At 71.1% G+C, this 56,027-nt stretch carries 54 protein-coding genes and 1 pseudogene; 34 read left to right on the top strand and 21 right to left on the bottom strand.

What is annotated here, in order from left to right:
• The first annotated feature begins 14 nt into the window (after positions 1-14).
• The 3 genes from AB0N03_RS44595 to AB0N03_RS44585 are packed head-to-tail and all read left to right on the top strand — an operon-like array spanning position 15 to position 2,392.
• Positions 15-980, top strand: coding sequence for a hypothetical protein (locus AB0N03_RS44595; RefSeq protein ID WP_364386173.1), 966 nt, complete (start codon positions 15-17; stop codon positions 978-980).
• 4 nt (positions 981-984) lie between these two features.
• Positions 985-1,590, top strand: a complete 606-nt coding sequence (locus tag AB0N03_RS44590) for a hypothetical protein (protein WP_364386171.1) — start codon at positions 985-987, stop codon at positions 1,588-1,590.
• A 19-nt stretch (positions 1,591-1,609) separates the two neighbouring features.
• A complete protein-coding gene (locus AB0N03_RS44585; RefSeq protein ID WP_364386169.1) occupies positions 1,610-2,392 on the top strand; it encodes a DUF1684 domain-containing protein in 783 nt (260 codons plus the stop codon).
• A 15-nt stretch (positions 2,393-2,407) separates the two neighbouring features.
• On the opposite strand, the gene AB0N03_RS44580 is transcribed toward AB0N03_RS44585, so the two are convergent.
• Together AB0N03_RS44580 and AB0N03_RS44575 are read right to left on the bottom strand one after the other, a co-directional pair.
• Positions 2,408-2,890: a hypothetical protein gene (locus tag AB0N03_RS44580; RefSeq protein ID WP_364386167.1), complete on the bottom strand. Its 483-nt coding sequence runs from the start codon at positions 2,888-2,890 to the stop codon at positions 2,408-2,410.
• A gap of 418 nt (positions 2,891-3,308) precedes the next feature.
• Positions 3,309-3,986: an MBL fold metallo-hydrolase gene (locus tag AB0N03_RS44575; protein ID WP_364386165.1), complete on the bottom strand. Its 678-nt coding sequence runs from the start codon at positions 3,984-3,986 to the stop codon at positions 3,309-3,311.
• A 108-nt stretch (positions 3,987-4,094) separates the two neighbouring features.
• Here AB0N03_RS44575 and AB0N03_RS44570 point away from each other — a divergent pair, with 108 nt between their 5' ends.
• Both AB0N03_RS44570 and uvrA read left to right on the top strand, forming a co-directional pair.
• Positions 4,095-5,300 carry an acyltransferase gene (locus tag AB0N03_RS44570; protein WP_364386163.1) on the top strand — a complete coding sequence of 402 codons (1,206 nt, stop codon included), beginning with the start codon at positions 4,095-4,097 and terminating at the stop codon, positions 5,298-5,300.
• A gap of 75 nt (positions 5,301-5,375) precedes the next feature.
• Entirely contained in the window at positions 5,376-8,240 is a 2,865-nt protein-coding gene (gene uvrA / locus AB0N03_RS44565; RefSeq protein ID WP_364386161.1) for an excinuclease ABC subunit UvrA, read from the top strand.
• A 3-nt stretch (positions 8,241-8,243) separates the two neighbouring features.
• Here the strand turns inward: uvrA and AB0N03_RS44560 are convergent, their stop codons facing one another.
• Positions 8,244-8,843 (bottom strand): fibronectin type III domain-containing protein, encoded by a 600-nt coding sequence (locus tag AB0N03_RS44560; protein WP_364386159.1) that lies wholly within the window; start codon positions 8,841-8,843, stop codon positions 8,244-8,246.
• Positions 8,844-9,064: 221 nt separating this feature from the next.
• Here AB0N03_RS44560 and AB0N03_RS44555 point away from each other — a divergent pair, with 221 nt between their 5' ends.
• The 4 genes from AB0N03_RS44555 to AB0N03_RS44540 all read left to right on the top strand — a co-directional run bounded on the left by AB0N03_RS44555 (position 9,065) and on the right by AB0N03_RS44540 (position 11,438).
• Positions 9,065-9,574, top strand: a complete 510-nt coding sequence (locus tag AB0N03_RS44555; protein WP_364386157.1) for a hypothetical protein — start codon at positions 9,065-9,067, stop codon at positions 9,572-9,574.
• Between the two features lie 145 nt (positions 9,575-9,719).
• Complete coding sequence (locus AB0N03_RS44550; protein ID WP_205661062.1) at positions 9,720-10,271, top strand: sigma-70 family RNA polymerase sigma factor; 552 nt, start codon at positions 9,720-9,722, stop codon at positions 10,269-10,271.
• Positions 10,268-10,990: a zf-HC2 domain-containing protein gene (locus tag AB0N03_RS44545; RefSeq protein ID WP_364386155.1), complete on the top strand. Its 723-nt coding sequence runs from the start codon at positions 10,268-10,270 to the stop codon at positions 10,988-10,990. The genes AB0N03_RS44550 and AB0N03_RS44545 overlap by 4 nt, the downstream gene beginning before the upstream one ends.
• Before the next feature lie 4 nt (positions 10,991-10,994).
• On the top strand, positions 10,995-11,438 hold the full coding sequence (locus AB0N03_RS44540; protein WP_364386153.1) for an SRPBCC family protein: 444 nt from the start codon (positions 10,995-10,997) through the stop codon (positions 11,436-11,438).
• A gap of 106 nt (positions 11,439-11,544) precedes the next feature.
• Here the strand turns inward: AB0N03_RS44540 and AB0N03_RS44535 are convergent, their stop codons facing one another.
• Positions 11,545-12,966: an MFS transporter gene (locus tag AB0N03_RS44535; RefSeq protein ID WP_364386189.1), complete on the bottom strand. Its 1,422-nt coding sequence runs from the start codon at positions 12,964-12,966 to the stop codon at positions 11,545-11,547.
• Positions 12,967-13,173: 207 nt separating this feature from the next.
• On the opposite strand from AB0N03_RS44535, the gene AB0N03_RS44530 reads away from it, so the two are divergent.
• A complete protein-coding gene (locus tag AB0N03_RS44530; RefSeq protein WP_364386151.1) occupies positions 13,174-13,575 on the top strand; it encodes a helix-turn-helix domain-containing protein in 402 nt (133 codons plus the stop codon).
• Positions 13,576-13,673: 98 nt separating this feature from the next.
• Here the strand turns inward: AB0N03_RS44530 and AB0N03_RS44525 are convergent, their stop codons facing one another.
• Positions 13,674-15,041 carry a cation:dicarboxylase symporter family transporter gene (locus AB0N03_RS44525; protein WP_364386149.1) on the bottom strand — a complete coding sequence of 456 codons (1,368 nt, stop codon included), beginning with the start codon at positions 15,039-15,041 and terminating at the stop codon, positions 13,674-13,676.
• 90 nt (positions 15,042-15,131) lie between these two features.
• On the opposite strand from AB0N03_RS44525, the gene AB0N03_RS44520 reads away from it, so the two are divergent.
• The 3 genes from AB0N03_RS44520 (at position 15,132) to AB0N03_RS44510 (ending at position 19,251) form a co-directional block, all read left to right on the top strand.
• Positions 15,132-16,769 (top strand): sensor histidine kinase, encoded by a 1,638-nt coding sequence (locus AB0N03_RS44520; RefSeq protein WP_364386147.1) that lies wholly within the window; start codon positions 15,132-15,134, stop codon positions 16,767-16,769.
• Positions 16,766-17,434: a response regulator gene (locus AB0N03_RS44515; RefSeq protein ID WP_364386145.1), complete on the top strand. Its 669-nt coding sequence runs from the start codon at positions 16,766-16,768 to the stop codon at positions 17,432-17,434. The genes AB0N03_RS44520 and AB0N03_RS44515 overlap by 4 nt, the downstream gene beginning before the upstream one ends.
• 68 nt (positions 17,435-17,502) lie before the next feature.
• On the top strand, positions 17,503-19,251 hold the full coding sequence (locus AB0N03_RS44510; protein ID WP_364386143.1) for a M64 family metallopeptidase: 1,749 nt from the start codon (positions 17,503-17,505) through the stop codon (positions 19,249-19,251).
• On the opposite strand, the gene AB0N03_RS44505 is transcribed toward AB0N03_RS44510, so the two are convergent.
• From AB0N03_RS44505 to AB0N03_RS44470, 8 genes and pseudogenes are all read right to left on the bottom strand, one after another.
• On the bottom strand, positions 19,252-20,619 hold the full coding sequence (locus AB0N03_RS44505; RefSeq protein ID WP_364386142.1) for a beta-N-acetylhexosaminidase: 1,368 nt from the start codon (positions 20,617-20,619) through the stop codon (positions 19,252-19,254).
• Between the two features lies 1 nt (position 20,620).
• A complete protein-coding gene (locus AB0N03_RS44500) occupies positions 20,621-21,469 on the bottom strand; it encodes a carbohydrate ABC transporter permease (protein ID WP_364386140.1) in 849 nt (282 codons plus the stop codon).
• Positions 21,460-22,407 carry a sugar ABC transporter permease gene (locus tag AB0N03_RS44495; RefSeq protein ID WP_364386138.1) on the bottom strand — a complete coding sequence of 316 codons (948 nt, stop codon included), beginning with the start codon at positions 22,405-22,407 and terminating at the stop codon, positions 21,460-21,462. Before AB0N03_RS44495 ends, AB0N03_RS44500 begins: the two co-directional genes overlap by 10 nt.
• Positions 22,407-23,689 (bottom strand): annotated as a pseudogene (locus tag AB0N03_RS44490) (extracellular solute-binding protein). Before AB0N03_RS44490 ends, AB0N03_RS44495 begins: the two are co-directional and overlap by 1 nt.
• A 68-nt stretch (positions 23,690-23,757) precedes the next feature.
• Positions 23,758-24,885 carry a lactonase family protein gene (locus AB0N03_RS44485; protein WP_364386136.1) on the bottom strand — a complete coding sequence of 376 codons (1,128 nt, stop codon included), beginning with the start codon at positions 24,883-24,885 and terminating at the stop codon, positions 23,758-23,760.
• A gap of 48 nt (positions 24,886-24,933) precedes the next feature.
• Positions 24,934-26,322, bottom strand: a complete 1,389-nt coding sequence (locus AB0N03_RS44480) for a gluconate:H+ symporter (RefSeq protein ID WP_364386134.1) — start codon at positions 26,320-26,322, stop codon at positions 24,934-24,936.
• Positions 26,319-27,914 (bottom strand): D-aminoacylase, encoded by a 1,596-nt coding sequence (locus AB0N03_RS44475; RefSeq protein ID WP_364386132.1) that lies wholly within the window; start codon positions 27,912-27,914, stop codon positions 26,319-26,321. Before AB0N03_RS44475 ends, AB0N03_RS44480 begins: the two co-directional genes overlap by 4 nt.
• The gene (locus AB0N03_RS44470; RefSeq protein WP_364386130.1) at positions 27,914-29,221 is read right to left on the bottom strand and encodes an amino acid deaminase; all 1,308 of its coding nucleotides are present in this window, start codon (positions 29,219-29,221) and stop codon (positions 27,914-27,916) included. Before AB0N03_RS44470 ends, AB0N03_RS44475 begins: the two co-directional genes overlap by 1 nt.
• 113 nt (positions 29,222-29,334) lie before the next feature.
• On the opposite strand from AB0N03_RS44470, the gene AB0N03_RS44465 reads away from it, so the two are divergent.
• The 3 genes from AB0N03_RS44465 to AB0N03_RS44455 are packed head-to-tail and all read left to right on the top strand — an operon-like array spanning position 29,335 to position 31,447.
• On the top strand, positions 29,335-30,309 hold the full coding sequence (locus AB0N03_RS44465; RefSeq protein ID WP_364386128.1) for a sugar kinase: 975 nt from the start codon (positions 29,335-29,337) through the stop codon (positions 30,307-30,309).
• A complete protein-coding gene (locus AB0N03_RS44460; protein ID WP_364386126.1) occupies positions 30,306-31,064 on the top strand; it encodes an IclR family transcriptional regulator in 759 nt (252 codons plus the stop codon). Before AB0N03_RS44465 ends, AB0N03_RS44460 begins: the two co-directional genes overlap by 4 nt.
• Positions 31,064-31,447 carry a RidA family protein gene (locus AB0N03_RS44455; RefSeq protein ID WP_284750163.1) on the top strand — a complete coding sequence of 128 codons (384 nt, stop codon included), beginning with the start codon at positions 31,064-31,066 and terminating at the stop codon, positions 31,445-31,447. The genes AB0N03_RS44460 and AB0N03_RS44455 overlap by 1 nt, the downstream gene beginning before the upstream one ends.
• A 34-nt stretch (positions 31,448-31,481) precedes the next feature.
• On the opposite strand, the gene AB0N03_RS44450 is transcribed toward AB0N03_RS44455, so the two are convergent.
• The 3 genes from AB0N03_RS44450 to AB0N03_RS44440 are packed head-to-tail and all read right to left on the bottom strand — an operon-like array spanning position 31,482 to position 33,526.
• Positions 31,482-32,477 (bottom strand): 1-aminocyclopropane-1-carboxylate deaminase, encoded by a 996-nt coding sequence (locus AB0N03_RS44450; protein ID WP_364386124.1) that lies wholly within the window; start codon positions 32,475-32,477, stop codon positions 31,482-31,484.
• Positions 32,474-33,109, bottom strand: coding sequence for a GntR family transcriptional regulator (locus AB0N03_RS44445; protein WP_364386122.1), 636 nt, complete (start codon positions 33,107-33,109; stop codon positions 32,474-32,476). Before AB0N03_RS44445 ends, AB0N03_RS44450 begins: the two co-directional genes overlap by 4 nt.
• A gap of 57 nt (positions 33,110-33,166) precedes the next feature.
• Complete coding sequence (locus tag AB0N03_RS44440; protein ID WP_364386120.1) at positions 33,167-33,526, bottom strand: DUF1844 domain-containing protein; 360 nt, start codon at positions 33,524-33,526, stop codon at positions 33,167-33,169.
• Between the two features lie 204 nt (positions 33,527-33,730).
• On the opposite strand from AB0N03_RS44440, the gene infC reads away from it, so the two are divergent.
• From infC to pheT, 6 genes are all read left to right on the top strand, one after another.
• Positions 33,731-34,348: a translation initiation factor IF-3 gene (gene infC / locus AB0N03_RS44435; protein ID WP_364386118.1), complete on the top strand. Its 618-nt coding sequence runs from the start codon at positions 33,731-33,733 to the stop codon at positions 34,346-34,348.
• Between the two features lie 67 nt (positions 34,349-34,415).
• Positions 34,416-34,610 carry a 50S ribosomal protein L35 gene (rpmI, locus tag AB0N03_RS44430; protein WP_364386116.1) on the top strand — a complete coding sequence of 65 codons (195 nt, stop codon included), beginning with the start codon at positions 34,416-34,418 and terminating at the stop codon, positions 34,608-34,610.
• 67 nt (positions 34,611-34,677) lie between these two features.
• Positions 34,678-35,052 (top strand): 50S ribosomal protein L20, encoded by a 375-nt coding sequence (gene rplT / locus AB0N03_RS44425; RefSeq protein WP_360688086.1) that lies wholly within the window; start codon positions 34,678-34,680, stop codon positions 35,050-35,052.
• Positions 35,049-35,864, top strand: a complete 816-nt coding sequence (locus tag AB0N03_RS44420; protein ID WP_364386187.1) for an RNA methyltransferase — start codon at positions 35,049-35,051, stop codon at positions 35,862-35,864. The genes rplT and AB0N03_RS44420 overlap by 4 nt, the downstream gene beginning before the upstream one ends.
• A gap of 249 nt (positions 35,865-36,113) precedes the next feature.
• Positions 36,114-37,175, top strand: a complete 1,062-nt coding sequence (pheS, locus tag AB0N03_RS44415; protein ID WP_364386114.1) for a phenylalanine--tRNA ligase subunit alpha — start codon at positions 36,114-36,116, stop codon at positions 37,173-37,175.
• On the top strand, positions 37,175-39,739 hold the full coding sequence (gene pheT, locus AB0N03_RS44410) for a phenylalanine--tRNA ligase subunit beta (protein ID WP_364386112.1): 2,565 nt from the start codon (positions 37,175-37,177) through the stop codon (positions 39,737-39,739). The genes pheS and pheT overlap by 1 nt, the downstream gene beginning before the upstream one ends.
• Positions 39,740-40,011: 272 nt before the next feature.
• Here the strand turns inward: pheT and AB0N03_RS44405 are convergent, their stop codons facing one another.
• Positions 40,012-40,701 (bottom strand): DNA alkylation repair protein, encoded by a 690-nt coding sequence (locus AB0N03_RS44405; RefSeq protein ID WP_364386110.1) that lies wholly within the window; start codon positions 40,699-40,701, stop codon positions 40,012-40,014.
• Positions 40,702-40,894: 193 nt separating this feature from the next.
• Here AB0N03_RS44405 and AB0N03_RS44400 point away from each other — a divergent pair, with 193 nt between their 5' ends.
• Both AB0N03_RS44400 and AB0N03_RS44395 read left to right on the top strand, forming a co-directional pair.
• Complete coding sequence (locus tag AB0N03_RS44400; RefSeq protein ID WP_364386108.1) at positions 40,895-42,478, top strand: alpha/beta hydrolase; 1,584 nt, start codon at positions 40,895-40,897, stop codon at positions 42,476-42,478.
• A gap of 203 nt (positions 42,479-42,681) precedes the next feature.
• On the top strand, positions 42,682-43,179 hold the full coding sequence (locus AB0N03_RS44395) for a helix-turn-helix domain containing protein (protein WP_364386106.1): 498 nt from the start codon (positions 42,682-42,684) through the stop codon (positions 43,177-43,179).
• A gap of 217 nt (positions 43,180-43,396) precedes the next feature.
• On the opposite strand, the gene AB0N03_RS44390 is transcribed toward AB0N03_RS44395, so the two are convergent.
• Complete coding sequence (locus AB0N03_RS44390; RefSeq protein WP_364386104.1) at positions 43,397-44,359, bottom strand: YafY family protein; 963 nt, start codon at positions 44,357-44,359, stop codon at positions 43,397-43,399.
• Positions 44,360-44,442: 83 nt separating this feature from the next.
• Between AB0N03_RS44390 and argC the strand changes: the two genes are divergently transcribed.
• From argC to argH, 8 genes are read left to right on the top strand one after another with little or no spacing between them, the layout of a single operon-like run.
• Positions 44,443-45,471 (top strand): N-acetyl-gamma-glutamyl-phosphate reductase, encoded by a 1,029-nt coding sequence (argC, locus tag AB0N03_RS44385; protein ID WP_364386102.1) that lies wholly within the window; start codon positions 44,443-44,445, stop codon positions 45,469-45,471.
• Complete coding sequence (argJ, locus tag AB0N03_RS44380) at positions 45,468-46,628, top strand: bifunctional glutamate N-acetyltransferase/amino-acid acetyltransferase ArgJ (RefSeq protein ID WP_364386100.1); 1,161 nt, start codon at positions 45,468-45,470, stop codon at positions 46,626-46,628. The genes argC and argJ overlap by 4 nt, the downstream gene beginning before the upstream one ends.
• Positions 46,625-47,542 carry an acetylglutamate kinase gene (gene argB, locus AB0N03_RS44375; protein WP_364386098.1) on the top strand — a complete coding sequence of 306 codons (918 nt, stop codon included), beginning with the start codon at positions 46,625-46,627 and terminating at the stop codon, positions 47,540-47,542. Before argJ ends, argB begins: the two co-directional genes overlap by 4 nt.
• A complete protein-coding gene (locus AB0N03_RS44370) occupies positions 47,539-48,741 on the top strand; it encodes an acetylornithine transaminase (RefSeq protein ID WP_364386095.1) in 1,203 nt (400 codons plus the stop codon). The genes argB and AB0N03_RS44370 overlap by 4 nt, the downstream gene beginning before the upstream one ends.
• On the top strand, positions 48,741-49,667 hold the full coding sequence (argF, locus tag AB0N03_RS44365) for an ornithine carbamoyltransferase (protein WP_364386092.1): 927 nt from the start codon (positions 48,741-48,743) through the stop codon (positions 49,665-49,667). The genes AB0N03_RS44370 and argF overlap by 1 nt, the downstream gene beginning before the upstream one ends.
• Complete coding sequence (locus AB0N03_RS44360; protein ID WP_364386089.1) at positions 49,664-50,173, top strand: arginine repressor; 510 nt, start codon at positions 49,664-49,666, stop codon at positions 50,171-50,173. The genes argF and AB0N03_RS44360 overlap by 4 nt, the downstream gene beginning before the upstream one ends.
• The gene (locus AB0N03_RS44355) at positions 50,170-50,496 is read left to right on the top strand and encodes an argininosuccinate synthase (protein ID WP_364386086.1); all 327 of its coding nucleotides are present in this window, start codon (positions 50,170-50,172) and stop codon (positions 50,494-50,496) included. Before AB0N03_RS44360 ends, AB0N03_RS44355 begins: the two co-directional genes overlap by 4 nt.
• Positions 50,493-51,908, top strand: coding sequence for an argininosuccinate lyase (gene argH, locus AB0N03_RS44350; RefSeq protein WP_364386083.1), 1,416 nt, complete (start codon positions 50,493-50,495; stop codon positions 51,906-51,908). Before AB0N03_RS44355 ends, argH begins: the two co-directional genes overlap by 4 nt.
• Here the strand turns inward: argH and AB0N03_RS44345 are convergent.
• From AB0N03_RS44345 to AB0N03_RS44335, 3 genes are read right to left on the bottom strand one after another with little or no spacing between them, the layout of a single operon-like run.
• Positions 51,901-52,581: a TetR family transcriptional regulator gene (locus AB0N03_RS44345; protein WP_364386080.1), complete on the bottom strand. Its 681-nt coding sequence runs from the start codon at positions 52,579-52,581 to the stop codon at positions 51,901-51,903. The genes argH and AB0N03_RS44345 overlap by 8 nt on opposite strands.
• Complete coding sequence (locus tag AB0N03_RS44340; RefSeq protein WP_364386078.1) at positions 52,581-53,249, bottom strand: DUF4166 domain-containing protein; 669 nt, start codon at positions 53,247-53,249, stop codon at positions 52,581-52,583. The genes AB0N03_RS44345 and AB0N03_RS44340 overlap by 1 nt, the downstream gene beginning before the upstream one ends.
• Positions 53,246-53,791 carry a hypothetical protein gene (locus AB0N03_RS44335; RefSeq protein WP_364386075.1) on the bottom strand — a complete coding sequence of 182 codons (546 nt, stop codon included), beginning with the start codon at positions 53,789-53,791 and terminating at the stop codon, positions 53,246-53,248. The genes AB0N03_RS44340 and AB0N03_RS44335 overlap by 4 nt, the downstream gene beginning before the upstream one ends.
• A 101-nt stretch (positions 53,792-53,892) precedes the next feature.
• Between AB0N03_RS44335 and AB0N03_RS44330 the strand changes: the two genes are divergently transcribed.
• Together AB0N03_RS44330 and tyrS are read left to right on the top strand one after the other, a co-directional pair.
• Positions 53,893-54,531 (top strand): DNA-3-methyladenine glycosylase, encoded by a 639-nt coding sequence (locus AB0N03_RS44330; RefSeq protein WP_364386072.1) that lies wholly within the window; start codon positions 53,893-53,895, stop codon positions 54,529-54,531.
• Positions 54,532-54,563: 32 nt separating this feature from the next.
• Entirely contained in the window at positions 54,564-55,838 is a 1,275-nt protein-coding gene (gene tyrS, locus AB0N03_RS44325; protein WP_364386069.1) for a tyrosine--tRNA ligase, read from the top strand.
• The last annotated feature ends 189 nt before the right edge of the window (positions 55,839-56,027 follow it).

Raw genomic sequence — 56,027 nt, 5'->3', positions numbered from 1 at the left:
CGGGAGGGGGTGGGATGAACCCGGAGAACTCCTTCCCGTTCGTGCGCGAGCTCAACGAACTGCGCCGCGGCCGCGGGCTCGACGCGGCCGACCTGCACCAGCGGATCGGTCCCTGCCTGCGCGAGGCGTGCGAGATCACCGACGCCGACCAGCCGTCCGCCGCCCGGCAGAAGCTCGTGCTGCGGCTCACCGAGCTGTGCGGCCGGCTGCCCGCCGACCTGCGGCTGGCCGCGCTCGCGGCGTTCGGCCTGCACGAAGAGGCGGCGGGGGAGTTCCTCGACCGGCGGATCTCGTGGCTGGCCAGCGTCCTGGACCGCGACCCGCGCACCGCGCGCCGCCGGATCGACCTCGCGTTCCGCCGGCTCGACGAGCTGCTCGGCACGCCCCCGCCGGAGCGCGACCTGCACCCGCTGGCCGGCTGGTACGTCGAGTCGGCGAAGGCGGTGCTCCGGCTCGACCACGACCCGCCGGACCTGCAGGAAGAGCGCCGGATCGTCGCGGAGGTCGACGAGCTGGACGAGCTCGTGCTCTCGTTCAGCGTCCCGGCCGAGCCGGGCAGCGACCCGGTGCCGGACATCACCGCCGACGTCCTGTTCGGCGGTGAGATCGTCGAAGAGCGCCAGGTTTCGGTGAGCCACGCGCAGTTCGTCATGCGGCTCCCCAACCCGCTGCGGCTCGGCCAGCGGCACGAGTACGGGATCCGGTTCGCGCCGCGGCGCACGTCGCTGCGGCCGTACTACGTCATGATGCCCTTGCGCCGCTGCGAAGAATTCGCGGTGCGCGTCCGGTTCGACCGCGCGAACCCGCCGTCGCGCGTGTGGCGGCTCAACGGCGTGCCGGGCCGGGTGGTGGACGACGGCGTCGACTCGGGGGACGCGCTGACGATCAACCGCGTCGGCGAGGTGGGGCTCGAGTTCCACGAGCTGCACCAGGGGCTGAGCTACGGCCTGCAATGGTCCTTCGACCCCCGGGAGGACTGAGGTCATGCGCACCGTTCCGGTGGCCGCGACCGTCGTCCGGATCGGGATCGTCGCCCCGAGCCGCGGCGGCACCGCCCGCGCGGTGCACCTCGGCACCACTCTCGACGGAGTGCTGGACGAGGCGTTCGACCACGTCCCGGTGCCGTACCGCACGCCGACCTGGTACCGGCGGCCGGAGGGGGACATCACGACGCTGGTCATCCCGCCGGCCGTGCCGCTGCGGTGGGTCGCCACGGAGTTCGCCGGCGCGCTGGCCGAGGCGCTGCGGCGCCGCAACCGCCACCTCAACGAGTTCGGCCGGCTGCGGCTGCGGCTCGCCGCCGACCACGGCGACGTCGTGCTGCGTCCGCCGAACTTCGGCGGCGCCGCGATCGCGCTGGCGGTCTGGCTGTGCGAAGCGGAGGTGCTGAGGGCGGCGATGGCCGCGGCGCCGGAGCGCGACCACCTGCTGATCCTCTCCGACCGGTTCCACGCGGCGATCGACGACGTGCCGGGCTTCCGGCGCGTCGTCGTCCCCGCCGGTGGCGAGCGCGAAATCGCGTGGCTGTGGACCGGTCCGGATACTGGGACGCGGAATACCGGCTCCGGCGGTGGGTTGGCACCGTCGTAGCCGAGAGAAGGGGCCCGCGATGAGCACGTTCACGAGCGAATGGCAGGACTGGAAGACGCACCGTGAGGAAGACCTCGCGGCACCCCACGGCTGGCTGGCGCTGGTGTCGCTCGACTGGCTGACGGACGCCCCGCGGGAGTACCCGGGCATCCCCGGCCGCTGGTGGCAGGACGCCGACGCGGCGTACGTCGACCCGGCCGGCGCGTCGCTTTCGCACGAGGGTTCGCCGATCACCGGGACCCGCCGGTTCGAGCTGGTCAACAGCGGCGCGGGCACGCGGGTGCTGGCCGGCGACGTCGAGATCGAGGTCGCCCGCCGTTCCGGGTACCTGATCCGCGTGCACGATCCGAAGGCCGAGGTGCTGCGCGCGTTCCACGGCGTCCCGGCGTACGAGCCGTCGCCGTCCTGGGTGCTTCAGGGCCGTTTCGAGCCCTTCGACGAGCCGCGGCCCACCACGGTCGGCGCCGTGGTGGAGGGCCTCAGCCACGTCTACACGGCACCGGGCGTCGTCCACTTCTCTTTCGGGGGACAGCCGCACACGCTGACCGCGTTCAACGGCAAGGACGGCGGCTTCAGCATCCTGTTCACCGACGAGACGAGCGGCGTGACGACGTACGCGGCGAACCGCTCGCTACCGGTCGGCGCGCCGTCGCCGGACGGGTCGGTGACGGTGGACTTCACCCGGGCGGTGAACCTGCCTTGCGCGTTCACGGACTTCGCGACGTGCCCGCTGCCGCCGGCGGGCAACCACCTGCCGTTCGCGGTCGAGGCGGGGGAGAAGATCCCGTACGAGCGCGGGTGACTCCCCCGCCTGCCTTCAGTGCGCGACGTCGATGACGACGCGGTTGGGCGCGGTGAGCGTGAAGACGTTCACCGTCGTCCGCGACCGCACGCCGAGCCCGACCAGCAGCTGGGATTCGAAGTCCCCGATGACGGCGACGGCCATGACGTTGCCGAGGTTGCGCGTCCGGAACTTGTTCGGCCCGGGGTAGGTCGGGTTGCCGCTGTCGTCGTGCGCGGCGGCGAACGGCACGGTGACGTTGATGAAGTACTCCCCGGTGAGCCACACGATTTCGGTGCTCGGATCGGCGATGAGCTCGTCGACGAGCTGGTAGCTGGGAGTGGGCCTGCCCCCGGGCCCGAGGTCGAGCACGATGCGGTCGAACCCGGGGTTGTTCCCGGTCCGGATGGCGGTCAGGGTCGGAACGGAGGACACGGCCTGCGCGGGCACGGCGGCGGCGAGCGTCCCGGCGAGCATGAGCGTGACAGCGAGCAGTGCGCCTCTGACGGGTCTGGACATGGTGGGCCTCCTGGGGTGAACCGGTGGAAGTCCCAGCGCTGGGTCTACGGGAGACGTCCGGTTCGTCCGGGGAGTTGCGTCCGGGTTCCGGATCGTTACCCGGCCGGATCTCCGGCGCCGCAACGAGAAGGAGGCTCACCAGCCGCGCTCACGCCACTCCGTCAGCTTCGCCCGCTCCGCGCCCAGCCTCGGGGAGCTGCCTGCCAGCAGATCTCTCCAACAGTTGCGGCAGCGCCAAGGCCGGCACGCGTCCTTGCCGGTGGTGCGCGTACTCCACCTAGATCGGCTCCGCAGCCTGAGACGGCACGGAACCAGGGGCGCACACGCTGACTCCCGCCTTGCGCTGCGACGCCTCGTAACTGGACAAGAATGCCGGAACCAACGGTTGGTCTGCGGTCTCGCGAAATCCTCGATCAGCTCACCAGCCGCGGTCGCGCCACTCGGCGAGGTGCCCTCGCTGCTCACCCAGCGTCGAATCATCCCCGTGTCCCGGGTAGAACCACGTCTCGTCCGGCAGCTCGTCGAAGATCCGCGACGACACATCGTCCAGCAGCGACGCGAAGTCCTCGGGTGACGTCGTCCGCCCCACTCCGCCCGGGAACAGCGAGTCCCCCGTGAACAGATGCGGGTGTCCGGCAGGGTCCCGGTAAAGAAGAGCGATCGAGCCCGGCGTGTGCCCGCGCAGGTGGATCACCGAAAGGGTGACCTGGCCCACGGACACCGTGTCCCCGTGCTCCACCAGGAAGTCCGGCGGCACCGGCAACGGCGAAGCGTCCAGCGGGTGGGCCGCCGTGTTGGCGCCGTTCGCTCCCGCCACCGCGCCCAGCGCCTGCCAGTGGTCCTGGTGCTGGTGGGTGGTGACGACCGTGCGAAGCGCCGGGCGGTCCGGGCCGTGACCGATCAGGTCCGAGATGCGCTCCGGGTCGCTTGCCGCGTCGATCAGCAGCGCCTCCTCCGAGGCTCGGCACACCAGCAGGTACGTGTTGTTGTCCATCGGGCCGACGGACAGCTTGGTGATGGTCAGCGCGTCCAGGGTGCGCCGGGTGGCGTCGCCGCCCGGGTCGACGTGCCCGGTGTAGGTCTCCACGATGTTCACCGTGCACACGGTAGTCGTTTCGCGCCAACCGGTTCCACCCGCACAAGCGCGCGCCCGCCGGTCCACGTAGGCTCGCCGGAGACCTCGCCAGCCGACCTCAGGACGACCGTGCCCACCTCGCCGACGCCGCGCCGGATCAGCTGGGACCTCCTCCGCGTCGTCGCCGTCCTCGCGGTGATCCTCGGGCACGTCACCCACCAGGGTGCTCTCCTGCACCCCGAGCTGACGGGGTACCCCTTCCGGGTGACAGCGCAGTTCGGCGCCGCGATCCTGCTGGTGATCTCCGCCTTCTTCGTTTGCGCGAGCCTCCGCAAGGGCAATCCGCGCCGGTGGCTGTGGAACCGCGTCGCACGCCTCGTGCCGGCCTACCTCGTCGCCGTCCTGGTGACCTACGTCGTGACGCGGTGCGCGGCCATCTCGTTCAGCGGCCTGCCCTACCCGCACGGCATCACCGGGCTCCTCTTCGGCGTGCCGCAGGGGCCGCCGGCGAACCCGTCGCCGTGGTACATCCCCACCGGGCTCGACCTGGTCGCCAACCTCGGCATGGTGCAGGAGTGGGGTGTGCGCTCGGCCACGTTCTACTACCTCGACGGCTCCTACTGGACGCTGCCGGTGCAGCTGCTGGCCTTCACCGGCGCGGCCCTGCTGTGGCCGCGGTCGTGGCGCACCCACCGGCTGACCGTCGCCCTGCTGTGGGCCCTGATCCTCGTCCCGCTCGCGCTCCGCTTCGTCGTCTTCGCGCCGGGGACGGCGAGCCCGGTCGTCGAGACCTTCTACTACGGCCTGGGCCTGCACCGGCTGCACGTCTTCGCCATCGGCGTCGCGCTGTGGCTCTGGTCACGGCACCGGCTCAGGACGTGGCACGCCGCCCTGTTCGTCGTCGCCGCCGTCGCCGCGCAGGACCTGCAGGTCTTTCCGTTCCACGTCGCGCTGCCGCAGGACGCCCTGCGCTGGCCGTCCACGATCGGGTTCGCCGTGCTCCTGCTGCTGGTCTGCCTGGCCGCCCGCGGCCCGGACTGGCGGTTCCCCGGACTGGCGAGGATCGCCCCGGCCGTCACCTGGCTCGCGGGCATCTCGTATGGTCTTTATCTGGTGCACCAGGAACTGGGTTACGTCCTGGCCCGCGCTCTGCTCGACGTCGGCCTGCCCGGCTGGCTGCGGCTCCCCGTGGTCGTCGGCGCCGCCGTGCTGGCCGGCTGGGCGGTCACCGCGGGTGTCGAACGGCCGGTCCACCGGTGGCTCACCACCCGCCGAAAGCCGGAAGAACCGCAGGTCAAGGACGCGGAGCCAGTTTTTGTCGGTGGTGGCTCGTAGCATTGAGAGGCCGCCCGTGCAGCCTCCTACCGGGCCGGCGACCGCAGCTGAGAATGACACTGAAGGGACCCTGGCGTGGCTGATCGCCTCGTTGTTCGCGGCGCCCGCGAGCACAACCTCCGCGGCGTGGATCTCGACCTGCCCCGCGACAGCCTGATCGTTTTCACCGGTCTGTCCGGGTCCGGGAAGTCGAGCCTCGCCTTCGACACCATCTTCGCCGAAGGGCAGCGGCGCTACGTCGAGTCGCTCTCGGCGTACGCCCGCCAGTTCCTGGGGCAGATGGACAAGCCGGACGTCGACTTCATCGAGGGCCTCTCGCCCGCGGTGTCGATCGACCAGAAGTCCACCTCGCGCAACCCGCGTTCGACCGTGGGCACGATCACCGAGGTCTACGACTACCTGCGTCTGCTCTACGCGCGCGCCGGCAAGGCGCACTGCCCCAAGTGCGGCGAGCCGATCAGCAAGCAGACCCCGCAGCAGATCGTCGACCAGGTGCTGGAGATGGACGAAGGCGTCCGCTTCCAGGTGCTCGCGCCGGTCGTGCGCGGGCGCAAGGGCGAGTACGTCGACCTGTTCGAGAACCTGCAGCAGCAGGGCTACGCGCGCGTGGTCGTCGACGGCACGGTCCACGCGCTCACCGACCCGCCGAAGCTGAAGAAGCAGGAAAAGCACCAGATCGGCGTGGTGATCGACCGGCTGAGCGTGAAGTCGTCTTCGCGCCAGCGGCTCACCGACTCGGTCGAGACGGCGCTGCGGCTGGCCGACGGGCTGATCGAGCTGGAGTTCGTCGACCTGCCCGAGAACGACCCGCACCGGATCCGCGGCTTCTCCGAGAACCTGGCCTGCCCCAACGGCCACCCGCTGGCCATCGAGGACCTCGAGCCCCGCTCGTTCTCCTTCAACTCGCCCTACGGCGCGTGCCCCGAGTGCACGGGCATCGGCATCCGCAAGGAGGTCGACCCGGAGCTGGTGGTCCCGGACGACGAGCTGTCCCTGGCCGAGGGCGCGATCGCGCCGTGGTCGGGCGGGCAGAGCGCGGACTACTTCATCCGGCTGCTCGAGTCGCTGTCGGAGACCATCGGCTTCCGGATGGACACGCCGTGGCGCCGGCTGCCGGCGCGCGCCCAGAAGGCCGTGCTGCACGGCGTCGACGACCAGGTGCACGTCCGCTACAAGAACCGCTACGGCCGCCAGCGGTCGTACTACGCGGCCTTCGAGGGCGTCATCCCGTTCCTCGAGCGGCGGCAGGAGCAGACCGAGTCCGAGTACATGCGCGAGCGGTACGAGGGCTACATGCGCGAGGTGCCGTGCCCGGCCTGCCAGGGCACCCGGCTCAAGCCGGAGATCCTCGCCGTCACGCTGCAGCACAAGTCCCGCGGCGACATGTCGATCGCCGAGGTCTGCGGGCTGTCCATCGCGGAGGCGTCGCAGTTCCTCGACGAGCTGGAGCTCGGGCAGCGCGAGACGATGATCGCCGGCGCGGTGCTCAAGGAGATCCAGGCGCGGCTGCGCTTCCTCCTCGACGTCGGCCTGACGTACCTCTCGCTCGACCGCGCGTCGGCCACTCTTTCGGGCGGCGAGGCGCAGCGCATCCGGCTCGCGACGCAGATCGGGTCCGGCCTGGTCGGCGTGCTCTACGTGCTCGACGAGCCGTCGATCGGCCTGCACCAGCGCGACAACCACCGCCTGATCGAGACGCTGACCCGGCTGCGGAACCTGGGCAACACGCTGATCGTCGTCGAGCACGACGAAGACACGATCCGCTCGAGCGACTGGGTGGTCGACATCGGCCCGGGCGCGGGCGAGCACGGCGGTCACATCGTCCACAGTGGACCGTACAAGAAGCTGCTCAAGAGCAAGGAGTCGATCACCGGGCAGTACCTGTCCGGGCGCCGCAGGATCGAGATCCCGGCGATCCGGCGGCCGATCGACAAGAAGCGGCAGCTGACCGTCGTCGGCGCGCGCGAGCACAACCTGCGCGGGCTGGACGTCTCGTTCCCGCTCGGCGCCCTCGTGTCGGTCACCGGCGTGTCGGGATCGGGCAAGTCGACGCTGGTGAACGACATCCTGGCGACCGTGCTGGCGAACAAGCTCAACGGCGCCCGTCAGGTGCCGGGCCGCCACACCCGGGTCAACGGCCTCGGTCACGTCGACAAGCTGGTGCGCGTCGACCAGTCGCCGATCGGGCGGACCCCGCGGTCCAACCCGGCCACCTACACGGGCGTCTGGGACCACGTGCGCAAGCTGTTCGCCGCGACGACCGAGGCGAAGGTCCGCGGCTACCAGCAGGGCCGGTTCTCGTTCAACGTCAAGGGCGGCCGCTGCGAGGCGTGCGCCGGCGACGGCACGATCAAGATCGAGATGAACTTCCTGCCGGACGTCTACGTCCCGTGCGAGGTCTGCAAGGGCGCGCGGTACAACCGGGAAACCCTCGAGGTGCACTACAAGGGCAAAACCGTCTCGGACGTGCTCGACATGCCCATCGAGGAGGCGGCGGAGTTCTTCGAGCCGATCAAGGCCATCCACCGCCACCTGCAGACGCTGGTGGACGTCGGCCTCGGCTACGTCCGGCTCGGCCAGCCCGCGCCGACGCTCTCCGGCGGTGAGGCGCAGCGCGTCAAGCTGGCCAGCGAGCTGCAGAAGCGCTCGACGGGCAAGACGGTGTACATCCTCGACGAGCCGACGACCGGTCTGCACTTCGAGGACATCAACAAGCTGATCGGCGTGATCAACGGGCTGGTCGACAAGGGCAACTCGGTGATCGTGATCGAGCACAACCTCGACGTGATCAAGACGTCCGACTGGATCATCGACATGGGCCCCGAAGGCGGCAACGGCGGCGGCACGATCGTCGCCGAGGGCACGCCGGAGCAGGTCGCGGCGGTCGAGGAGAGCTACACGGGCGAGTTCCTGCGCACGGTCCTCACCCCCGCCGAATAGCGGTCACCGCGGCTTGCCGGTGGTCTGGTGGACCACCGGCGAGAGCGGCCCGTAGTGCAGCGCCCGGAGCCGGTAGGCCGAGCCCTCCTCACCCGGGAGGACGGACAAGGTGCACGTCGTCGTGTCCGGGTCGGTCACTTCGACCGGGTCGAAGTCCGGCGCGCCCGGCCGCCGGATCTCCAGGAGGAACCCGGCTTCGTCGTGGGACAGGTCGGTCCACGAGAACGTCAGCGTGCCGTCCGCGGCCGCCCCCGCCCGCAGGTGCGCCGGCGCGGTGCCACCCGCCGAGGGCACCGCCGGCGCGCCCACGGTCGTCTCCGGCGACACCGGGCCCGAGAACGGCTGCTGCCGGTAGTAGAACGGCGTCTCCGGGATCAGGTCCGGGTGGTGGTAGCTCGTCGTGTGCGCGGGCAGGAACCGCAGCGTCGTCCACGGCCCGGCGGGATCGTCGGCGTACTCGACGCGGTGCCCGTCGGCGTCGTCCGGCCAGCTCAGCACCACGTCGGTGGGCGAGGTCAGTGAAGCGGTGAACGGCGGCGGGGGAGCCGGGGAAGAACAGCCCGCGACCAGCAGCGCCACGGCGAAGAGGGGTTTCACGGACACAGCGGCTCCCGCGGCGATCGGGGCGGCGGCGAACGTGATCAGCTTAGGGAACCCGCCCGCACGGCGACAAGGTCCTGCCGATCACCGGAACACACCAATCCGGCGCCGAACCGGCACCGAACCGCGCGAAACCCCGCTGAACCGTTTCGGGCAACCGTCCGTGTCTGAGGTGTCGAGGTCCGCCGGACGGTGGTGCCGCCCTCACCGAGGAGAGAAACGTCATGAACCGTATCCGGACGGCCAGTTTGTGCGCCGCCGCGATCGCCGTCGTCGCCCCCCTGTCGGCCTGCGGCGACATGGCCTCCGCGGGGGCCGGGAACCCCGACCACGGGCAGCCCGGGCACGTGATGCTGGCCGCGACCGAGGTCGCCGGCGTCGGGACGGTCGTCACCGACGCCGCGGGCAAGACGCTCTACCGGTTCGACAAGGACATGGCGACGCCGCCGATGTCCCACTGCGACGCCCAGTGCGCCGCGACCTGGCCGCCGGCGCTGGCCGGCGACGGCTCGCCGATGCTCGAGGGCATCCAGGACAGCCAGGTCGGCACGCTGGCGCGCCCGGACGGCAGCAAGCAGCTCACGCTCAACGGCTGGGCGTTGTACGAGTTCTCGGGCGATAAGGCCCCCGGGCAGATGAACGGTCAGGGCGCCAACGGCACCTGGTTCGCCGCCGCCCCGGACGGCAGCAAGATCACCGCGGCGCAGCCCGCGGCCGGTGGCTCCGGCTACTGAACACCGACGGTTTCCGGGCAGCACGAGGAAGGACGGGCAGCCGATGAACACCATGGTCGCGTTGCGCTCGGCGCACGCACCGCCGGTGGCCCTGCGGGTTGCAGTACTGTCCTCGCCGACTCAGAACACCGTCGGGAGGACGAGGGTGGCCATTGGTGGCAGGCGGCCTAAGAAGGCCAAAGGCGAGGACCTGATTCGGCAGCTTTACGCCGAGCACGGGCGAAGCCTGCTGGCCTACGCGACGAGGCTGACCGGTGATCGGGCGGCAGCCGAGGACGTGGTCCAGGAGACGCTGGTCCGAGCGTGGAAACACGCGGACGACCTGCAGAACGACGGGAAGGGCTCGGTGCGCGGCTGGTTGCTGACCGTCGCGCGCAACTTGGTCACCGACCGGGCACGTGCCCGGGCGGCCCGGCCACAGGAGGTGGCCGAACCGGCCGAAGGCGTTCCGACGCCGTCCGTCGAACGCGATCACGCCCAGGGCGTGGTCGACTCGATGACGGTGCTCGGCGCGATGGACGGCCTTTCCAACGAGCACCGAGAGGTCCTGGTGGAGATCTACTACCGGGGACGGACGGTGGCCGAAGCGGCGAGAACATTGGGCGTCGCACCGGGTACCGTGAAATCACGGTCCTACTACGCACTGAGAGCACTGAGAGCAGCGATGATTTCGAGCGGAACGGAGGTGGCGCGATGAACTCGGTCGACGAGAGTCACACGCAGCTCGGCGCGTACGCCCTCGGCGCGCTCGATCCCGGGGAGGCGGCCGACTTCGAGCGGCGGCACCTGCAGACCTGTGCGCAGTGCCGGTTCGACCTGAACGAGCTCGTGGCTCTGCGGGAGTCGCTCGACGAGGTACCGCCCGAGGCGTTCCTCGACGGGCCGCCCGAAGGCGGGGACCTGCTGCTGCAGAAGACCCTGCGGCGGGTGCGCGACGAAGAAGAGGCGGCGCCGGTCCGCTCGGGCCGTTCGACGTCACGCCGGGGCCTGGCCCTGGTCGCGGCGGCGGTCCTGGTGGTGGCCGCGCTCGGCGGCGGAATCCTGGTGGGCCGGCAGACCGGCTCCAGCGAGACTCCGCTCGCGGTGCCCGTGCAGCCGACGGAAGTCCCCGGCACGAAGAGCGTCGAAGGGCGCGACCCGACGACCGGCGTGCAGCTGGCCGCGTCGGTGGCCCCGTTCCAGGGCTGGGTGCGGGTGAACGTCGCCGTGAAGGGCGTCAAGGCCGGGGAGCAGTGCTTGCTCCAGGTCGTCACGAAGGAAGGCCAGGCGGTCACCGCCGGCAGCTGGAAGGTGTCCGAGAAGTGGGAGAGTTCGGGCTTCTCGCTCGACGGTTCCGCTTTGGTGGCGCCCGACGACGTGAAGTCGGTCGACATCGTCACGGTGGACGGCCGGAAGCTGGTCTCGGCCCGGGTGTGACACCGTGACGGGCGCGTGTTACCGGTTCAGCAGCAGGTGGTTGCTGCCCGGTACCGCGCCCGAGCGGGTGTTCGGCGCGGTCACCGACCTCGCCGGCTACCCGCGGTGGTGGTCGGACGTCCGCACGGTGCGCCGGGTGGACGACGACACCGCCGAGCTGATCTGCCGGTCCCGGCTCCCGTTCCGCTTGGTGGTCCGGATGCACCGGGTCCACCAGGACGAGCGGGCGGGCCTCATGCGGGTCCGGTTGAGCGGCGACCTGGACGGGGTGCTGGCCGGAGCGGTCCGCGCGGCGGGCGCGGGCACGCTCCTGGAGATCACCCAGGACGTCCAGGCTCGCAAGGAGCTGCTGCGGCGGCTCGACGCGGTGGCCCGGCCGCTCTTCCGCGCGAACCACGCGCTGATGATGCGGCGGGGTCACCGTGGCCTCTCGGCCTACCTGGCGTGATTGAAGGGTCAACTCGCGTGATTGAAGGGTCGACACGGCCGGGGAAGGCGTGTCGCCCCTTCAATCACGCGTGTCGACTCTCAGATCACGCGTGTCGGCCCTTCGCTCACGCCTGACCGGCGACGCAGACCTCGGGTTCCGCGGTCACCGCGGGGGTCGGGCGGGGACGGCGGGCCAGGATCAGGCCGCCCAGGGCCACCGCCGCGATCAGGAAGCCCGCGCTGACCCCGTACGCCAGCCGGAACCCCGCCGCCAGAGCCTCGCGGTGGTCCACCGGAGCCAGGCTCGCCGTGCGGGACGCGGCGACGGAAGCCAGGACCGCCGTGCCGACCGCCGCACCCACCTGCTGGGTCGTGTTGATCAGACCGGACGCCACGCCCGCGTCCCCGTCGGCGACGTCCGACATCGCCAGGCCCATCAGCGCCGGGATCGCCGCTCCCGCGCCGAGGCCCATCAGCAGCAGCGGCGGCAGGACGCCGGTGAAGTAGCCGCCGGACACCTGCGTGAGGAGTAGCAAGCCCACGATCACCAGGCCCAGGCCGGACAGCAGCACCGCCCGCGGCCCGAACCGAGCCGCCAGCTTCTCCGCGAAGCCCAGCGACGCCACCGCGATCACCAGCGGCACCGGCAGGAACGCGACGCCGGTCCGCAGCGCGTCGAGGCCCAGCACCTGCTGCAGGTACAACGCCGTGACGAACTGGAAGCCCAGCATCCCGGCGACCATCAGCACCATCACGACGTTGGCGCCGGTGACCGCGCGGATCCGGAACAGCCGCAGCGGCAGCAGCGGGGTGCGCGCCTTCGCCTGCCGCACCACGAACGCGGCCAGCAGCCCGGCGGCCGCGGCCAGCGCACCCCAGGCGTAGGACGAAATCCCGTACACGCCAAGCATCACCGCGGCGGTGACGAGCACCGCGCCGAGCACGTCCAGGCCGGCCCGCAGGCCCGGGCCGCGGTCGGCCTCGACCACGCGGACCGCCAGCACCAGCGCGACCACGCCGATCGGCAGGTTGACGTAGAACGTCCAGTGCCAGCTCAGCGCCTGCGTCAGCGCGCCGCCCGCGATGAGGCCGATCGACGCGCCCGCGGCTTGCGTGAAGCTGTAGACGCCGATCGCGCGAGCCCGGGCCCGCGGCTCGGGGTACATCGTGACGATCATGCCGAGCACGACGGCCGACGCGAGCGCGCCGCCGACACCCTGCGCGAACCGGGAGACGATGAGGACACCCGCGTCCGAAGCCAGTCCCGCGATCAGGGAAGCGACCGTGAACAGGCCGAGCCCGCCGAGGAAGACGCGGCGGCGGCCGAGCAGGTCGCCGAGGCGGCCGGAGATCAGGAGCAGACCGCCGAAGGCGACCAGGTACGCGGTGACCACCCAGGCGAGACCGGCGGCGGTGAAGCCGAGGTCGGCCTGGATGGCGGGCAGTGCCACCGCGACGATGCTGCTGTCGAGCACGACCATCAGCGACGCGGCGCACAGCACCGCCAGCGCGAGGCCGCGGGAGCGGGCGGGGTGGTTCTCGGCCACGTTGCCCATCCGGCCAAAAGTAGGCCGGCCCCCGAGCGGCACGTGACCGTTGCTACGGGCCGATTCGGCCGTGGCTGTGGTCGGATTGGCATCGAAAGACACAGTAGGCCCCTCCAGTCGAGCGTTCCCCCTGGTCGTTGCCAGGACACTTCTTGTAACAGTGCCCATCATGTGTGACCATTGGTGCGCCGGGAAGGAGGCACTTTCATGTCCCAGGGGAACATCGATGTACCTGTCCAGGTCACCGAGATCGACCCGGAGAAACTCGATGTCTGCACGGTGCTGGAGGTCATCAACCGGATCAGCGGCAAGTGGGCGATCGGCATCCTCCTGGAGGCCATCCGCGGCCCGGTGCGCTTCACCGAGCTCGAACGCGCGGTCAACGGGATCAGCCGCCGGATGCTGACCTTGACGCTGCGCAACCTCGAGCGCGACGGCCTCCTGGAGCGCACGATCTACCCGACCGTCCCACCGCGCGTGGAGTACGTGGCCACGCCGATGGCGAAGGAGCTGTACCAGTCGCTGAGCGGCCTGCTCGGCTGGGCGGAGCAGCACCGTGAGGACATCGCGGCGGCGCGCGTCGGCTACGACGCCAACGTCGCCGGCTGAAGACGGGGAAACGGGCCGCTGCGCGAAGTCGGGGAACTCGCGCAGCGGCCCGTCGTGGCTCGTGCTCGGCGGAAGCGTGAGCACGAACGTTTTCGGTGTTACCTGGCAGGTTCCTTGACGGTGTCGTCCAGGTCGTCGGTCCCCGCCGCGTGGCTGTGCTCGTCGAGCATCGTGGCTTCGTCGAACGGTTCCTGGCCGGCGAACACGCGTTGCGCCTTCTCCCGGTCGAACTCGTTCGTCCAGTTTCCGATGAGGACGGTCGCGACGGCGTTGCCCGCGAAGTTCGTCAGCGCGCGGGCCTCCGACATGAACCGGTCGATGCCGAGGATGAACCCGACGCCGTTGACCAGCTCCGGCCGGTGCGACTGCAGGCCGCTCGCCAGGGTCGCGATGCCCGAGCCGCTGACCCCCGCCGCGCCCTTGGACGCGATGATCATGAAGGCCAGCAGGCCGATCTGCGAACCGATGGACAGCGGTTCGTCCTGCGCGGCGGCGATGAACAGCGTCGCCATGGTCAGGTAGATCGCGGTGCCGTCCAGGTTGAACGAGTACCCGGTCGGGACCGTGATGCCGACGACGGACTTGCTGACGCCGACGTGCTCCATCTTCGCGATGAGCCGCGGCAGCGCCGACTCCGACGACGACGTCGAGAGGATCAGCAGGAACTCGCGGCCGAGGTAGCGCAGCAGGTTCCAGATGAAGACGCGGGCCCCGAGCCACAGCACGATCCCGAGGATCACGAACACGAACACCAGGCAGGTCGCGTAGAACCCGAGCATGATGACGGCCAGGCTCTTGAGCGCGGCCCAGCCGGTCGCGCCGACGACTGCGGCGATGGCGCCGAACGCGCCGATCGGGGCGGCCCACATGATCATGGCGAGGACGCGGAACACCAGGCGCTGGATGTGCTCGATGCCCCGCAGGATCGGCGCGCCCTTCGGGCCCAGCTTCTGCAGCGCGAACCCGACTAGCAGCGCGACCAGCAGGGCCTGCAGGACCTCGCCCTCGGTGAAGGCGGAGACGAAGGTCTTCGGGATGATGCCGAGCAGGAAGTCGACCGGGCCTTCGGCACCGGTGGCGGACTTCTGGACGCTCTTCACGTCGGCCGGGTTGAGGTGCAGACCGGTGCCCGGGTGCAGGATGTTGCCGACGACCAGGCCGATCGCCAGGGCGAAGGTCGACATGATGATGAAGTAGAACAACGCCATGAGACCGACTTTGCCGACCTTGGCCGCCTTCGCGACCGAGCCGACGCCGATGACGATGGTGCAGAAGATGATCGGCGTGATCATCATCTTGATCAGGTTGACGAAGCCGTCGCCGAGGGGCTTGAGGCCCTTGGCGAAGCCCGGGAAGAGGAAGCCCACCAGGATCCCGAGCGCGACCGCGACGATCACGGCCAGGTACAGGTAGTGGGTCTTGTCCCGCTTGCGCGGGGTCTCCTCGGTGGTCGGTGGGGTCGGCACCGTTGCCTCCAGCTCAGGGGTGTTCCAGGTGCGGCACACTGTAGGCCCATCCGGGTGACCCGGCTCACTTGTGTTCATTGAGTTCGCACGATGATCGGACCGTCCCGTTCGGACACCCGGCCGCGCGTGTGCTGGTATGAGGAGGTGTTCCCGACGTCGTCCCGGTGGAGCCTGGCGCGCCAGCTGCTCGTGCTGCAGCTGGTGGTGCTCTGCGTGCTCGCCGGCGCCGGGATCACGTTCGCCTACCTCGACGCGGCGCGGGCGGTGGACGAGAACGCGCGCGACCAGGTCCGTGCGATCGCCTTGGCGGTGGCGGACGCGCCGACCGTCGCCGCCGCGGCGGCGACCGCGAACCCGAGCGCCACGCTGCAGCCGTTCGCCTTGCGGGTGCAGGCCCACACCCACGTCGACTTCATCACGATCATGAGCCCGGCCGGAATCCGCTACACCCACCCGACCCCGGCGCTGATCGGCCAGCACTACATCGGGACGATCGAGCAGGCGCAGCACGGGCTGGACTACACCGAGACCTACACCGGCTCGCTCGGCCCGTCGGTGCGCACGGTCGTGCCGGTGTTCGGGCCGGGGCAGCGGGTGGTCGCGCTGGTCGCCGTCGGGATCACCGTCCTGGCGATTTCGGCCGAGCTGCGCGAACGCCTGTGGCCACTCTTCGGCGTCGCCGGCGCGGTGCTGCTGGTCGGCGCGCTGGGCGGCTGGCTGATCAGCGCCCGGCTGCGGCGCCAGACCCGCGGCGTCGCGCCGGACGAGCTGAGCAACCTCTTCGAGTACCACGAAGCCGTGCTGCACTCGGTCCGCGAGGGCGTGCTGCTCGTCGGGCGGGACGGGCGCATCGGCCTGTGCAACGACGGCGCGCGCACCCTCCTCGGCCTCGACGCCGACCCGGTCGGGCGCGAGCTGGCGTCGCTGGGCCTGCCGGACGAGCTGGCGGAAGCGTTCACGTCGGCGGAGAACCGCGCCGAGCAACTGCACCTGACCGACGCCCGCGTGCTGTTGGTCAGCACGACCGCGGTCCGCATGGGCGGCCGCTCGCAGGGCACCGTCGTCGTTCTGCGCGACCACACGGAACTGCAGACGCTGACCGGCGAACTGACCACCGCCCGCGGCCTCGCGGAGGCGTTGCGGTCTCAGGCGCACGAGGCGGCGAACCGGCTGCACACCGTCGTTTCCCTGGTGGAGATCGGCCGGCCGGAACAAGCCGTCGAGTTCGCGACCGCCGAGCTGGCGCTCGCGCAGCGGCTGACCGACCGCGTCGTCGGCGCCGTCGCCGAGCCGGTGCTCGCCGCGCTGCTGCTGGGCAAAGCGGCCGAGGCGAGCGAGCGCGGGGTCGAGCTGACGATCACGCCGGACACGGTGATCGACGACGTCTCGCTCGGCGTCGCGGCCCGCGACCAGGTGACCATCCTCGGCAACCTGATCGACAACGGCATCGACGCGGCCGTGCGCGGGCCGGGCAAACCGGCCGTGGTCGTCACGGCCCGCTCCGATCCCGGGGAGCTGCTGCTGCGCGTGGCCGACACCGGCCCCGGCGTCCCCGAGGACGCCGACGTCTTCCGCCGTGGCTGGTCGACGAAGGCCGAGGACGGCCACGGGCTCGGCCTGGCACTGGTCGGGCAGGCGGTGCGCCGCTACGGCGGCACGGTCGACGTCGGGCACGACGGCGGCGCGGTGTTCACCGTGCGGCTGCCGCGGCGGGAGACGGACCGGTGATCCGGGTGCTGGTGGTGGAAGACGAGCCGGTGGCCGCCGAGGCGCACCGCGTCTACGTCGAGCGGCTGTCCGGGTTTTCGGTGGCCGGCGTCGTCCATTCCGGCGGCGACGCGCTGCGGTTCTGCGAACGCGAGCCGGTCGACCTGGTGCTGCTGGACTTCTACCTGCCCGACACGCACGGACTGGCGGTGTGCCGCTCCTTGCGCGCGGCGGGCCTGCCGATCGACGTCATCGCGGTGACGTCGGCGCGCGACCTCGGCCTGGTGAAGGCCGCGGTGTCGGTGGGGGTGGTGCAGTACCTGCTCAAACCGTTCACGTTCGCCACCCTGCGCGAAAAGCTGGAGCGGTACGCGGAGTTCCGCGACGCGTCGGGCGAGGTGACCGGCCAGGCCGAGATCGACCGGGCCCTGGGAGCGCTGCGCACGACGGAGCAGCCACCGCTGCCGAAGGGGATGAGCGTCCAGACTTTGGAGGCGATCACGGACGCGCTGTCCGGAGCCGCGGAAGGACTGTCGGCGGGGGCGGCGGCGAGCGCGATCGGAGCGTCCCGCGTGACGGCGCGCCGGTATTTGGAGTACTTGGCGGACAACGGGATGGCCCACCGCGAGCCGCACTACGGCCAGGTCGGACGGCCCGAGGTCTGGTACCGGCTCACGCGCGTATAACGACCTATACCGCGAGCCACCGACTTCCGGCGGTTCCGGCGCCGAAAGCACTGCGGTAGACCGGGACCATGTCGAAATGGGCCGGGTTCGCCGCCGCCGTTGTCCTGAGTCTCGGGCTCGTCTCGCCGGCGCAGGCCGCCGAGCCGGCCGCGAGTGTCACCGACGTCCAAGTCACCGGCCCGGCCGCCCAGCGGTTCACCCTCGTCGTCCTCGGGGACGGCTACACCGCCGCCGAACAGCCCAAGTTCTTCGCCGACGTCCAGCGGCACGTCAGCACCCTGTGGTCGCTCGAGCCGTTCAAGTCCTACCGCAGCTACTTCAACGTCTACGCCGTGTCGATCGCCTCGCCCGAGTCCGGTGTGGACTGTGACCCCGCGCTCGACGCGCCGAGCCGGAACACCCCGCTGAACATGGGTTTCTGGGGCGGGTGCAACGCCGCGAGCGTCCAGCGGTTGCTGACCGTCGACGACGACGCGGCCCAGCGGTACGCCGACCTCGTGCCCGGCACCACCCGCGCCAACCGCCAGATCCTCGCCCTCGCCAACAGCGGCACCTACGGCGGCGCGGGCGGCACGTACGCGACGGCGTCCGGCGGGAACGCGCTGTCGGCCCTGATCTCGCCGCACGAGCTGGGCCACTCGCTCGGCGGCCTCGACGACGAGTACGACTACTACGCCCGCAACGTCCCGGGCGGCGCGTACGAAGGCGGCGAGCCCGACTCGGTCCACCACACCCTGCTGACGACGCGGCAGATGCGCGACCAGCACGCGAAGTGGTACCGCTGGCTGGGCGAGCCGAGCGAATCCGGCGGCACGATCGGCCGGTTCGAAGGCGGGCTCTACACCCGGACCGGCGTCTGGCGGCCGAGCGAGCACTCGATGATGAAGACCCTCGGCTACGCCTTCGACCAGGTCGGCCGCGAGCGGATGACACAGCGGATCTCCACGAAGGTGCCGCTCATCAGCGGCGGCACGCCGGCCGGGACGATCGGCGCCGACCGCGTCGTCCGGGTGCGGACCTTGCACCCGGTGAGCCACCGCCTCGACGTCACCTGGACCCTCGACGGCGTTTCCCTGCGCGGCTCCGACGCCCTCGACCTGCGCCAGGCGCACGTCAAGCCGGGCCAGCACACGCTGATCGCGAAGGTGACCGATCCGACGCCGTTCGTGCGCGACCCGGCGGTCCGGCCGACCGCAACCCGCACATGGACCGTCGACACTTCGGTGACCACCCCGCCCACCGGCGGCCCGGCCGTCGTGGCGTCGACGCCCACCGCCGCGCCGGTGGGCGGGCACGACGTCGTCTACGTCGAGACCGGCGAACCGACGGGCTCGATCCCGCCGGTCCGCTGGGCCCTCGACGGAAAGCCGGCCGGCACCGGACCCGACGTCGCCCTCGACGAGTCACGCGGGACGCACTGGCTGACCGCGACCACCGGCGGCACCACGCTGACCTGGACGGTCGACGCGGCGGGCCCGACGACGACTGCCGAGCTATCGGCGGGCACCGTGTTCCACGGTTCGTTCACGATGCGCCTGACGTCACCGGACGGAATGCCGGAGTTCCGCGTCGACGGCGACGGCTGGCACAAGTACTACGGCTGGCCGACGGACCCGAACGCGCCGTACCTGTTCACCCCGCGCGGCACGGAGATCGACGGCCTGGCGTACGGCAACCTCGGCTCGGGAGGGCTGACGGTGTCGCCGTTCGCGGACCGGACATCCGGCTACGGGCGCCACCGCATCGAGTACCGGTCGATCGACGCGGCCGGGAACGTCGGCCCGACGCGGTCGTTCACGGTGACGCTCCTGCCGTGATCAGCGGGGCCGGCCGGGGACACCCGGCCGCAGCTGCCACGGGTGCGGTCCGTCGAGCGGCCGGTACTCCACCCCGAGCGCGTCCAGGCGCGGCAGGTGGTGGTCCCGCAGCCGCGGCAGGAACTCGGCGTAGTCCCGCGGCCCGCTGCTCCACGCCACCTCCGCGAACGCCGACAGCCGCGGGAAGGCCATGTAGTCCACCCGCCGCACGCTGTCCAGGTGCTCGCTCCACACCTGGGCCTGGACCCCGCGCAGCCGCGGCCCGGTCAGCGCCGGCTCGTACGCGTACACGTCCTCGAGCGTGTGCACCATCCCCACCGGGATCGGCTCGTCCGGCTCCGAAGATTGCCGGTGGTCCAGGTAGACGTGCTGCTCCGGGCACATGACGACGTCGTGCCCGTCCGAAGCGGCGCGGACGCCGGCCTCTTCGTTCTGCCACGAGCCGATCACCATCGGCGGCAGGCCGGGGATGTCGAGGACCTCGTCCCAGCCCATCGGCGTCCGGCCGCGCGAAACCAGGTGCTCGGCCAGCAGCCGGACGAACTCGCGGTGCTCGTCGGTCGCGCCCGGGGTTTCGTCGCCGCCCAGCGCGATCACCTTCGACGGGAAGATTTCCAGCAGGTGGTCGAACACGCGGCGGAAGAAGTCCAAAGTGGACGCTGACGGATCGAGCAGCGAAGTGCTGATGCCCCAGGCGGTCCAGATCTCGTACGCGTCCTCGGTGCCCAGCGAGGGATAAGCCGCCAAGGCCGCCCGGGCGTGGCCGGGGATGTCGATCTCCGGCACCACGGTGATCGAGCGGGCGGCCGCGTAGGCCACGATTTCGCGCAGGTCGTCGCCGGTGTAGAAGCCGCCGTGGGGACGACCGTCCGGCGCGCCCCCGCTGCCCGCCATCGACGACGGCCGCCAGCCGCCCACGGACGTCAGCAGCGGAAACTCGGGGACCTCGAAGCGCCAGCCCTGGTCGTCGGTCAGGTGCAGGTTGAGCACGTTCAGCTTGTGCGCGGCCAGCAGGTCGACGAACCGCAGCACCTCGGCCTTGGTCCGGAAGTGCCGGGCGACGTCGAGCAGGCACCCGCGCCAGCCGAACCGCGGGTGGTCCTCGACGACCCCGCACGGCAGCGACGACGGCGAGAACCCGGCGACGCGGAACGCCGAAGGCCCCGCGAGCTGCCGCAGCGTCTGGCGCCCGTAGAACTCGCCGGCGGGTTCACCGCAGAACAACACAACGCCGGACGGCGAGATCTCCAGCCGATAGCCCTCCGCCGGCAGGGAAGCGCGCCGGACGTCCACAGTGGACGGCCACGGGCACGAACCCGGCGTGGGCGTCACCGAAACCGGGCGGGGGAGCAAGGTGGCAAAAGACATGTCAGCCCTTCACGGCGCCGGCCATCCCGGACACCAGCCGTCGTTGCACGAGGACGAAGAACACGAGGACCGGGATCGTCATCAGCGTCGAGGAGGCCATCACCGCGCCCCAGTCGGTGTCCTCCGGCTTGAAGAACACCAGGATCGCCTGCGGCAGCGTCTGGTTCTCGGTCTTGGAGATGATGAACGTCTTGGCGAAGAGGAAGTCGTTCCAGGCGTGGATGAACGCGAGCACGCTCACCGCGACCAGCCCCGGCGTCACCAGCGGGAACAGGATCTGCCAGGTGAACCGCATGCGGGACGCACCGTCGAGCTTGGCCGCCTCTTCGAGCTCCACCGGCACCGCGGCGACGAACCCGCGCAGCATCCAGATCGCGAACGGCAGGCTGAACGCCAGGTGCACCAGCACCAGCGAGCCCAGCTCGTTCAGCCCGAACGCCGGCGCGACACCGCCGATCTGGCGCATCAGGAAGAACAGCGGGATGGTCAGGGCCTCCACCGGCACCATTTGCGCGACCAGGATCATCACCAGCAGCACGGTCCGGCCCTTGAACGAGAACCGCGTCAGCGCGACCGCCGAGAGGAACGACAGCAGCAGCGAAAGCACCACGACGACCAGCGCCACCACCAGGCTGTTGACGAAGAACCGCCCGAAGCCGGACACCGTGAGCACGCGCGAGAAGCTGTCGAACGACGGGCTGAACGTCCACGGCTTCGGGTTCGCCGACTGGATCTCGCCCGGCGGCTTGAACGCCGAAAGCAGCATCCAGTACAGCGGGAACGCGACGATCCCGGCGATGACCACCGTGATCACTTCGGCGATCAAGCGCCCAGGACGCTTCACAGCCATGCCGCGCTCCGGCGCTGCGACCGGACGTACAGCCCGGTGACCGACAGCAGCAACAGCGTCATGACGACTCCGATCGCCGAGCCGAGGCCGTACTCCTGCCCGGCGAAAGCCTGTTGGTAGGCATAGACGTTGAGGACCAGGTTGCGGCCGGCGACGCCGCCGCCGTTGGTCATCACGTAGATCTGGGTGAACACCTTGAAGTCCCAGATGATCGACTGGACGGTCGCGATCATCAGCAGCGGCCGCACCATCGGCAGCACGATCGACCAGCTCGTCCGCCACACCGACGCGCCGTCGAGCGACGCGGCCTCGAGCACCTCGTCCGGGACGCCCTTGATCCCGGCGTACATCGTGACCAGCACGAACGGGAACGAGCACCAGATGACCTCGGCGGCGACCAGCCCGAACGCGCCGAGCGTGCCGAAGGTCCACGAGTGGCGCTCGAACGGCAGCCCGATCCCCGAGAGCACCTCGTTGACCAGGCCGAAGTCGGTGTCGAAGAGGAACAGCCAGACGTAGGAGCCCGCGATCGCCGGGGTCGACCACGCGCCGAGCGCGGCCAGGAACAGCAGCGTCCGGGGGAGGGAACGCACCCGGCTCGCCAGCACGGCGAGCCCGGTGCCGACGACGAGCGAACCGACGACGCAGGCCGCGGCGAAGCCGACCGTGTTGCCGAGCACGGTCCAGAACTGCACCTGGGACAGCAGGTCGGTGTAGTTCGCGAAGCCGAGGAACACCAGCGGCGCGTTGCCCGCGGCCTGCGGCTGGCCGTAGTCGTAGAACGAGATCAGGACCAGCTGGTAGATCGGGTAGGCCAGCATCGCCGCGAGCAGGATGCCCGCCGGGGCGAGGTAGAGCGCGGCGGCCCGGCCGTCCCCCTTCCGCCGTGGCCTCCGTGCGGGGGCCACGGCGGAAGGGGCTTCCTGGACGGCCACCACTACCCGAAGGCCTTGTCCATCGCCGCGGCCGCGTCGGTCAGCGCCGCCGACGGGTCCTTGCCGCCGGTCGCGATCTGCTGGACGGCCGTCGGCAGCACGTTCTGGCTGTCGATCTTCGACCACGCCGGGGTCGCCGGGACGAATTTGGTACCGGCGGCGAGCGTGTCGACGAACGGCTTGAGGAACGGGTCGTTCGCCGCGAGCTTCTGCTGCACGCTGCTCAAGGTCGGCAGGTTCCCCATCGCCGTGTACATCTTCTCCTGGTACTTCGCGCCGCCGAGCAGTTCGATGAACTCCAGCGCCAGGCCACGGCGCTTGCTCGCGTTGAACACCCGAGCAGGTTGCCGCCGGCGAACGCGGGGGCGACGCTGCCCGCGGCCGTGCCCGGGATCGGCACGACGGCGTACTTGCCCTTCACCGCGCCCTGCTCGACGGCCTTGCGGTTGAAGTCACCGCCGATGGTCATCCCGGCCTTGCCGCCGGCGAACGCCGTGACGCTCTGCGTGCCGGTCAGGTTCGCGCACTGCGCGGGCGGGCAGATGTCGTCCTCGAGCAGGTTCGCGTACTGCGTCACGCCGGCCTTGGCCTGCTCACCGGCGACCGTGGACTTCCACTTGCCGCCGTCCTCCTGCGCCAGCTCGCCGCCGTTGGCCCAGAGGAAGGGCAGCATCGCGTAGGTGTACTTGCCGCCGACCGAGATGCCATAAAGGTCCGGCTTGGCGGCGCGGATCTTCCGGGCGTCGTCGGTCAGCTCCGCGAGCGTCGTCGGCGGCTTGAGGCCGAGCTCGGTGAAGACGTCGGTGCGGTAGTACAAGGCGCGGATGCCGGTGTACCAAGGCAGTCCGTAGGTCTTGCCGCCGGACTTCGCGGTGTCCAGCACGGTCGGGATGAGGTCCTTGCCTTCACCCCACGCCGCGAGGTCGCCGGTCAGGTCGGCGAGCGCGCCGGTGGCGGCGTAGCTGGAGACGTCGGTGTTGCCGAACTCGGCGGCGTCCGGGGCGCTGGCCTGGTCGGTGAAAGCCCCGGAGAACTTGTCGGCGCGACCCTCGACCGGCACCCACTGGACGTCGACCTCGACACCTTGGTGCGCGGCCTTGAACTCGGTGATGGCGTCCTTGACCGCGGCCTCCTTCGGCGCGCGGTTGGCCTCGTCGAACAGCCAGACGCGGACGGTGCCGGTCTTTTCGTCCCCGCCGGAGCCGGCGGGCGCGGACTGGGTGGGCGCGCAGCCGGCCAGCAGGGCCAGCCCGGCGACGACGGGCAGCGTGCGGCGCAGTCTCATGGGGATCCTCCAGTGGGGTGCCTTCGGGAGTGGTGCGCCGGGTGCGCACCACTCCCGAAGGTTCTTGCTCAGGCGAAGTGGACGGAGTTGACGTCGGGGACGGCCAGGCTGCCGGCCACCGCGCCGGGCAGGCCGGTGGCCGGGTCGCGCGGCAGCCAGGTGACCGTGCCGGAGCGCTGGTTCGAGACGTAGAACCAGTTCTCCCCGGGGTCGAGCGCCACGTGCCGAGGCCAGTTTCCCCCACTGGACACAGTGGACACGAGCTTCAGCGACTCATCGGCGACGGAGAACGTCGCCAGGGTGTTGGGCCCGCGGACGGTGGCGTAGGCGAACTTCCCGTCCTCGGACAGGGCGATCTCGCCCGGGAACAGGTCGCCGGTGCTGCCCGGCGGCACGGCGGGGACGACGGAAAGCGCCTTCAGCGTCCCGGTGGCCGCGTCCCAGCTCGCGACCGTCACCTCCGGGCGCAGCTCCTGCAGGATGTAGGCGAAGCTCCCGGTCTTGTCGAACGCGAGGTGCCGCGGCCCGGCACCGGCCGGCAGCTTCAGCTGCTGGTGCAACGCAAGCTTCCCGGTGGCGACGTCGAGTGAGTAGACGTACACCGAGTCGGCGCCGAGGTCGACCGACAGCACCCAGCGCCCGGTCGGGTCGTTGACGACCTGGTGGGCGTGGGCCTGCCCGGAATCGGCTTTATGCGTCACCAGGTCCGTGGCCGCGCCGAGCTTGCCGCCGGCCACGATCGGCAGCACGACGACGCTGCCCGAGCTGTAGTTCGCCGCCAGCACGTACTTCTGGCTCGAGTGCACGCTCAGGTGCGTCGGCGCGCCGCCCTTCGACGAAACCTTGTTGAGCAGCTTGGGGTTCGCGGCGTCGGCGACGTTCAGCGCCGAGACGAACCCGTTCGGGTCGCCTTCGTTGGTGACGTAGAGGGTCTTGCCGTCGGCACCGCGGTCGAACCACGACGTGTCGGTGATGCCCGGCACCGTGCGCACCGGGCCCAGCGTGGCGCCCGACCGGCTCGAGACGTCGAGGCCGTGGCCGCCCGCCCCGCTGGTGTAGCTGCCGATGTACACGGTTCCTCCGGCGATGCAGCCCTTCGCGGTGGTGGCCGCGGTGGCGAACTGCGCACCGAGAACGGTCGCGGCACTCGCCCCCGCGGCGGCGCCGAGGAACGTACGACGGGAAAGTCCGGTCATCGTCATTGTCTCCCAACGGTTCGGGCGGCGGCTTCCCTCCAGTATGGTCTAGACCACGGCCATGAGCAATGCCGAAACGGCGAATCCGGAAACGGAAAGCACGGTTTCCAGCGCCGTCCACGACTTCAGCGTCTGGACCACGCTCATGTTGAAGTACCGCGAAACGATCCAGAAGCCACCGTCGTTGACGTGCGAGGCGATGATCGAACCGGCGGAGATCGCCATGACCAGCAGGGCCAGCTGCACCTGCGAATACCCGAGCTGCGCCACGGTCGGCGCGATGATCCCGCTCGTGGTCACGATGGCGACCGTCGCCGAACCCTGCGCGATCCGCATGCCGCAGCTGATCACGTACGCCGCGAGCAGTACCGGCAACCCGGCGTCGTGCAGCGAGTCGGCGACGGCCTTGCCGATCCCGGTGGCCGAGAGCACCGCGCCGAAGAACGCACCGGCGCCGACGACCAGCAGGATCATCGCGACCGGCCGCAGTGACTTCGAGGCCAGCTCGTTGAGGTCCTTGCCGGTGAACCCGCGCCGCAGCCCGAGCAGCCAGGACGCGAGCAGCACGGCGACCGTGAGCGCGACCGCCGGCGTGCCGATGAACGCGGCGACACCTGAGAGCGCGGAGCCCTTCGGCAGCCAGATGCTGCCGAACGTACCGGCGAGGATCAGCACCAGCGGCACCGCGATGATCGAGCCGACCAGCGCCAGCGACGGCACGTTCGCCTCTTCCTCGCCTTCTTCTTCGGCGACGATCATCTCCTGGGGCACCTCGATGTCGATGCGCTTGCCGATCCAGGTCGCGTACAGCACCCCGCCGACGAGGAACGCGGGGATGCCGCAGGCGAGGCCCATCAGGATGATCCAGCCGAGTTCGACGTGCAGCAGGCCCGCCGCGGCCACCGGGCCGGGGTGCGGCGGCAGGAAGGCGTGCGTGATCGATAGGCCCGCGATCAGCGGCATCGCGTAGAGCACCAGTGAGCGCTTACCCTGCTTCGCCGCGACGTACACCAGCGGCGCCAGCACGAAGATGCCGATGTCGAAGAAAACCGGGATGCCGAAGATGAATCCGGCGACACCCATGGCCAGCGGCGCCCGCTTCTCGCCGAAGCCGCGCAGCAGCGCTCCGGTGAGCACCTTCGCGCCCCCCGAGCGTTCCAGGATCGACCCGAGCAGCGTGCCGAGCCCGATGATCGCCGTGATGTGCCCGAGGATGCTGCCGAACCCCTTTTCCAGCAAGGAGTCCGACGACTTCTGGGCGGTCCCGACGATCGTGCCGACGGGCAGGCCCGCGGCCAGCGCGGTGAGCAGGCCGACCACGATCAGCGCGATGAACGGCTCGATCTTGAGCTTGACGATCAGCAACAGCAGGACGGCGATCGAGACGGCGGCGAGCGTGAGTAGGCCGCCGGTGGTGTGTTGCAGCCAGTGGATCATCGGGCTCTCCCGGGGTTGCGCAGGGAACGGCCGGCGAGGGCGCCGGTGGGACTTCCGTCGTCGAGGGCGGCGACGCCGTTGACGAAGACGTGCGTGATCCCCGCGGCCGGTTGCCGCGGGTCGTCGAAGGTGGCGGTGTCGGCGACCGCGTCCGGGTCGAACAGCACCAGGTCGGCGGCGTACCCGGCGCGGACGAGCCCGCGGTCGGTCAGCCGCAGTCGTCGTGCGGCGCGCCCGGTGAGGTGGGCGACGCACTCGGCGAGGTCCAGCACGCCGAGTTCGCGGACGTACCGGGCGAGATAGCGGGGGAACGTGCCCCACGCGCGCGGGTGCGGCCGGGCGCCGACCAGGAGGCCGTCGCTGCCGCCGGTGTGCGTGCGGTGCCGCATGATCGCCTGGACGTTCTCCTCGTGCCCCACGTGCATCAGGCACGACGTGCCGAGCTTCTCGTCGAGCAGCGTGTCGAAGTACAGCTTCGCGGGCTCGGTACCGGCGGTCCGGGCCGACGCGGCGACACTGTGCCCGACGAGGTGGGCGTTGCGGTCGTTGCGGACGCCGTTGATCTCGATGGCGTTCCAGTCGATCGGGACGCCGTGCGCACCGTCCGAACCGGACTCTTCGATCGCGGCGCGGATCCGCTCGCGATCGCCGGAATCGGACAGGCGGGCGAGGGTCGGCTCCAGGCCGCCTTCGGTGGCCCAGCTCGGCAGCAGCGCCGAAAGGTAGGTCGCGCCCGGCAAGTACGGATAGGTGTCGAGGGAGATGTCGCAGCCCTCGTCCAGGGCATCGTCCAGGAGCTTCAGCAGATCGGGCGCTTTTCCCTTGTTCACCGAGAAGTTCATGGTGGCGTGCGCGAGGTGCAGCGGGCAGCCGGACCGCCGGGAGACGTCGATCATCTCGGCGAACGCCTCCAGCGCGCCCTTCCCGTAGCTGCGGTGGTGCGGGCTGTAGAAGCCGCCGCCCTCGGCGACGACCTCGCACAGCTCGACCAGCTCACTCGTCTCCGCGTACATCCCCGGCGTGTACGTCAGACCGGACGACATCCCCATCGCACCCTCGGCCAGGCCCCGGGACACGAGTTCCTTCATCCGGGTCAGCTCGGCGTCGGTGGCGGGCCGGTCGTCGAAGCCGACGGCGAGCATCCGGACCGTGCCCTGCGGCACCAGGTAGGCCGCGTTGACGGCGACGCCCTGGTCCAGACGGTCGAGGTACTCGCCGACCGAGCGCCAGTTCCAGTCGAAGCCGGCCGGGTCGTCGTTCCACCCGGCGAGCTGCTGCCGCAGCGCCTCCAGGACGGCGTCGTCGACCGGCGCGTACGAGAGCCCGTCCTGGCCGAGCACCTCGGTCGTGACGCCCTGGGTGATCTTGGCCGCATGCTCCGGGTTGGCCAGCAGCTGCAGGTCGGAGTGCGAATGCATGTCGATGAACCCGGGCGCGAGCACGAGCCCGTGCGCGTCGATGTTCCGGCGCCCGGCCAGCGAGCCCGCTTCGCCGACGCTCGCGACGCGGTCGCCGGTGATGCCGACGTCGTGGCGGGTCATGGCGTCGCCGGTGCCGTCGGCGACCAGCGCGTTCTTGATGACGACGTCCATCAGAACCACGTCCGGACGAGGTCGACGACGGTTTCGCCGTCGGCGGCGGTCACCGGCAGCAACGGCCACTTGTCGAACACCGTGCACGGGTGCGAGAGACCGAGCCCGATCCAGTCGCCGACCTCGACCGGCGACCCGGCGGGCAGGGTCAGGAACGCGTGCTGGTCGTTCATCTTCGCGACGACGTGCCCTTCGAGGGGCTCGGCGGGACCGTTCGGGATGCGGCGCAGCTGCGGCTCGGGCATACCCTCGTCGAAGGACGCGTCGCGCTTGCCGATGGTCAGCAGCGCGAGCTCGTCCGACGGCTTCGACGTCACCTGCGCCCAGGCTCGCAGCGCGGGCCGGAACGACGCGACGCCGTCGATGCGCGGGTGGTCGCCGAGCGGGGAGATCTCGCGGTAGAAGCCGTCGTCGTGGGTGACGTACGCGCCGCTGCGCAGCACCGGGAGCACGTCGAGGCCGTCCGGCCACGCCTTCGTCAGCTCGTTCGCGACCTGGTCGAAGTACGCGCTGCCGCCCGCGGTGACGATGATCTGGCCCTCGAGCATCCCCTTGTCCGCGAACGTGATGGCGAGGTCACGCAGACCGTCCACATAGGAGCTGATCTTGGCGAGTGCGGCTTCGTCGGTGTCGTGGGAGAGTGCGCCCTCGTAGCCGCCGGTCCCGCGCAGCCGCAACGCCGGGCTCGCGTGCACCGCTTCGGCGACGGCCAGTGCGGTCGCGGTGTCGCGAACTCCCGTGCGGCCGCCGTCGGCGCCCAGTTCGAGGAGGACGTCGACCGGGCGCTCGGTGCCTGCGGTGTTTTCCAAGGCCTCGGTCATCAGCTCGACGCCGCGGACCGAGTCGACCCAGCAGACGAACTCGAAGTCCGGGTCGGCGGCCAGTTCGGCGGCGAGCCAGCGCAGGCCCGACGGGTCCAGGAACTGGTTGGCCAGCAGGATCCGGGAGACGCCGAACGCGCGGTAGATCCGGAGGTGGCCGGCGTTCGCGCAGGTGATGCCCCACGCGCCGTGCTCGATCTGGCGGGCGAACAGCTGAGGGGCCATGGTGGTCTTGCCATGTGGGGCGAGCACGACGCCGCGGGTGGCGCACCAGGTGGCCATCGTCCGCAGGTTGTGTTCGAGGGCCTCGTCGTCGAGGACGACGAAGGGCGCGAAGAACCCGTCGGTGAACAGGTTCAGCCGCCGGTCCGCGGCTTCGGTGAGCGTGAGCCCGGTCAGGGCGGGGGCGGCCGAGCGGAAGCGCCAGTCGATCCGCTCGTCGCGGAGGGCGGCGAGCGCGGCGGGGTCCATCAGGCAAGGATTCATCGGCGGCGACCTCGGTTGCGTATGTTGCAACGACTGTTGCGCATTTTGAGTGCCATAGGTGTAGCATCCGGGTCGCCACAGGTCAACGGGGTGACGGACAGGGGAGACGGAAAGTGACGAGCGGGCCCGAGGTGCTCTGTGTCGGCGAGACGATGGCCCTGTTCGTGCCCGCCGAACCCGGCCCGCCGGACGAGGTGAAGCGGTGGACGCGCACGATCGGCGGTGCCGAATCGAACGTCGCCTGCCACCTGCCGGCCCTCGGCGTCCCGAGCGGCTGGGTGAGTGCGGTCGGCGACGACCCGTTCGGACGCGCGATGCTGCGCGAGATCGCCGCGGCCGGGGTCGACGTCAGCGCGTGCACCATCGACCCGGTGCGCCCGACCGGGCTCTACATCAAGGAAAGCGGCGCCGGCGGCAGCCCGGTGCGCTACTACCGGGCGGGCTCGGCGGCCTCCGGGATGGGCCCCTCGGTGCTGGACCGGCTCGATCTCGGCGGCGTCCGCGTCCTGCACCTGTCCGGCATCACCCCCGCGCTCTCCGATAGCTGCCTCGCGCTGGTGCGCGCCCTGCTGGAGCTGCCCCGCGGCGACCGGTTGATCTCGTTCGACGTCAACCTGCGGCCCGCGCTGTGGGCGGGCCGCGACCCGCGGCTGCTCGCCGAGCTGGCCGGGCGGGCCGACATCGTCCTGACCGGCGACGACGAGGCCCAGCACGTCTGGGGGACCGGCGACCCGGCCGAGCTGCGGGCGCTGCTGCCGGGCCCGCGCACGCTCGTCGTGAAGCACGGCGAACGCGGTGCGACGCTGGTCGAAGGGGAGCCGCTGTTTGCGCCCGCGCTGGCCGTCGACGTCGTCGAGCCGGTCGGTGCCGGCGACGCGTTCGCCGCGGGTTTCCTCGCCGCGACGCTGCGGGGCGCCGAACCCCTGGCGCGGCTGCGGCAGGGCCACCTGCAGGCCGCCGCGACCCTGCTGACCCACGACGACGTCGGGGTGCCCCTGCCGCGCACGGTCGTGGATAGCCTGCTGCAGGCGGATCCGGACGAGTGGCGTTCGGCCCGGCTGACCGGAGAGGGCGTGGTGCTCACGTGAGCCAAAGCTTGGATCGGGCACTGACGCTGCTGAATTCGATCGCGAAGGACGCGCGCACCCTCGACGACCTCGCCGAGGAGATCGGCGTCCACAAGTCGACCGTGCTGCGCCTGCTGCGCACCCTCGAACAGCACCACTTCGTCCGGCGCGAAGGCACCCGGTACTACCGGCTCGGCAGCGCGATGTTCGACCTGGCCAACCAGGCCCTCGACTCGATCGACGTCCGGCGCAGCGCCCAGCCCGCGCTGGCCGCGCTCAACGCGCGCACCGGGCACACCGTGCACCTGGCCAGCTACGACGACGGCGAAGTCGTCTACATCGACAAGTACGAGGGCCGGCACTCGGTGCGGATGTACTCGCGCGTCGGCAAGCGCGCACCGCTGCACTGCACCGCGGTCGGCAAGGTGCTGGTCGCGGCCATGCCGGAGGCGCGTCGCGAAGAGATCGCGCACTCGATCGAGTACCCGGTGCGGACGCCGAACACGATCACGACACCCGAGGCGTACCTCGCCGAGCTGGAGCGCGTCGGGCGCCTCGGGTACGCCGTCGACAACGCCGAGCACGAGGACTTCATCCACTGCGTCGCGGCGCCGGTCCGCGGGGCCGACGGTGAAGTCCTGGCCGCCGCGTCGATGTCGGTGCCGAAGGTGCTGCTCGACTACGAAGGCCTGCTGGCGCTGGTCCCGGACCTGCGCGCCGCGACCACGGAAGCTTCCGTCCACAGTGGATGGACGGAGAACGGAAAGGGGCACTGATGAGCAAGACGGCAGTTTCCACCGAGAACGCGCCGAAGCCGCCGGCGAAGTTCTCGCAGGCCGTCCGCAAGGGGAACCTGCTGCAGGTCGCCGGCCAGGTCGGGTTCGACCCGGCGACGGGCGCGATCGTCGGCGAGGACGTCGTGGGCCAGACCCGGCAGACGTTCAAGAACATCGAAGCCGTGCTGGCGGAGGCGGGCTCGAGCCTCGCCGACGCGATCATGGTGCGGGTGTACCTGACCGACACGGCGCACTTCGCGCCGTTCAACGAGGTCTACAACGAGCTGATCGGCGACGCGCCGCACGCCGCCCGCACGACGGTGTACGTCGGCCTCCCGGGCGAGCTCCTCGTCGAGATCGACGTGCTCTGCGTGCTGGACTGAGCCTTCGGTGGGCCGGTTCACCCGGCCCACCGGTTCAGCCGAGGACGCTCGTGTAGCCGTTCAGCGCGGGCTGCCCGCCGAGGTGGGCGTAGAGGACGTTCGAGTCCTTGCCGATTTCCCCGCGGCCGACCAGGTCGATCAGCCCGGCCATGGACTTTCCTTCGTACACCGGGTCGGTGATCATGCCCTCCAGCCGGGCGCACGTCTTGATGGCGTCCACAGTGGACTTGTCCGGGATGCCGTAGATCCCGGCGTGGTAGCGGTCGTCCAGCTCGACGTCCGCGATCTCCCCGGCGCCGATCAGTTCGGCGGTGGTGCGGGCGATGCGCGTGACCTGCTCGCGGGTCTCGGCCGGCTTGGCGGAGGCGTCGATGCCGAGGATGCGCCGCTTCTTCCCGAGCGCGGTCCCGGCGACCATCCCGCCCTGCGTGCTGCCGGTGACCGAGCAGACGATCACGGTGTCGAAGAAGACGCCGAGTTCTGCTTCCTGGGCTTCGAGTTCGACGATCCAGTTCGCGAACCCGAGTCCGCCGAGCCGGTGGTCCGACGCGCCGGCCGGGATGGCGTACGGCTTCCCGCCGCCGGCCTCGATCTCGGCGACGGCGTCCTCCCACGCCTGCTTGAACCCGATGCCGAAGCCGGCTTCGACCAGCCGGACGTCCGCGCCGAGGATCCGCGAGAGCTGGATGTTGCCGACCTTGTCGTAGAGCGGGTCGTGCCAGTCGACCCAGCTTTCCTGCACCAGCACGGCCTTCAGTCCGGCGCGCGCCGCGGCGGCCGCGACCTGGCGGGTGTGGTTGGACTGGACGCCGCCGATGGAGACGAGCGTGTCGGCGCCTTGGGCGAGCGCGTCCGCGACGAGGTATTCGAGCTTCCGGGTCTTGTTGCCGCCGAAGGCGAGGCCCGAGTTGACGTCCTCGCGCTTGGCCCAGACTTTCGCGCCGCCGAGGTGCGCGGTGAGGCGTTCGAGGGGGTGCACCGGCGACGGGCCGAACAGCAGGGGGTAGCGCGCGAAGTCGGCGAGGGTCATCGGTCCTCCAGCAGGTCGGTCCAGATGGTCGAGATCACGGAGACGGCGGTCTCGGTGTCGCGGGCTTCGAGCGCGTCGATGAGCTTCGTGTGGCGCTCGACCGAGTTCCAGGCGAGCGCCGAGCTGAACCGGGCCTGCTCCAGCCGGCGCAGCAGCGGCGTGTAGCGGTCGAGGGTCGCGGCGACGGCGGCGTTGCCGGCCAGCCGGACCGGGACGTCGTGCAGCTCGTCGTCCGCGCGGACGGCGGCGGCGATGTCCCGGGCCTCGATGGCTTTCGCGAACCGGTCGTTGGCGGCCCGCATGGCGGCGACGTCGGCCGGGCGGCATCTCGGAGCGGCCTCCCGCATCGCGAACTCGTGCAGCACGCGCACGATCTGCCGGGCGTCGACGACGTCGCGGGACATGACGTCGGAGACCCGGGTGTAGCTCTGCGGCTTGGAGTCGACGAGGCCGTCGTCGGCGAGCCTTCTGAGGGCCTCGCGTACGGGAGCCTTCGAGAGGCCCAGCTGGTCGGCGAGGTCGCCGTCCCGCAGGGGAGCGCCGGACGGCAGCGTGCCGTCGACGATGGCCCGCCGGATGCGGTCGTACGCCTCGTCGCGCAGCAGCGGGCGAGTGACCTTCGAGAGACTCACATCTAATATGTTAGATGTCGGGAAGGCCGTCCGGCAAGGAGCCGGACGAGTGGGACGTCAGTAAACGGGGCCGGTGTACTTCTCGCCGGGGCCCTTGCCGGGCTCGTCCGGCACGGCCGAAGCCTCCCGGAAGGCCTTCTGGAGTGACTGCAGACCGTCGCGCAGCGGCCCGGCGTGCAGGCCCAGGTACTCGGCGGACGCCGTCACGAGCCCGGCCAGCGCGGTGATGAGCCGGCGCGCTTCGTCGAGGTCGCGGTGCGGGGACGTCGCCGGGTCGGGATCGGCCAGGCCGAGCCGTTCGGCCCCGGCCGACAGCAGCATCACGGCCGCGCGGCTGATCACCTCCACGCTGGGAATGTCCTCCAGGTGGCGGGCTTCGGGGGAATAGGGGGGCTGTTCGGAGGGTTGATCTGACACGTCTGGTACCCTTCCACAGCGACCAGCCCCCGAGCGATCGGGGGCGGCAAGTGGAGCCCCGCTCCCACCCGTGTCACCGTACAGGTGTCCGGGTCCGGTCTCGCCCGGACTGCAAGTCCAGGGTGAAGTACCCGGTCTCGCGGCCGGGTGCGATCGGAAACAGAGTGGGCCCCGCACACCGAACGGTGTCGGGGCCTTCGCTATGTGGGCACCAGGTCGAGCGAGAACAGGAAACATTCCTCGGACCAAGGAGGCCCCATCAGTTCCGAGACACGCATCAACGACCGAATCCGGGTGCCGGAGGTCCGACTCGTCGGACCAGCCGGTGAACAGGTCGGCATCGTCCGGATCGAGGATGCGCTGCGCCTGGCGCAAGAGAACGACCTCGACCTCGTCGAGGTCGCGCCGCAGGCCCGCCCGCCGGTGTGCAAGCTCATGGACTTCGGCAAGTTCAAGTACGAGAGCGCGCAGAAGGCCCGCGAGTCGCGGCGGAACCAGCAGCTGACCGTCATCAAGGAACAGAAGCTGCGCCCGAAGATCGACCAGCACGATTACGAGACCAAGAAGGGTCACGTGTCGCGCTTCCTGGCGGCGGGCAACAAGGTCAAGGTCACGATCATGTTCCGCGGTCGCGAGCAGTCCCGGCCGGAGCTCGGCTACCGGCTGCTGCAGAAGCTCGCCGAAGACGTCACGGAGCTCGGCTTCGTCGAGTCGTCGGCCAAGCAGGACGGTCGCAACATGATCATGGTGCTGGCCCCGCACAAGAACGTGAAGCCGAAGGCCAAGGCAGAGACGGCTCCCGAGCCGGTCCCCGAGGCGTAGGCGCCGACCAGCACAGTCAGCGGCTCACCGGATTTTCCGGTGAGCCGCCGCACGAAAGAGGACTGAAATGCCGAAGATGAAGACCCACAGCGGGACGTCCAAGCGCGTCCGCGTCACGGGCACGGGCAAGCTGCGCCGTCAGAAGGCCGGTCGCCGGCACCTGATGGAGAAGAAGTCCAACCGCCTCACCCGGCGGCTCGAGGGCACCACCGAGGTCGCCAAGCCCGACGCCGGCCGGGTCAAGCGCCTTCTCGGCCTCTGATCCCGCAGAACTTGCTGTAACCACCCGGGGCTTCTCCCTCGCCCCCTGAGATCGACAGGATGGACCCGTGGCACGCGTCAAGCGGGCGGTCAACGCCCAGAAGAAGCGTCGCGCAACTCTCGAACTGGCCAGCGGCTACCGCGGCCAGCGTTCGCGGCTGTACCGCAAGGCCAAGGAGCAGACGCTTCACTCGCTCAACTACGCCTACCGGGACCGTCGTGCCCGCAAGGGTGACTTCCGCCGGCTGTGGGTCACCCGCATCAACGCGGCCGCCCGCGCGAACGGCGTGACCTACAACCGGTTCATCCAGGGCATCAAGGCCGCGGGTGTCGAGGTCGACCGCAAGATCCTCGCGGACCTCGCCGTCAACGACGCCGTCGCTTTCACCGCGCTGGCCGAGCTCGCCAAGGCCAACGTGAACACCGAAGCGAAGTCGGCCTGACCGGCAGTTTTCCCCGGCCCGGGGCGGATCCGTTCACCGAACGGACCCCCCGGGTCGTTGCGGCGCGCAAGCTGACCCGGCGCGCGGAACGCGACAAGACCGGCCGGTTCCTGGCCGAGGGCGCCAACGCCGTCGAAGCCGCGTTGGCCGGCGGTTCGGTGCACGAGCTGTTCGTCACCTCTCGCGCGGCGGAGCAGCACGCGGATCTCGTCGACGCGGCCCGCGCGGCCGGTGTCGCCGTCTCGCCGATCACCGACCGCGCCGCCGACGGACTGTCGGAAACCGTTACGCCGCAAGGCATCGTGGCGGTCTGCGCGCTGCTCGACCGTCCGCTCGAAGAGGCCGTGACGCCGGGTGCCCGGCTCGTCGTGGTGCTGGTGGACGTCGCCGACCCCGGCAACGCGGGCACGGTGATCCGCGTCGCCGACGCGGCGGGCGCCGACGCCGTGGTCCTGGCGGGCGACACGGTCGACCCGCACAACGGCAAGTGTGTCCGCGCGGCCGCCGGCAGCCTGTTCCACCTGCCCATCGCGCGCGTCCGTGACGTCCCGGCCGCGCTGGCGGCCTGCTCGGCGGCGGGCCTGCGCACGTTCGCCGCGCACGGCTACGCCGACGCCGAACTCGATCGGGTGGACCTCACCGAGCCGACGGCGTGGGTCTTCGGCAACGAGGCTCACGGCCTGTCCGCCGATGTCCTCGACCGCGCCGACCTCGCCGTCCGGATCCCGCTGTACGGCAAGGCGGAGAGCCTCAACCTGGCCACCGCGGCGGCCGTCTGCGTGTACACGAGCGCGATGGCGGCCCGTCGCTGACCAGCCGGGCGCGCAGCAACACCCTGAGAGCGAAGAGACGAACAACGCGTAGCAAGGCGTGGTTCCGGTGCCTTCGCGTCCGTCGACTTCGCCGGCACGTTCCGCGCGCGCTGACCTTGGGTCCGGTCGGCCCGGGCCGACCGGGGGCGCGTGGACCCGATCCCATAGACTTTTCCTGCCTTTGACCTTCTCGTGCGCCGCGTGTCCGGCGGCGCACGTACGACCAGTCCCAGCGGACGCCGAGGAGTTATGTCCGGAGCCAAGGAGAAGGAAGCCCAGGGCGCGGTGCTCGCCCCCGAGACGCTGCAGGAAGCGGTCAAGGCCGCCGAAGCCGCGTTCGCCGCCGCGACCGGGCTCGAAGCGCTGGCCGAGGTCAAGCCGGCTCATCTCGGCGACCACTCGCCGCTGCTGCTGGCCCGCCGCGAGATCGGCGCTCTGCCGAAGCAGGAGAAGGCCGAGGCGGGCAAGCGCGTCAACGAGGCCCGCCAGGCCGTCCAGGCGGCCTTCGACACCCGCCGCGCCGAGCTCCAGGTGGAGCGCGACGAGCGGGTGCTGCGCGAGGAGGCTGTCGACGTCACGCTGCCGTGGGACCGCGTCCCGCGCGGGGCCCGGCACCCGATCAGCACCATCTCCGAGCGCGTCGCCGACGCCTTCGTCGCGATGGGCTACGAGATCGCCGAAGGCCCGGAGCTCGAAGCCGAGTGGTTCAACTTCGACGCGCTGAACTTCGGCAAGGACCACCCCGCTCGCCAGCTGCAGGACACGTTCTACGTCGGCGAGGAGGACTCCGGCCTGGTGCTGCGCACGCACACCTCGCCGGTGCAGGCCCGCACCCTGCTGCACCGCGACCTGCCCGTGTACGTCGTCTGCCCCGGCCGGACGTACCGCACCGACGAGCTCGACTCGACGCACACCCCGGTGTTCACGCAGGTCGAGGGCCTCGCGGTGGACAAGGGCATCACCATGGCGCACCTCAAGGGCACGCTGGACGCCTTCGCCCGCGCGATGTTCGGCGAGAGCTCGAAGACGCGGCTGCGTCCGCACTTCTTCCCGTTCACCGAGCCGTCCGCCGAGGTGGACGTCTGGTTCGAGGAGAAGAAGGGCGGCCCCGGCTGGGTCGAGTGGGGCGGCTGCGGCATGGTCAACCCGAACGTGCTGCGCGCCTGCGGCGTCGACCCCGAGGTGTACTCGGGCTTCGCCTTCGGCATGGGCATCGAGCGCACGCTGCAGTTCCGCAACGGGATCCCGGACATGCGCGACATGGTGGAGGGCGACGTCCGCTTCACCCTTCCCTTCGGAACGGAGGCGTAGTGCGAGTCCCCGTCAGCTGGCTGACCGAACACCTCGAGATCGGCGAGGAGGTCACGCCGCAGGACCTGGCCGACGCGTTCATCCGGATCGGCATCGAGGTCGACGACCTCAAGCAGCTCGGGCCGGTGACCGGCCCGCTGGTCGTCGGCCGGGTGGCCGAGATCGAGGAGCTCACCGAGTTCAAGAAGCCGATCCGGTTCTGCCGCGTCGACGTCGGCGAAGAGGCCGAGGAGCCGGAAGAGCCGGCCGAGGACGACGAAGACGAGGACGACGACGAGGTCGGCGAGTTCGACGAGGGCCCGCACGGCATCCGGACCCGCGGCATCGTGTGCGGTGCCGGCAACTTCACCGAGGGCGACCTGGTCGTCATCGCGCTGCCGGGCGCGGTCCTGCCCGGCGACTTCACCATCGCGTCCCGCAAGACCTACGGCCGGGTCAGCGACGGGATGATCTGCTCGGCCCGCGAGCTCGGCCTGGGCGACGACCACACGGGCATCCTCGTGCTGCCCTCGGGCACCGCGAGCCCGGGTGACGACGCGGCCGAGCTGCTCGGCCTCGGCGACACCGTGATCGAGCTGGCCCCGACCCCGGACCGCGGCTACGCGCTGTCGGTCCGCGGCCTCGCGCGCGAGCTGTCGAACGCGCTGGACGTGCCCTTCGGCGACCCGGCGCTGCTGGAGGTCCCGGCGGCCGAGGGCGACGCCTGGCCGGTCCGCGTCGAGGACACCGACGGCTGCCCGCGGTTCGTGCTGCGCCGCGTCACCGGGCTGGACGCGACCGCGCCGACGCCGTGGTGGATGCGGCGGCGGCTGATGCTGGCCGGCATCCGCTCCATCTCCCTGGCCGTCGACGTCACCAACTACGTGATGCTCGAGCTCGGGCACCCGCTGCACGCGTTCGCCACCAAGGCCATCCAGGGCGATCTGGTGGTCCGCCGGGCGAAGCCGGGCGAGAAGCTGACCACGCTGGACGACGTCGAGCGCACGCTCGACCCGGACGACGTGATCATCGCCGACGACAGCGGCGTCATCTCGCTCGCCGGCACGATGGGCGGCGCGAGCACCGAGATCACGCCGGAGAGCACCGACGTGCTGCTCGAGGCGGCGCACTGGAACCCCGCCGCGATCAGCCGTACCGCGCGTCGGCACAAGCTGTTCTCGGAAGCGGCGAAGCGGTTCGAGCGGTTCACCGACCCGCAGCTGTGCCCGGCCGCCGTCGAGCTGGCCGCGCGTCTGCTGCGCCAGTACGGCGACGCCTCGATCCGGCCCGGCCGCACCGACGAGGGCGCGGTCCAGCCGAACCCGGCCGTCGTGATGCCGATCAACCTGCCCGACAAGGTCGCGGGCGTGAACTACCAGCGCGGCGTGACCGTCCGGCGGCTGTCCCAGATCGGCTGCAAGGTCTCGGTCAGCACGGGTGACGACGGCACCGGCCAGGTCACCGCGATCCCGCCGAGCTGGCGCGGCGACCTGCGCCAGCCCGCCGACCTCGTCGAAGAGGTGCTGCGGCTGGAGGGTTACGACAGCATCCCGTCGACGCTGCCCGCCGCCCCGGCCGGCCGCGGCCTGACCGACGCCCAGCGGCGCGTCCGGAGCGTTTCCCGGGCGCTGGCCGAGGCGGGGTACGTCGAGGTGCGCCCGTTCCCGTTCATCGGCGACGCGGTGTGGGACGCCTTCGGCCTGCCGGCGGACGACGTCCGCCGCAACACGGTCGTGGTCCGCAACCCGCTGGAGGCCGACCGCAACCGGCTGGCCACCACCCTGCTGCCGGGCCTGCTGGACACGCTGCAGCGCAACGTGTCCCGCGGGATGAAGGACGTGTCGCTGTACCACATCGGTCAGGTGGTGCTGCCCGCGCCGAACCCGCTGAAGGTGCCGGACCTCGGCGTCGACCGGCGGCCTTCGGACGAGGAGCTGGCCGTGCTGGAGGCCGCGGTGCCGCAGCAGCCGCTGCACGTGGCCGTGGTGCTCGCCGGCCGGCGCCACCGCGCCGGCTGGTGGGGCGGCGGCGAGCCGGCGAACTGGGCCGACGCGGTGCAGGCCGCCCGGACGATCGCCGAGGCCTCCGGGATCGAGCTGACGGTGCAGACCACGGATCTGCCGCCGTGGCACCCGGGCCGCTGCGCCCAGCTGCGGGTCGGCGACTGGCCGGTCGGCCACGCCGGCGAGCTGCACCCCAAGGTGGTCGAGGCCCTCGGCCTGCCACCGCGGACGGTGGCGATGGAGCTGGACCTGGACGCGATCCCCCTGCCGGATTCCCGCCCGGCCCCGAGCGTGTCGGGGTATCCGCCGGTGCTCCTGGACGTCGCGCTGGTCGCGGCGACGGACGTACCGACGGCCGATCTGGCGGCGGTCCTGCGCGAAGGAGCGGGCGAGCTGCTGGAGGACATCACGCTGTTCGACGTGTACGCGGGCGAGCAGGTCGGCGAGGGCAAGCGTTCGCTGGCGTACAAGCTGCGCTTCCGCGCGCCGGACCGCACGCTGACGGTGGACGAGGCGACGAAGGCCCGCGACGCGGCGGTAGCGGCGGCGGGCGAGCGCTTCGACGCGACGCTGCGCGCCTAGCCGGCTCGCACGAGGAATTCCGAGAGGGGCCGGGAAACCGGCCCTTCTCGGCGTCTCCGGAGCCGAGACCGGCGTGCCGGCCGACGCTTCGCGCGCCTCCGCCAACACGCCCCGACCCTCCAGGTACGCGACCCGACTCTCCAGGTACGCGACCCGACGGTCCAGGTACGCGACCCGACCCTCCAGGCACACGAGCCGACGGTCCAGGTACGCGACCCGACCCTCCAGGTACGCGTGTCGTCCGTCTGGATGCATCCGCCAGCGGCCGGACCTCAGCCGATGTGCTTGAGCGCCTCCCGTCGCGACAGTCCCGACAACGCCGGGTGATCGTCCACGAAGGACCGGACCCAGTCCGGTGCCGTCTTCGCGTACTCGCGCAGGGCCCAGCCGATTCCCTTGCGCAGGAAGAATTCCGGCTCGGCGATCGCCGGCTCGATCGTCCGGGTGAGCAGGTCGGTGTCCGTGTCCTCCTTGGCGCCGATCTGGCAGATGATCGCCGTGCGGCGGCGCCAGAGGTCGTCGTCGGCCGCCCAGCTCAGCATGATCGGCGTGACCCGGCCCCGGTCGGCGCGCAGGATCGGCCCGATCCTGCGGATGGCGAGCTCGTCCACGTAGTCCCACCACGCCCCGCCGACGATCATCTCCTCGTACATCGGCACCAGTTCCGGGTCCTGCCACCGCCGGTACGCCCGGTGCCCGGAAAGCGCGATGGCCGCGTAGCGCTCTTCGCGGAATTCGGCTGCCCGCCACAACTCCAGCACGGTCGCCGTATATGTCACCCGATCGGGCAGTATGTGCTCGGCCAACAGTCGCTTGAGAAGCACGCTGCGCTCGGGTGAAGCCACCCCGCGGAAGGGCATGGCCGACTTCATGTACGCCTGCATCGTGGGCGCCTTCACCGGGTCAGCCACTTCGGCCAGCCCGCCGCGGATCGCCTTGACCAGCTGTTCGTCCACGCTCATGCGTCCTTCCGTCGCCCTCCGGCCGTCCGGAGCCTACTGGCGGCCACCGACAGTTCCGGGGCGCGAAGACCGGTGCAGGTACCGACGAACGACGGATGGCGGAAGTCGCGCCGGTGGACGAGATTGGCCAAGGTTGCCGGTAGTTTCGCCGGAATCCGGCGAACTCTGTCCACTGCGGATGAAAAGGACGACTGTGAAGAGAATCGTTGCCGCCATCGCCGCCGCGGGTCTCGCGGCCGGGGTGCTGGCCGCCGCGCCCGCCGCTTCGGCGGACCCCGGCGTGCAGTTCAGCCCCGCACCGATCGCCTGGGGGCCCTGCGCGTCGGCGAGCCTGAAGGCCGCGGGCGCCGAGTGCGGCTTCCTCGAGGTGCCGATGGACTACGCGAAGCCGGGCGGGGCGAAGGTCTCCGTCGCGGTGTCGCGGATCAAGCACAAGACCCCGCAGTCGCAGGGGATCATGCTGGTGAACCCGGGTGGCCCCGGCGGGTCCGGCCTCGGCCTCTCGGTGCTCGGCAAGTACGTGCCGAACCACGCGGGCGACAACTACGACTGGATCGGCTTCGACCCGCGGGGCGTCGGGTCCAGCAAGCCGTCGGTCAGCTGCGACGGCAACTACTTCGGCTACGACCGGCCGGCGTACGTGCCGGCCACGCCGCAGCTCGAGAAGGCCTGGCTCGCCCGTACGAAGGGCTACGCCGAGGCGTGCGAGAAGAACGGCGCGATCCTCGACCACCTCAAGACGACCGACGTCGCGCAGGACATGGACAGCCTGCGCAAGGCGCTGGGCGAGAAGCAGATCAACTACTACGGCTTCTCCTACGGCACCTACCTCGGCCAGGTGTACAGCACGATGTACCCGAAGAACGTCCGCCGGATGGTGCTCGACGGCAACGTCGACCCGCGGAAGGTCTGGTACCGGGCGAACCTCGACCAGGACGTCGCGTTCGACAAGAACATCAAGGTCTACTTCGACTGGCTGGCGTCCTACGACAGCGTCTACCACCTCGGCACGACCGGCTCCGCCGTCGAGAAGCTCTGGTACGACACCCAGCGCAAGCTCACCGCGAACCCGGCGGGCGGCGTCATCGGCGCCGCCGAATGGACCGACATCTTCCTGCAGGCCGGCTACTACGTCTTCGGCTGGGTCGACATGGCGAAGGCCTTCGACGGATACGTCCACCAGGGTGACTGGCAGACGCTGAAGGCCTTCTACGACGCCTCGAACCCGCCCGGCGACGACAACGGGTACGCCGTCTACCTCGGCGTGCAGTGCACCGACGTCCAGTGGCCGGCGAACTGGAACAGGTGGCGCGCCGACAACTGGCGGACCTCCTTCCAGGCCCCGTTCGAGACCTGGGGCAACGCGTGGTTCAACGCGCCGTGCGTGTTCTGGCCGGCGAAGGCGGGCAAGCCGGTGGACGTCGACGGCCGCAAGGTGGCCGGGGCGCTCCTGATCAGCGAGGAGCTCGACGCCGCCACGCCGTACGCCGGCAGCCTCGAGGTCCGGAAGCGGTTCCCGAACTCGAGCCTGATCAGCGCGCCGGGCGGTACGACGCACGCCGGCTCGCTGTCGGGGGTGTCCTGTGTGGACGACAAGATCGCCGACTACCTGGCGACCGGCCGGCTGCCGAAGCGCCAGCCCGGCAACCATTCGGACGCCCAGTGCGATCCGGTGCCCGCGCCGGTGCCCGACGGCGCCGCGGCACAGAAGTCGGACAGCTCCACGAAGGCCGCGCAGGAGAGGCAGCGCACGCTGGCTCAGTTGCTGCGCTTCTGAGCGAAAGATGCTCCGCCCGCTGCCCCGGCCCGGTTCGCCCGGACCGGGGCAGCGTCTTGTCCGCCGGTGTCCCATCGTCGCCTCCCGATCACGTGGTGTGGTCGAGGAGGGACGTTAGGCGAGGGGTCCGACAGTTTCGGAGCGAAGTCGCCCTTGAGCAGCGCGTGGCCGGAATTGTCGGGGGTGCGCGCTAGCTTCGTGGCATGTCGATCATCGAAGAGCGCCGGACCGAGATCCGGGCACAGGAAATCACCTACCACATCGCGGTCGCCACCAGGACGGACGACGCCCGCGCCGAACCGACTCCCCGGGTGATGATCACCCTGGAAGCCGGCGGCCCCGGCGGCGAACCGGTCGCCGAGGGCAGCCTCGACCTGGACGTGGCGGTGGCGGCCACGGTGGCCGACCTCGTCGCGGACGGGCTGCTGTCGGCGGCCGGCGCGGGCCGGGGGCCGAAGCGAAGATCCGCGGGCCGTCCTGCCCAGCAGGGCCGCCCGTGGAACGAGGAGATGGACGCGGAGCTGGAGAACCGGTGGATCGAGGGGGAGACCGTCGCGCAGATCGCGGCGTACTTCGAGCGCACCCCCGGCGGCATTCGCGCCCGGCTGCCCCGGGTGGGGTGCGACCCGGAGAACCCGGGCTGCTACCTCCCCGTGCCGCCGAGCAGGCGCACGGACCTGGACGGAGGCGAGCCGACCTGAGCGGCGGCGGTGGGCCGGTCCACAGTGGACCGGCCGGCCGCCGTCCCGGTGATCATCGGCGACCGACGAGGGAGGGGTTCGAGTGCGCCCGCAAGCAGCCGAAACGGCCCGTGCCCGCATTGGCCGGTGCCCGCGGCGCACGACTCGATGGCCCGCGGTCGGCCGGCCCGACAAGGTCCTCGAAGTCGTTCCTCCGCAACCACTGTGGCACCGCGGCTCAGGCGGGCAGTTCCGCTCCCGCGGCGGCTCGAGCCGCGAGCACCTTCAACCGCTCCACCAGCTCCGGCGGTTCTTCCACCGTGAACGCGCACCCCAGTCCGAGCAACCGGAACGCGAGCCAGTCCAAGGTGTCCGGATGACTTCGCCACCGGCAGCGGCCGTCGTCGAGGTCGGTCAGCTCGCCGGCCGAGGCACCGAGCCGGGGTGCGACCTGCGCCGCCGGTTCCGCCAGCACGGCCACCGCGCGGTACGTCGGCACGAGGTCGTAGAGCCGTTCGACGACGTAGGCGGCCAAGTCCGTCGCCGGCGGTTTGCGCGGGGTGACGCGGCCGCCGGTCGCCTGGGCGTCGCGGACCCGGTCGGCGCGGAAGATGCGCCAGTCCGCGCGGTCGAGGTCGTAGGCCACCAGGTACCAGCGGCGGCCGGTGGCGACCAGCCGGAGGGGCTCGGCCCGGCGCCGCGTCTCGGTCCCGTCGTTCGCGCGGTAGCGGAAGCGGACCGTCTCGCGGTTGGTGATCGCGCCGGCGAACACCGTCAGCTGGGCGGGGTCGACGGCCGGTCCCACGGCCGGCACGGCGACCGTCGCCGTGCCGATCGTGCCCACCCGGCGGCGCAGCCGCGCCGGCAGGACCTGTTCCAGCTTGGCCAGCGCCCGCACGGACGCCTCCTCGATCCCGGCGATGGTCTGCCCCGCGGCGGTCCGCAGCCCCACCGCGATCGCGACGGCTTCGTCGTCCTCGAGCACCAGCGGCGGCATCGCGGTGCCGGCCACCAGCCGGTAGCCACCCGCGACACCGCGGCTGGCCTCCACCGGGTAGCCGAGCTCGCGCAGCCGCTCGACGTCGCGGCGGATCGTGCGGGGGCTGACGCCGAGCCGTCCGGCCAGTTCGCTGCCTGGCCACTCCCGGGGCGTCTGGAGCAGCGAGAGCAGGCCGAGCAGCCGCGCCGGGGTGTCCGTCATCCGTCCAGCATCCCAAGGTGGCGGGCGCCACTTCCCGGTAAACGTGTTTGTTTAGTCTTGCAAGGGCGTGCATAATCATGCGTATGACGGTGAACATCGCGGTGGCCGGAGCCAGCGGGTATGCGGGCGGCGAACTGCTGCGCCTGCTCCTGGCCCATCCCGAGATCGAAATCGGCGCGCTCACGGCGGCCAGCAGCGCGGGCACGAAGCTCGGCGTCCACCAGCCCCACCTCGTTCCCCTCGCCGACCGGGTGCTGGCCGAGACGACGCCGGAGACGCTCGCCGGCCACGACGTCGTGTTCCTCGCGCTGCCCCACGGGCACTCGGCGGAGATCGCGGCGCAGCTCGGCCCGGACGTCCTGGTGGTCGACCTCGGTGCCGACCACCGCCTGGCCGACCCGGCCGACTGGCGTCGCTGGTACGGCGGCGACCACGCCGGCCAGTGGCCCTACGGCCTGCCCGAACTCCCCGGCGCCCGCGAGAAGCTCGTCGGCACCAAGCGCGTCGCCGTCCCCGGCTGCTTCCCGACCGGCGGGTCGCTGGCCCTCGCGCCCGCGTTCGCCGCGGGACTGGTCGAGCCGGCCGTCACGGTCGTCGCGGTCACCGGCACCTCCGGCGCGGGGAAGAGCCTCAAGCCGAACCTGCTCGGCTCGGAGGTCATGGGCTCGGCCAGCGCGTACGGCGTCGGCGGCGCCCACCGCCACACCCCCGAGTTCGCGCAGAACCTCTCGGCCGTCGCGGGGGAGAAGGTCACCGTGTCCTTCACGCCGGTGCTCGCGCCGATGCCCCGCGGCATCCTCACCACGGCGAGCGCCCCGCTGAAGGCCGACGTCGACGAGGCCGCGGCCCGCGCGGCGTACGAGAAGGCCTACGACGCGGAGCCGTTCGTCCAGCTGCTGCCCGCGGGCGCCTGGCCGACGACCTCGGCGACGCTCGGCTCGAACAACGTCCAGCTGCAGGTCGCGGTCGACGCCGACGCGCGGCGCCTGGTCGTCGTCGCCGCGATCGACAACCTCACCAAGGGCACCGCCGGCGGTGCCGTCCAGTCGATGAACCTGGCCCTCGGTTTCCCCGAGACCGCCGGCCTTTCCACCGTAGGAGTGGCACCGTGACCGTCACCGGCCCCCAGGGCTTCCGCGCCGCCGGCGTCGCCGCCGGGATCAAGACCTCCGGCGCGCTCGACTTCACGCTGGTCGTCAACGACGGCCCCCTCGACGTCGCGGCCGGCGTCTTCACCCGCAACGTCATCAAGGCCGCGCCGGTGCTGTGGTCGCAGGAGGTGCTCAAGCAGCAGCGGCTCAAGGCCGTCGTCCTCAACTCGGGCGGCGCCAACGCGGCCACCGGCCCCGGCGGCTTCCAGGACACCCACGCCACCGCCGAGAAGGTGGCCGAAGTCCTGCAGGCGGGCGCGATCGAGGTCGCTGTTTGCTCCACCGGCCTGATCGGCGAGCGGTTGCCGATGGACGCGGTCCTGTCCGGAGTGGACACCGCGTTCAAAGCCCTCGACGCGAGCGCCGAAGCGAGCCTGAACGCCGCCACGGGCGTGATGACCACCGACACGAAGCCGAAGCAGGCCTTCGCGAAGCACGACAGCGGCTGGAGCGTCGGCGGCTTCGCGAAGGGCGCGGGCATGCTTGCGCCGAACCTCGCCACGATGCTCTCGGTGCTGACCACCGACGCCGTGGTGAGCAAGGAGGCCCTCGACCGGGCCCTGCGCGCGGCCACCCACGTGACCTTCGACCGCCTCGACGTCGATGGCGGCACGTCCACCAACGACACCGTCCTGGTCCTGGCCTCCGGCGCGAGCGGCGTCGAACCGGCCGAGGCCGAGCTCACGGAGCTGCTCACCAAGGTCAGCCTCGACCTCGTCCTCCAGCTGCGTGCCGACTCCGAGGGCGCGACCAAGGACGTGAACATCACCGTCCAGGGCGCCGAGTCCGAAGCCGACGCGATCGCGGTCGCCCGCACGATCGCCGAGGACAACCTGGTCAAGACGGCGCTGTTCGGCTCCGACCCGAACTGGGGCCGGATCGCGATGGCGCTGGGCCGCGTCCCGGCCCGCATCGACCCGGAAACCGTGTCGATCGCGATCAACGGCGTCACCCTGTTCGCCCAGGGGATGCCCGCCGCCGATCGCTCGGAGGCGGACCTCACCGCGCGCGCCATCGAGATCGTCGTCGACCTCGGGATCGGCGGCGAGGCGGCCACCATCTACACCACGGATCTTTCGCACGGTTACGTCGAAGAGAACAGCGCGTACTCCTCATGAACCAGGAGGCACTGATTTCCGCGGACGAGAGACTCGCGACGGCGGCCGAGAAGGCCGGGGTCCTCATCGAAGCGCTGCCGTGGCTGCAGCGGTTCCACGGCGCCACGGTGGTGGTGAAGTACGGCGGCAACGCGATGATCGACGACAGCCTGAAGGCGGCCTTCGCCGAGGACATGGTGTTCCTCCGGCTGGCCGGCCTGCGCCCGGTGGTCGTGCACGGCGGCGGCCCGCAGATCACCGCGATGCTCAAGCGCCTCGGCGTCGAAGGCGAGTTCAAGGGCGGCCTGCGCGTGACCACGCCCGAGACGATGGACATCGTCCGGATGGTGCTCACCGGGCAGGTCAGCCGCGAGCTGGTCGGGCTGATCAACGCCCACGGGCCGTACGCGGTCGGCATCTCCGGCGAGGACGCCCGGCTGTTCACCGCCGAGCGCAAGCAGGCCACTGTGGACGGTGAGCAGGTCGACATCGGGCTCGTCGGCGAGGTCGCCGAGGTCAACCCGGATGCGGTGCTCGACATCGTCAACGCCGGGCGCATCCCGGTGGTGTCCACCGTCGCGCCGGACGTCGAGGGCGTGGTGCACAACGTCAACGCCGACACGGCCGCGGGTGCGCTGGCGGCGGCGCTGGGCGCCGAAAAGCTCGTCGTGCTCACCGACGTCGAAGGCCTGTACGCGAACTGGCCCGACCGGTCGTCGCTGATCGACCGCATCCGCGTCGATCACCTCGAGCCGATGCTGCCCACCTTGGCCAGCGGCATGATCCCGAAGATGGAGGCGTGCGTGCGCGCCATCCGCGGCGGCGTGCGCCGGGCGCACGTGATCGACGGCCGCCTCGCCCATTCGGTGCTGCTGGAGGTCTTCACCTCCCGCGGCGTCGGCACCATGGTCTTCCCCGAAACGGAGCTCCCGTGACCGACCTCAAGTCCAATGTGGATGGCCGGCAGCACTGGCAGTCCGCCCTGATGGACAACTACGGCACGCCCGGCCTGACGCTGGTCCGCGGCGAAGGCGCGAAGGTGTGGGACGCCGACGGCAAGGAGTACGTCGACCTGGTCGGCGGCATCGCCGTCAACGCGCTCGGCCACGCGCACCCGGCGGTCGTCGAGGCCGTCACCGCGCAGATCAAGCAGCTCGGCCACACGTCGAACCTGTACGTCAACCCGGTGGCCGTCGAGCTCGCCGAGGCGCTGCTCGACGTCGCCGGCCTCACCGGCAACGGCAAGGTGCTGTTCGTCAACTCCGGCGCCGAGGCCAACGAAGCCGCGCTGAAGATCAGCCGGCTGACCGGGCGCACCAAGGTGATCGCCGCGGAGGGCGCGTTCCACGGCCGGACCATGGGCGCGCTGACGCTGACCGGCCAGCCCGGCAAGCGCGACCCCTTCAAGCCGCTGGTCCCCGGCGTGGAGCACGTGCCGTTCGGGGACGTCGCGGCGCTGAAGGCGGCCGTCGACACCGAGACCGCCGCCGTCTTCCTGGAGCCGGTGCTCGGGGAGGCGGGCGTCATCCCGGCGCCCGACGGCTACCTGCAGGCCGCCCGCGAGATCACCAAGGCCACCGGCACGCTGCTGGTGCTCGACGAGGTGCAGACCGGTCTCGGCCGGCTCGGCACCTGGTTCGGGTTCCAGCAGGCCGGTGTCGTCCCGGACGTGATCACGCTGGCCAAGGGCCTCGGCGGCGGCCTGCCGCTGGGCGCGGTGATCGGTGTCGGTGCGGCGGGCGACCTGCTTAAGCCCGGCCAGCACGGCACCACCTTCGGCGGCAACCCGGTGTGCTGCGCGGCCGGCCTGGCCGTGCTGAAGACGATCGCCGCGGACGGCCTCCTCGACCACGTCTCGACGCTGGGCAAGGACATCGCGGCGGGCGTCGAGGCGCTCGGCCACCCGCTCGTCGCCGGGGTGCGCGGTGCCGGCCTGCTGCTCGGCATCGCCCTGCGCGAGCCCGTGTCGGCCGCGGTGGCCAAGGCCGTCCAGGACGCCGGCTACCTCGTCAACCCGGTCGCGCCCGACACCGTCCGGCTCGCGCCGCCGCTCGTGCTCGACGCCGACCAGGCTGCGGGCTTCCTCGCCGCACTTCCGAACGCGCTCGACTCCACCACGAAGGACGCCGACTGATGCCCCGCCACTTCCTCCGCGACGACGACGTCAGTCCCGCCGAGCAGAAGGCCATCCTCGACCTCGCCGACGCGCTGAAGGCCGACCCGCTGGGAAACAAGACTCTCGCCGGCAAGTCCATCACGGCGATCTTCGAGAAGAACTCGACGCGCACCCGGTTCTCGTTCGAGGTGGGCATCAGCCAGCTCGGCGGGCACCCGGTGATCGTCGACGGCCGCTCGATGCAGCTCGGCCGGGAGGAGACGATCGAGGACACGTCGCGGGTGCTGTCGCGGTACGTGGACGGGATCGTGTGGCGGACCTTCGCGCAGAAGCGCATCGAGGCGATGGCGTCGGCGGCGTCGATCCCGGTCGTCAACGCGCTGACCGACGAGTTCCACCCGTGCCAGGCGCTCACCGACCTGATGACCGTCCGCGAGCGCAAGGGGAAGCTCGAGGGGCTCACCCTCGTCTACCTCGGTGACGGCGCCAACAACATGGCGCACTCGCTGCTGCTCGCCGGGGTCACCGCCGGAATGCACATCCGGGTGGTCTCCCCGCTCGGGTTCCAGCCCGACCAGCAGGTCATGCTCGACGCCAAGCAGCGCGGCGAGGAGACCGGCGGCACCGCCACCGTCTTCACCGACCCGTACGCGGCGGTCGCCGGCGCGGACGTGCTCGTCACCGACACGTGGACGTCGATGGGGCAGGAGAACGACGGGCTCGACCGGGTCGGCCCGTTCCGCGCCCTGCAGGTCAACGCCGAGCTGCTGAAGAAGGCCGCGGACGACGCGATCGTCCTGCACTGCCTGCCCGCGCACCGCGGCTGGGAGATCACCGACGAGGTGATCGACGGCCCGGCCAGCGCGGTGTGGGACGAGGCGGAGAACCGGCTCCACGCCCAGAAGGCCCTGCTGGTCTGGCTGTTCGAAGAGAGCCGGCGATGACCAGCAGCCGGGTGGGGCGGCAGGCGCGGATCACCGAGCTGGTGTCCACGATGACGATCCGCAGCCAGACCGAGCTGGCCAAGCTGCTGGCCGCCGAAGGCATCGAGGTCACCCAGGCGACGCTGTCGCGGGACCTCGACGAGCTGGGCGCGGTCAAGCTGCGCGGGCCGGACTCGGGCGCGCCGGTCTACGTCATCCCCGAGGACGGCAGCCCCGTCCGCGGGGTGCAGGGCGGCACATCGCGGCTCTCCCGGCTGCTCGCGGAATTGATGGTCTCGGCCGACTCGTCGGGCAACCTGATGGTCCTGCGCACGCCGCCGGGCGCGGCGCAGTTCCTGGCCAGCGCCATCGACCGGGCGGCGCTCGAAGAGGTCGTCGGCTCGATCGCGGGCGACGACACGGTCGCCGTGATCGCCCGGGAACCCCTGAACGGCAAAGAGCTGGCGGAGCGCTTCGCCGCCCTCGCGCAGCGCTCGGCGAACGAGCCGGGAGACGAAGGACCATGACCGCGCTCGCCGACATCTTTCCGGCCGAGGGTGAGTTCCTCGCGCCGGACGAGGTCGTCGTCACCTTCGACCGCGGGGTTCCGGTGGCGATCGACGGCGAGACCGTCTCCGTCGCCGAAGCTCGCCGGATGCTGAGCGCGCGCGGAGAGGCGCAGAGAATCGGCGGCGGCGAAGCGTGCGCCGCGCTCGAACGGCGCGCCGGCCGCGGATGCGCCAGTCTGACCGACGCCGTGTCGGGCGAAGTCCGCTTGGTCCTGTACGACGGCCGGGTGACGGCCGAAGACTTGAATCCGACGAACATCGAGGAGAAGCGAGAACAGTGAGCGGGAACGAGCAGCCGGTGCAGCTGTGGGGCGGCCGGTTCGCCAGCGGTCCGGCGGAGGCCATGGCCGCGCTGAGCGCGTCGACGCACTTCGACTGGCGCCTGGCGCCCTACGACATCGCCGGGTCCCGCGCGCACGCCCGCGTACTGAGCAAGGCGGGCCTGCTCACCGAGGAAGAGCTGACCGGCATGCTGGCCGCGCTGGACACGCTCGCGCAGGACGTCGCGGCGGGGGAGTTCACCCCGACGATCGCCGACGAGGACGTGCACACGGCCCTCGAACGCGGACTCCTCGAACGGGCGGGCACCGAGCTCGGCGGCAAGCTGCGCGCCGGCCGCTCGCGCAACGACCAGGTGGCCACGCTGTTCCGGATGTGGCTGCGCGACGCCGCCCGCCGCGTCGTCGCCGGCACGCTCGAAGTCATCGACGCGCTGGTGTCCCAGGCGAAGCGGCACCCGGACGCGATCCTGCCCGGCCGCACCCACCTGCAACACGCCCAGCCGGTGCTGCTCGCGCACCACCTGATGGCCCACGGCCAGGCGCTGCTGCGCGACGTCTCGCGGCTGCAGGACTGGGACGCGCGCACGGCCGAGTCGCCGTACGGCTCGGGCGCGCTGGCTGGCTCGTCGCTGGGTCTCGACCCCGAGGCCGTCGCCGAGGAGCTGGGCTTCGCGACGAGCGTCGAGAACTCCATCGACGGCACCGCTTCGCGCGACTTCGTCGCCGAGTTCGCCTTCGCCGTCGCGATGCTCGCGGTGAACTTGTCCCGGATCGCCGAAGAGGTGATCATCTGGAACACCGCCGAGTTCGGTTACGTGACGCTCGACGACGCCTGGGCGACCGGCAGCTCGATCATGCCGCAGAAGAAGAACCCGGACGTGGCGGAGCTGACCCGCGGCAAGGCCGGGCGGCTGATCGGCAACCTCACCGGCCTGCTGGCCACGCTCAAGGCGCAGCCGCTGGCCTACAACCGCGACCTGCAGGAGGACAAGGAGCCGGTGTTCGACTCGGTCGAGCAGCTCGAGCTCCTGTTCCCGGCGATCGCCGGGATGCTCGCCACGCTGACCTTCCACACCGATCGGCTCGCCGAGCTGGCCCCGGCCGGCTTCACCCTGGCCACCGACATCGCGGAATGGCTGGTGCGCCAGGGCGTCCCGTTCCGCGTCGCACACGAGGCTGCGGGCGAAAGCGTCCGCGTCGCCGAGTCCCGCGGCGTCGGCTTGGACGAGCTCACCGATGAAGAGTTCGAGAAGATCAACCCGGCGCTCACCCCCGACGTGCGGGCCGTGCTGACCGTCGAAGGCTCGGTGAAGTCCCGCGACGCCCGCGGCGGCACCGCGCCGGTCCGGGTGGCCGAGCAGCGCACGCGGCTGGAGGAACGCGTCACCGCGGCGCGTCAGTGGCTCAACTGACGTCGGAGGCCGGCCGGGCGCGCGCCCGGCCGGTCTTCCTCAGCTTCGCCCGGACGGCCCGCGTGGCCACCGGGCCGAGCCCGTCGAGGACGTCGACGAGCACGGCCAGCTGCTCCAGCGCGGTGACGGCCTGCTCGGCGCCGTCGGGATCGACGGTCTCGAACAGCGACAGCCCGAGGAACCCCGACGACACCGCGTGGGCCAGCCCGGCGGGGTCCGCCAGTTCGGCCAGCGGCGACCCGTCGAGCACGCGCTCGAGGGCCGTCCGGACCTCGGTGATCCACTTTTCCAGGCCCTCGCGGGTCGCCTGGGAAAGCCGCTCGCTGCCCTGCGCCCCCGCCAGCGTCTGGGCCAACACGGCGAGATTGCCCTCCGCGCGTTCGGCGACCCGGATTTCGCGGCCGAGTTCCAGCAGATCGCCGACCGTGGTTACCGCGGCGAAGCGTTCGCGGTAGAGCGAGACGCGGGCCTCGGTCGCGAGGACGCACGCTTGCGCGATGAGCTCTTCGACGCTGCCGAAGTGGTAGAAGATCAGCGCCTGGTTCGCACCGGCCGCGGTGGCGACCGACCGGGCGGAGACGGCGGTGATGCCCTGGTGCCGGATGATCTCGAGCACGCCGTCCACGAGCTTCTGCTTCGTGTCCCGCGAGCTGGAGTTCCGGCCGGTGCCCATCAGTCCATGACCTTCTCACGGAGCGGCTTGACCGCCCCGCTGACCCCGCCGCGAACATCGACGAACCGCGCGCTGAAGCTGCCTTCGTAGCCGAACACCGGCCCGAAGCGCGGGTTGACCACGGCGACTTCGATCCGGAACTGCCCGCTCGCCTCGTCGAACCACTCTTCGACCCGCGCCGAACCCGTGATGACCCGCGGCAGGCCGGCGCGGACCGGCCCCTCCTGGAGCCGGAATTCGCCGGAGCGGATCCGGAACCCGCCGTCCGGCCGGGCCGACACCGCGAGGTCGACCGCCAGGTGCTGGTGCGTCCCCAGGTAGTCGACGAGCCCGCGCCCGGGGCTGAACACCATCTGCGCGTCGAAGCGCCTGCGCCGTCTCGGGAATTCGAAGGTGCGCACAAAGGACACGGTCTCGCGGCCGTGCCGGTCCACGTACGGGTAGTTCTCGATGGTGAACGGCACGTTCCGCCCGCAGTCGGGGAACAGGATGTGCCGCGTCGACCCGAGCCACAGGAAGGGCAGGGTGAACGCCGGGCCGCGCCAGATCCGGTCCATGACGCCGTGGCCGATCATGCCGCGCCCGGCCGAGAGGGCGAGCCGTTCCCGCATGCGCGGGTGCAGGAATCCGAAGTCCGCGCCGAGCGCGCGCTCGAAGACGCCGGTCACGGCGCCGCCACCTCCGCGCGAGGGCGAGTCCGGCCACAGCGGGCGGCCGAGGGTGCGGTCAGCAGCTGTTCCTCCGGTGGCGTCCCCGTCTCGAGCCAAAGCCGCAGGCGGTCGAACGACCACGCCGTCATCCAGCCGAACAGGGGGCGGAACACCCGGTCCGCCGCCCGGCCGAAGCGTCCCCAGCGGGTTCCGTAGTCGAAGCCGGTGACGAATCGGACGCCGTCACCGAGCGGCGTGTAGCGCCAGAACCCGGCGCCCGCGCTGATCAGCGACAGCGGGTCGGCGGAGGCGAACCGCAGCACCGACGTGCGCGAGCCGTCCGGCCAGGTGCGCGACGCCGCGCTCACCCCGACGCCGGTGACCGTGACCCCGAGGAACCGCGAGGCGTAGCGGAAGTGGCCGTCGTGGCCGGCGAGCGGGCTGATGTCGGCGAAGCGGAGGTCCCAGCGGCGGTGCAGGTCCGGGTCCTGCGTGTGCCGCCACAGGGTGTCCAGGTCCGTGTGGATGACCGTCTCGACGTAGAGCGCCTTCGGTCGCATCTCGGCTCCCCTCAAAGTTTGAGCGACTGCTCAATTCGACTGTAGAGAAGTTTGAGCGATCGCTCAAGTACTAGGGTGATCGGGACCCGAGGGAGGTTCGCTTGAGCGGCGACGCAAGCCGGTTGTTCACCCGCGAGGAGCTGGCGCTCGACCCGGTCGACCTGGCCCACCTGCTGCTCGGCTCGGTGCTGGAGGCCGACGGCCCCGACGGCACGGTCGGCGTCCGGCTCGTCGAAGTCGAGGCGTACCGCGGCGAGGACGACCCGGCGTCGCACTGCTACCGCGGCCGCACCCCGCGCAACGCCGTCATGTGGGGGCCCGCGGGCCACCTCTACGTGTACTTCGTCTACGGGATGCACTTCTGCGCGAACGTCGTCGGCACCCACGAGGACATGCCCGGCGCGGTGCTGCTGCGAGCCGGAGAGGTCGTCAGCGGCCTCGACGTCGTCCGCCGGCGGCGCCCGAATGCCCGGGGGACCGGAGAACTGGCCAAAGGCCCGGCCATCCTCACGTCGGTGCTGCGCGTCGACCGCGCGCAGAACGGCGTCGACCTGACCGATCCGGCCTCGCCGGTCCGGCTGCGCGTCGGCGAGCGCGTGCCCGCGGAGCGAATCCGGGTCGGTCCCCGCGTCGGCGTCGCGACGGCGATCGACACGCCGTGGCGCTTCTGGGACGGGGCCTCGCCGGCCGTGTCCACCTACCGCCGCGGCGGGAAGCGCCGGGTCCGACCCGCCAGTTAGTCGGTTGACCTGGTGCGGGAGGATCTACAGGCGTGAGCGAACACATCCTCGACGAGCTGTCCTGGCGCGGCCTCATCGCGCAGTCCACCGACATCGACGCCCTCCGGCGCGAGCTCGACCAGGGTCCCGTGACGCTCTATTGCGGCTTCGACCCCACCGCACCCAGCCTGCACGCCGGCAACCTGGTCCCGCTGCTCATGCTCAAGCGCTTCCAGCGCGCCGGGCACCGGCCGATCGTGCTGGCCGGCGGCGCGACCGGGATGATCGGCGATCCGCGCGACACCGGTGAGCGCACGTTGAACACGCTCGACGTCGTCGCCGAGTGGGCCGGGCGCATCCGCGGCCAGCTCGAACGGTTCGTCGACTTCGACGACTCGCCGACCGGAGCGGTCGTCGAGAACAACCTCAACTGGACCGGCGAGCAGAACGTCCTGGAGTTCCTGCGCGACGTCGGGAAGCACTTCTCGGTCAACGTCATGCTCAACCGGGAGACGGTCAAGCGCCGGCTCGAGGGCGACGGCATGTCCTACACGGAGTTCAGCTACCTGCTGCTGCAGTCGCAGGACTACCTGCAGCTGCACCGCAAGTACGGCTGCAAGCTGCAGGTCGGCGGCTCCGACCAGTGGGGCAACCTCGTCGGCGGGGTCGACTTGATCCGCCGGACCGACGGGGCGGGCGCGCACGCGCTGACCGCGCCGCTGGTCACCGACGCCGAGGGGCGCAAGTTCGGCAAGTCCACCGGGGGCGGGAACCTCTGGCTCGACCCGGAGATGACCTCGCCGTACGCCTGGTACCAGTACTTCGTCAACGTCGGCGACGCCGACGTGGTCCGCTACCTGCGGATGTTCACGTTCCTGAGCCAGGAGGAGATCGCTTCGCTGGCGGAGGACACCGAACAGCGTCCCCACCTGCGTGCCGCGCAGAAGCGGCTGGCGGAGGAGTTCACCACCCTCGTGCACGGCGAAGAGCAGACCCGGCAGGTGATCAACGCCAGCCAGGCGCTGTTCGGCCGCGGTGAGCTCGGTGACCTGGACGAACGCACCTTGGACGCCGCGATGGCCGAGGTACCGAACGGCAAGGTCGATCCGACGGGCGAGGCGACGATCGTCGACCTGCTGCTCGCCGGCGGCCTGGTGGACAGCAAGGGTGCCGCCCGCCGCGCGATCAAAGAGGGCGGCGCGTACGTCAACAACCTGAAGATCGCGGACGAGGAGTGGAAGCCGGCGGCGGGAGACGCCCTGCACGGCAAGTGGCTCGTCGTCCGCAAGGGCAAGCGGAACGTCGCCGGCGTCGCCCTCGGCGGCTGACCGGCGCGGCTGACCGGCGCGGCGGCCCGGAACAGGGGTCTGACCTGCGGGAACACGGTTAAGGTACCCCCCTGTCCCGGGCCCCTTCCCGGGGTGTAAAGTTCTCCAAGTCGCCAGGGAAACCGGGTGGCCGCCGGGACACGAACCAAGCTCTCGCTCGAAGCGATTGAGTGGGTGTCCCACCAAAAA

Origin of the sequence: Amycolatopsis sp. NPDC051061 (assembly GCF_040682935.1) — a bacterium.
In the GTDB taxonomy this organism is placed as follows: domain Bacteria; phylum Actinomycetota; class Actinomycetes; order Mycobacteriales; family Pseudonocardiaceae; genus Amycolatopsis.
Note: the sequence above shows the minus strand (reverse complement) of the source record. Positions and strands in the feature narration are given on the sequence as shown.

Bases quoted from the DNA above. Each gene is read 5' to 3' on its own strand.
- AB0N03_RS44595 (WP_364386173.1), top strand. From the start codon at position 15: ATGAACCCGGAGAACTCCTTCCCGTTCGTGCGCGAGCTCAACGAACTG.
- AB0N03_RS44590 (WP_364386171.1), top strand. From the start codon at position 985: ATGCGCACCGTTCCGGTGGCCGCGACCGTCGTCCGGATCGGGATCGTC.
- AB0N03_RS44585 (WP_364386169.1), top strand. From the start codon at position 1,610: ATGAGCACGTTCACGAGCGAATGGCAGGACTGGAAGACGCACCGTGAG.
- AB0N03_RS44580 (WP_364386167.1), bottom strand. From the start codon at position 2,890: ATGTCCAGACCCGTCAGAGGCGCACTGCTCGCTGTCACGCTCATGCTC.
- AB0N03_RS44555 (WP_364386157.1), top strand. From the start codon at position 9,065: ATGAACCGTATCCGGACGGCCAGTTTGTGCGCCGCCGCGATCGCCGTC.
- AB0N03_RS44545 (WP_364386155.1), top strand. From the start codon at position 10,268: ATGAACTCGGTCGACGAGAGTCACACGCAGCTCGGCGCGTACGCCCTC.
- AB0N03_RS44530 (WP_364386151.1), top strand. From the start codon at position 13,174: ATGTCCCAGGGGAACATCGATGTACCTGTCCAGGTCACCGAGATCGAC.
- AB0N03_RS44520 (WP_364386147.1), top strand. From the start codon at position 15,132: ATGATCGGACCGTCCCGTTCGGACACCCGGCCGCGCGTGTGCTGGTAT.
- AB0N03_RS44510 (WP_364386143.1), top strand. From the start codon at position 17,503: ATGTCGAAATGGGCCGGGTTCGCCGCCGCCGTTGTCCTGAGTCTCGGG.
- AB0N03_RS44505 (WP_364386142.1), bottom strand. From the start codon at position 20,619: ATGTCTTTTGCCACCTTGCTCCCCCGCCCGGTTTCGGTGACGCCCACG.
- AB0N03_RS44500 (WP_364386140.1), bottom strand. From the start codon at position 21,469: ATGGCTGTGAAGCGTCCTGGGCGCTTGATCGCCGAAGTGATCACGGTG.
- AB0N03_RS44485 (WP_364386136.1), bottom strand. From the start codon at position 24,885: ATGACCGGACTTTCCCGTCGTACGTTCCTCGGCGCCGCCGCGGGGGCG.
- AB0N03_RS44480 (WP_364386134.1), bottom strand. From the start codon at position 26,322: ATGATCCACTGGCTGCAACACACCACCGGCGGCCTACTCACGCTCGCC.
- AB0N03_RS44475 (WP_364386132.1), bottom strand. From the start codon at position 27,914: ATGGACGTCGTCATCAAGAACGCGCTGGTCGCCGACGGCACCGGCGAC.
- AB0N03_RS44470 (WP_364386130.1), bottom strand. From the start codon at position 29,221: ATGAATCCTTGCCTGATGGACCCCGCCGCGCTCGCCGCCCTCCGCGAC.
- AB0N03_RS44455 (WP_284750163.1), top strand. From the start codon at position 31,064: ATGAGCAAGACGGCAGTTTCCACCGAGAACGCGCCGAAGCCGCCGGCG.
- AB0N03_RS44450 (WP_364386124.1), bottom strand. From the start codon at position 32,477: ATGACCCTCGCCGACTTCGCGCGCTACCCCCTGCTGTTCGGCCCGTCG.
- rpmI (WP_364386116.1), top strand. From the start codon at position 34,416: ATGCCGAAGATGAAGACCCACAGCGGGACGTCCAAGCGCGTCCGCGTC.
- pheS (WP_364386114.1), top strand. From the start codon at position 36,114: ATGTCCGGAGCCAAGGAGAAGGAAGCCCAGGGCGCGGTGCTCGCCCCC.
- AB0N03_RS44405 (WP_364386110.1), bottom strand. From the start codon at position 40,701: ATGAGCGTGGACGAACAGCTGGTCAAGGCGATCCGCGGCGGGCTGGCC.
- AB0N03_RS44395 (WP_364386106.1), top strand. From the start codon at position 42,682: ATGTCGATCATCGAAGAGCGCCGGACCGAGATCCGGGCACAGGAAATC.
- AB0N03_RS44390 (WP_364386104.1), bottom strand. From the start codon at position 44,359: ATGACGGACACCCCGGCGCGGCTGCTCGGCCTGCTCTCGCTGCTCCAG.
- argC (WP_364386102.1), top strand. From the start codon at position 44,443: ATGACGGTGAACATCGCGGTGGCCGGAGCCAGCGGGTATGCGGGCGGC.
- argB (WP_364386098.1), top strand. From the start codon at position 46,625: ATGAACCAGGAGGCACTGATTTCCGCGGACGAGAGACTCGCGACGGCG.
- argF (WP_364386092.1), top strand. From the start codon at position 48,741: ATGCCCCGCCACTTCCTCCGCGACGACGACGTCAGTCCCGCCGAGCAG.
- AB0N03_RS44360 (WP_364386089.1), top strand. From the start codon at position 49,664: ATGACCAGCAGCCGGGTGGGGCGGCAGGCGCGGATCACCGAGCTGGTG.
- AB0N03_RS44355 (WP_364386086.1), top strand. From the start codon at position 50,170: ATGACCGCGCTCGCCGACATCTTTCCGGCCGAGGGTGAGTTCCTCGCG.
- AB0N03_RS44345 (WP_364386080.1), bottom strand. From the start codon at position 52,581: ATGGGCACCGGCCGGAACTCCAGCTCGCGGGACACGAAGCAGAAGCTC.
- AB0N03_RS44335 (WP_364386075.1), bottom strand. From the start codon at position 53,791: ATGCGACCGAAGGCGCTCTACGTCGAGACGGTCATCCACACGGACCTG.